Genomic DNA, 46599 nt, shown 5'->3' with positions numbered 1-46599 from the left:
CCACCTCTTCCCATTCCGAACAGAGAAGTTAAGCCCGCCTGCGCCGATGGTACTGCACTGCAATGCGGGAGAGTAGGAGGCCGCCTTCTTTGAGACATGTTCCCCCGCTGACTGAAAGGTCGGCGGGGGAATTCTTATTTCATGCGTTCATGGGCTGGCGACAGCAGTGGATAGGGACAGGAGGAGAGGGAGAGGAAAAGAACTGAGTGGGATATGGCTTGAAGAGATGATTTGGGGAGAAGTGGATGATGACGAATTCAAGGTGAATGGGAAAAGGCAAACGGAGAGAAAGTGTTGTATAAATATAGACAATATGATGCTTAATAGGCTTTTTATAGAGGAGAAAAATATATTTTTATAGAAAAATACATTTTTTGTTGGAAAATTGAAATAATTGATGTATCTTTGCAGATGAATTCATTATTGGGGCAAAAATGAGAGAAGTCCCAGTAATTAATATTAGTTTTTTTAGTGAAAAAGCATTATGCTTTCTGAGATTTTTAATTAAGATTGACATGAGAGCGCAAAATTTATTGAGTGGGCATATCTGCTGCTTGTTTGTGGCAGTTGCCAATGACATAGAATAGTTCCGAGATAGTGACGCAGGATTGCTCTAAATCTCCTTCTATCGCCACGGAAGACAAGTGTTTTCCTAATGGTATTCATGTTTCCAGAGTTGAACAATCGTCGGCTCAGGGAATAGATTTTTTGTCTCAAAATGAAAGACAAAGTGCAGGATTGAAAACCTTTGAGAAGTCTCAGTCATGGGGGTATATTTATATCCATAATATGGCAGTGAAGGCATTTGAGGAGAAAATGGAGGATTATAATGCCAGCCACAAGGATTCCCAGCATGCTTGTTTCATTCACCGTTCTTATAGATATAAGGCGAAAAAAGATTCTATTGGAGTTAAGAAAGAGCTATGTCAGACAATAAGCGGATTAGTGTTTTTGCAGGGCAGAACTAGAGAGTTGCAACTTTTTCTGAAAGAGAATTTCCCTCTGTACCATTTAGTCAATGATTGTAGTACAGGCAGACCTGCTTCTATTGAGAATCGTGTTATGAAACCTTTTATGGCTGTCATGCAGGCAAAGCCAGAGAACATAACTTTTCTTCGTGAGCCTTTTTTGCATTTTGCAAAGAATCATGTCCGTTTGCGTGTGTTGTCAGGATTATTCAAAGGTCAGGAGGGGTACATTGTCCGTATTGATCGTGATCGCCAGCTTGTCATGGAGTTCGGTGGCTATGCCGTCGCAATCCGCGGTCTCCATAAAGAGAATTTTGAAGAGGTGAAATAGCTTTTACAACCAATCGGTTAATGGTAGATTATAGTCTCAAAAAAAATTGAGTTGTATTGATATACAAGATAAATATCAATAGTTATTTCTCAACAAAGATTTTTTATGTTCGTATCACATCAGTAAGTAACTGTTGGAAATCAGTTTCTACTAAAAACAACTGCGTTTTAGTAGAAACATAACTTAAATATAAAGTAATTTACAATAGCTACTTATAATATTTGCTGATATGTTTGCAGGGTAATATAAGCCCATATAGATATTTTTTGTTAGCAAAAAAATAATAATCCAATCACATATATATGAAAGATATAAAGGTAGCAGTAGCAGGTACCGGCTATGTAGGTTTGAGTATAGCCACCCTTATTGCGCAAAACCATCAGGTAATTGCTGTTGATGTTATTCCTGAGAAAGTAGAGAAGATTAACAACAGAATATCTCCTATTCAGGATGATTATATTGAAAAGTATCTGTCAGAGAAGGAACTCAATCTTACCGCAACTTTGGATGGTGCGGATGCCTATAAGGATGCAGATTTTGTTGTGATAGCGGCTCCTACAAACTATGACCCTCAGAAGAATTTCTTCGACACACATCATATAGAGGATGTCATCGACCTTGTGTTGTCAGTCAATCCTGATGCCGTGATGGTAATAAAGAGCACAATACCTGTCGGCTACTGTCGCAGTTTGTATGTAAAGTATGCAGGAAAATTTGCAAATACTCCTGAGCTTGCCGGTAAAAAGTTTAACCTGCTCTTCTCTCCGGAATTCCTTCGTGAGAGCAAGGCTCTTTATGATAACCTTTACCCAAGCCGTATCATAGTTGGTTATCCGAAGATTATCGTTGATGACCAATTTGAGGAAGAGAATGCAGCAATTCGTACCATAGCCGACATACCTTTCCTTGAGGAGGCTGCACACAAGTTCGCTTCTCTGCTTCAAGAAGGAGCATTGAAGGAAAACATTGATACACTTTTTATGGGCTTGAAAGAGGCAGAGGCTGTCAAACTCTTTGCCAATACCTACCTTGCACTCCGTGTTAGCTATTTCAACGAACTTGACACCTATGCCGAGGTGAAGGGGCTTGACACACAGGCTATAATAGATGGTGTGAGTCTCGACCCGCGTATTGGGCAGCACTACAACAATCCATCCTTCGGCTACGGCGGCTATTGCCTTCCTAAGGACACGAAGCAGTTGCTTGCCAACTATGCCGATGTGCCTGAGAATCTTATCCAGGCAATTGTGGAGAGTAACCGTACAAGGAAGGACTTTATAGCTGACAGAGTCCTTGGCAAGGCAGGCTATTATGATTACTACAACCGTGGAGATTTTAGTCCTTCTGATGAGAAGAGTTGTGTTGTCGGAGTCTACCGTCTTACAATGAAGTCCAACAGTGACAATTTCCGTCAGTCCTCTATTCAGGGTGTGATGAAGCGCATCAAGGCGAAAGGGGCAGAGGTCATCATTTACGAGCCGACCTTGGAGGATGGCTCTACATTCTTCGGCAGCCGTGTCGTAAATGACCTTGCTGCGTTCAAGTCCCAAAGTCAGGCAATCATCGCCAACCGTTATGACTCCTGCCTTGACGATGTGGAAGAGAAAGTATACACACGTGATATATTCCGTAGAGATTAAAAAAAACAAGTAGTATTGTATAAGCTTTTTGGAAATATAAAATAGAGAGAATAGAATTATGGATGCAATCTCTTTATACAAATTGTGCAATTCTCTTTCTGAGCATTTAGAGAAAGTTCCTGATGATTTTATCAAAAATGCAGAGAAGGGTTTCTTTATTATGAAAGAGATACAAGATTCTTACATTGAGCCGTATCTTTCTTTTCAGTCTGGTTGTAGTCTTAAGAGTCAGACAGAATCCCCTCAAATAATTTTGATTTCAGCTGTAGGTGCATCTGGCAAAACCATGATGACCACTCATTTGTCGGCAAAATTAGGAATGCCGGTCTATGATTTGGGAAAATCTAAGGCTGTTGCAAGCAATTCTTTGACAGGATTGCTATCACAAGCCTTGACTCCTATGGGGTATGCACATTTTTCACATGATTTAAGTGCAGGAAAAAAACTTATAGTAATAGATGGGCTTGATGAGGGGCAGATAAAAACATCATCAGAGGGTTTTGATGCTTTCCTTGACAATATTTGCCAGTTTGCATCATTATCAAAAAACACATCATTTATTTTATTAGGTAGAACCTTGTCTATAGATTACACCGCACTGTATTTTGAAGATAAGGGGTTGAAAGTCTCTGTGCAAAGGATAGAACCCTTTGACATGTCCCAAGCTCGTAATTTTATTGACAAACATTCGTGTGACAATAAGAATATACAATATGATGTGAACTATAAGAAATTACGTGACTATATATTAGACAAAGTTCAGGCTTTTTTCAAAAATCAATCGGATTTGGAAAGGCAACAACGTATACATTTCTTAGGCTATGCCCCTGTACTGATGGCTATTGCAACTTCCATTAAAAAAAATAAGAATTACTATGGCTATCTTACTCAGCTTGAAAATTCTCAGAACACGGGGCTGGAGCTTATTTTGGAAATTGTAAAATATATAATAGATAGAGAACAAAACGACAAGATTGCTAATCTGTTAATCCCACACATTACAAAAGGACGAGGAGAAAAGGATATACGACAGATGAAAGATCATGCCTATTGCGAAGAAGAACAGTGTTATAGATTGATTTGTAATGTACTAGGGATTTCGTGTGATTATATTGTCTCTGATGATAATAAACTCAATGAAAGATATAATGAAAGAATAAATGAATGGGTTCGGGAACATCCATTCTTGGATTCTCAAAACCATGATTTTCAGAATATAGTATTTGAATGCTATGTCCTCAGTGTATTGATGAAATGCGGCAAATACAAGGAATATGTAAATTTATATTTGGAAAGCAAATACAAAGATTCGTATATGTTGTATTTCATATATACTCATTTTGCAAATGTTGTTGATAAGGATCACGTAGATTATATTTATCATTCTCTTAGTTCGCTGGATCAAAATAATGATAAGGCATACATGCAAATTTGTCAACTGGAGGATAGTGAACAATATTACAATTTCGAAGTGCTATTGAAAAATGATGGTATAAAAACGAAAGCAGGACTGTCTCTGTCAATTAGTAAGGATACTCCACGCCTTACGCTTAGAAATATCATTTCCAATGTCATTATAGACGCGGAGAATATTGATTTGAATATAGAAGTTGCAAATAATAGCAAAAATATTGAAATATATGCACCTGTTACAATAACTTGCAACAATGTAAGTATAAGTGGCTCTATTACACTATATCCGTGTACGGAAACCGTAAACGGAGTGCTTTTGGACTGCAAAAAATTTGATTTCAAGTCGGTCGCAAACAATGAGTGCCATGTTATAAATCATTTGAGGGAGAATGAGGCTTTTGAAATATATTCCAATAATCACACCTCATTTCCCTATGAACAGTATCGTCAGGGAAAATCAGAAATTAAATGTGAATCGGAAGATATACGACAGAAATACATCAAACTTCGGAAAATCATAATCTGCTTCAGATCGCATAGTAAAGGAAGTATGGCGCGCTATAAAGGGAAAATAGGAAGTTCACGTTTGATTGGCTCTGATATGGGGCCAATAGTTTTGAATAGCCTTATTGAATCAGGAATTATTGATGACAGTGATAATATAATGTATTTTCTGAATAGGGATAAACTTAGTGAAGTTTTGGGAGTTACTTATGATGAGATAAAATCAAATAAACTAACGCCTAAGATATCTTCATTTTTAGGATCCATGAAGTAGTTGTTGATTCCCAAATCTGCCTGCTGTCAGACAATATGAATATCATATTGTCCTTGTAAGTCAAAAAGGCTGATATCCCCAAAGGACAATAAATAATGAGGAAAAATAGTATCATTTTTGAGACATTATAAATATGAATATAGCTTTATTAATTGCCGGTGGTTCAGGCAACCGCATGGGACAAGATATTCCCAAACAGTTTATACATGTAGATAATTGCCCAATTATCATCCACACCATGATGTGTTTTCAAAGGCATCCTGACATACAAGCTATTGCTATTGTATGTCTAAAAGGCTGGGAAACCGTGTTACAGTCATATGCGAACCAATTTTCAATAACGAAGTTAAAGTGGATTTTTTCAGGAGGTAATTCTGGCATGGAGTCAATTCATAATGGTATTTATGGATTAAGGGATGCTGGATGTGCAGATGAAGATTTAGTATTGATACATGACTCGGTGCGTCCTCTTTTGTCTCAGGATATTATTTCAAGCAATATTGCCATTTGCAAAGCTTATGGGTATGCCATAACAGGGATAAAATGTCGTGAAGCGATATTGGAAAGCGAAGATGGTTTTACTACTAAGACAAGCATTCCGAGAGATACACTTATTCGTACGCAGACGCCTCAGACATTCAGACTGAGAAATATAATAAATGCCCATGAATTAGCTAAGGTTAAAGGTTTGGTTGATTCTGTAGCCTCTTGTACTCTGATAGCAGAGCTGAATGAGAATATAGAGATGCATATTGTGCCAGGTTCTGAAAAGAATATTAAAATTACGACAGTTGAGGACTTGGAAATATTAAAGGCATTGATGCACACCTCAAAAGAAGAATGGTTAAAGTGATGAATCCTTATCAACAAAATTTACGAGACGTTAATCTACCCGATTTGTCTGTATTGTATGGTGCGAACATACTCGTTACCGGATCAACAGGTTTGATAGGTAGCTGTCTGACGGAGCTTCTGACTATCTATGCGGAAGAATATGGGTATGAAGTTTATGCCGGGTGTAGAAATGTAGAGCGTGCACGCAGCAAATTTTCTCCCTCCGAGCATCTGCATTACGTTTTGATAGATGTCACTGTTCCGTTGCAATGTGATATTAAGTTTGACTATATAATAGATGCCGCAAGTAATGGCTCTCCTAATTTTTTCGCATCAGACCCTGTGGGTGTAATGAAAGCTAATCTGATGGGTGTTTGTAATCTATTGGATTATGGCATTGACCATGGACTTAAGCGTTTAGTCTACATATCTTCTGGTGAAGTCTATGGAGAAGGATGTGGTGACAGGTGGAGAGAGACGGATAGCGGCTATATCAATACAATGTCGCAAAGAGCTTGCTATCCATCGTCAAAACGTGCTGCCGAGACGTTGTGTGTTGCCTACGCTGAACAGTATGGTATAGACATCTCTGTTGCTCGTCTATGCCATACCTATGGACCAAATTTTACAGAGAGTGATAATCGTGTATATGCACAGTTTATTCGTAATGTATTGAATGGTGACGACATTGTACTTAAAAGCAAAGGAGAACAATACCGTTCATGGTTATATGTTGTAGACTGTGCGGCAGCTTTGATATATGTACTGGTGAAAGGTGAAAATAAAGCTGCATATAATGTTGCGGATGAACAGTCAAATATAACGATACGCGAATTGGCTGAAACCATAGCTAGTATAGTAGATAAAACTGTAATATTTGACTTGCCGCAAGTTCAACCTACGGTAGAGACTCCGATAACAAAGGCTGTATTTGATACAACAAAACTAATGGCATTGGGATGGAATGCTACTTACCCAATAGAAATGGGTATTAAAAATACAATTGAGACATTGTTGGAATAATCAGAATTGAGAAGGTAAAGGAAATATGCATTTTGTAAACAGAATAAAAAGATATTGGAATTTGTTTTCAACGACAAATGTATTGAAAACAATATATTTCAATTTCAAAATGTTTCCATTTAATGTTGCTATAAAGCATCCTATTCATTTGGCTTATGGAGTGGAAATTATTGGTGCCAAACGTGGTGTAATTGTATTGGATAAAATAAAATCGGGGGGGGGTAAAAATCGGCTATCTAAAATACCCTATGCATCCTGGGAAAGGGATGGGGACTCTTATACGTATTGGCTCAGGAAATGCAAGGCTTTATCTTGGTGGTGAAGATATAAATATTTACAAAGGATGTTCTATTATACTGGCATATCCAGAAAGTAAATTGTCCATAGGCAATGATACTTTAATAAATCAGGGTGTAATGCTATATTGCAGCAATAGTGTTACGATAGGAGAACATTTTAGTTGTGGTTGGGATAGTCAAATATATGATTCAAATTTTCACTATGTATTTGATGAACAAAATCATACAATAGCTAATAGAACCAGACCTGTTAAAATTGGACGAAATGTTTGGATAGCAAACCATGTGACAGTAGCAACCGGTGCCCAAATACCTTCATATTCAATAATCGCTGCTAATTCTGTAATAAATAAAGATTATTCAGAAATAACCACAAAGGGTAATTTTTTTGCAGGTAGTCCGGCAAAACTTAAGCGGACGGGGCTTTTTAGAATATTGAATTTAAAATTTGAGTATGAACTAAATGCTTTTTTTCGGGAAAATGGTGAAATTTCCTACAAATGTACTCATGTGTTTGACTATAACAATTATGCCACAAGATAGAACTCTTTTTATGAATGATTGAAAGAAATCATATAATGTTATGGAATACAAAATGAAACAATATTTACAATCTATTGAACAAGAAGAGCGTTGTGGATATTTAGTTACACAACAAACAAAGCAAATATGGAATATCCAGTTGGATATGGCTTTACATCTTTTGGATGTTTGTAAACGTCATGAATTAAAAATATGGGCAATTAGTGGTACAATGTTGGGAGCTGTTCGTCACCATGGTTTTATTCCGTGGGATGATGATATGGATTTTGTAATGTTCAGGGATGATTATGACAAGCTCTTGAAGATTGCTAAAGATGAATTTAAGTCTCCTTATTTCTTTCAATGTGCATATACAGAAAAAGGATATTATAGGGGACATTCCCAATTACGTTATGAAGATACTACCATGATTCTGCCTGATGAAGCGAAGTTAGGAGTAGATTTCAATATGGGAGTCTGTATTGATATTTTTGTTGCAGATGGATTCCCTGAGGATGAAGCAGAAAGAAAGTTTTTGATAGGGCAAAGAGACCTAATTCTTGATTATTTGTGGTGTAGACATTATCCTGTGTACAGAGCACTTCGGTATAAAAACTATTTCAAAGGTTTATTTAAGTTAGGGAGAAAGGCTTTTTGGTCAGATATTAAGCTGTACACATATTTGGAAGATATGTTTCGTAAATATTCTATTGATAAATATGAAAGGTCATGTTGTACTTTGTTTGCTTATAAACCACGTTGGGTACGGCGCAGTGAATGGTTTGATAAAACTATTATGATGCCATTTGAGACAATAGAATTGCCGATTCCTGAAAAATATCATGAACTCTTGTCGCATGAATATGGTGATTATATGAAATTTGTAGTTGGTGGAAGTACACATAGCCAACCTATTATTGATGTCTGCAAACCGTATATGGATTATATATCAGGAATGAGAATGTCATATATATACGCATATTATGTTTTGATTGGGACAAAAATAAAGGAAGCAGGTGTATTTACATTGAAAATGTTGGGGGTGAAGTAAGAATGGGAATGGCAGGTAATTCGTTAAAAGGCAAAGCCGTAAATGGCATGTTTTGGACTTCAATGGAAAAATTTGGAAGCCAATTCATACAGTTGGTTATAGGTATTGCTATAGCACGTGTATTGTCACCGTCAGATTATGGTGTGATCGGTATGACAATGATATTCATGGCTTTGGCAAATACTTTTATGGACAGTGGTTTCGGAAGTGCCATAATACGCAAAAAAGACAGAACCGCAGAAGATTATGCAACTTGTTTTTATTTTAATATTGTTGTATCTGTTATACTGTATATATTGTTCTTTGCATGTTCTCCTTATATTGCACGGTTTTACCATGCTCCAATATTGACACCTGTGTGTCGTGTTTTAGGGCTTTGTTTTATAGTTAATGCAATGTGTATGGTACAGAGCACCAAACTCACTGCAGAACTAAAATTTAAGCAATTGTCAATTATAACTGTCAGTACAGGAGTGTTGTCTGGTGTGTTTGGATTAATCCTAGCTTACACTGGGTTTGGAGTTTGGGCTTTGGTTTTTCAGAGTTTGTTTTCTTGTATTTTACGATTCATTCTTGTGGAATACTATACACGTTGGAGACCATTGCTGCTATTTTCAATGAAATCATTTAATTATTTGTTCTCTTTTGGTTCCAAATTCCTTTGTTCGAGCATTATTAATATTATATATAACAATTTATATACATTGGTTATAGGGCGTGTATATGCACCTTTAGAAGTAGGGTATTATAATCGAGCTCTACATTTTGCATATATGCCATCACAATCAATTCTTGATACTGTGATGAAAGTCGTTTATCCGGTAATGTCAGAAGTTCAGGATGATCAAGAGCGCCTAAAGCGGACATATCAGAAATTTCTTAGAATTCCTCTGTTTATCTTATACCCAATATTGGCAGGAATGATAGCACTGGCACATCCGTTTATATATGTTGTGTTAGGAGAGAAATGGCTTCCTTGCGTTCCATATTTGCAGATACTTGCACTAGGGGCGATGTTTAGTCCATTAACACATATAAATTTAAATATACTATATGTAAAAGGGCGTACAGACTTGGTTCTGAAACTTGAGATTGTAAAAAAAACCATAGCTTTTGCGATTCTCTTCTCAATGATAAAATTTGGTATAGTGTGGCTTATCATAGGTAAGGCGTTTTATGAGTTAGTTGCGTACTCCTTTAATTGTTACTATACCGGAAAATTAATAAATTTCGGTTTTTGGAAACAAATGTACTATAATATCCCTATAATATTTAAGTCTTCTATTATGGGTATTGCATGTTATTTGACAACAATATTGGTAGAACCAGCGTGGCTAAAAGTTCTATTGGGAGGAATTGTCGGATTATTTGTATATGGTACATTAGTTATAGTGACCAAAGATGAAAGTTTAAAAGATATTATTGAAATTTTGAAAATGAAGAAGGGACGATAAAGAAAATTATTTAAATGGAGTAATACCAAAAATATGAAGCAATACGATTATCTTATAGTAGGCTCTGGTCTTTTTGGAGCAACCTTTGCTTATCGTGCAAAGCAGATGGGCAAAAAATGTCTTGTGATTGATAAGCGCAATCACATAGGTGGTAATGTTTATTGTGAGAGTATAGATGGAATAAATGTGCATAAATATGGTGCACACATATTCCATACATCAAATAAAGAAGTATGGGATTTTGTGAACTCGATAGTGGAATTCAATCGCTATACAAACTCTCCTGTGGCAAATTATCATGGAAAATTGTATAACCTGCCATTCAATATGAATACATTCTATCAAATGTGGGGAGTAAAAACTCCTGAAGAGGCAGAGAAGAAATTGGATGAACAACGTGCAGAGGCAAAGGAACATTTGAATGGCAGAGAACCGCAAAATCTCGAGGAACAGGCTCAGTTGCTCATAGGCAAGGACATTTATGAGACATTGATAAAAGGATATACGGAAAAACAGTGGGGCAGGGACTGTGTAGAACTTCCGGCATTTATTATAAAGCGTCTGCCTGTGAGAATGGTTTTTGACAATAACTACTTTAACGATAAATACCAAGGTATTCCTGTCGGTGGTTATAATAAACTGATAGAAGGATTGTTGGATGGTGTTGAAGTACATCTGAATACAGATTTCTTTTCTTTGGGTGATTGGCATGGGATAGCGGAAAAATTGGTTTATACAGGTCCTCTTGATGAATATTTCTGTTATAAACTTGGGCGGCTGCAATATCGTACTGTGTCTTTTGAGACGACGGTGGAAGATGTGGCGAACTATCAAGGAAACGCTGTAGTGAATTATACAGAACGTGATGTTCCCTACACACGAGTGATTGAGCATAAGCATTTTGAGATGTTTGGACAAGAAGTCTATGATTGTCTCAAAACAGTCATTAGTAAGGAATACTCAACAGAATGGCAACCTGGTATGGAACCCTATTATCCGGTTAATGACGAACGTAATAATCTGTTGGCGGAACAGTATCGTCAGTTGGCAGAAACAGAGAGTGATGTTATTTTCGGTGGTCGTTTGGCAGAATATAAATATTATGATATGGCTCCGATTGTAGAAAAAGCAATGGAAATTATAATATAAAAATGGTAATCAATCTCACCAAGAAAGACACTTCTGTTCTGAAAGGGATAGCATTGTTAATGTTGCTTTGGCATCATTTATTTTTTGTAGCTACTGATTTGTTTGATGACATACATCTTTGGGGCGAACATTATTTAGTGAATACACTAGGATTGATTTGCAAGTTGTGTGTGGCAATCTTTGTATTTCTTTCAGGTTATGGATTAACCATACAGGCTAATAATAAAAATGAAGAAATTAATTATCTATCTTTTGTAAGCCATAGAGTATTTAAGTTGTTTCCTACTTTTTGGCTGATTTGGCTACTGTTTGTTCCCTATGGAGTATTTGTGTTAGGGAGAACACCTGATGTAATTTACGGCAGCTATCCATATTTGAATCTGTTTTTGGACATCACTGGGTTGTTGAATGTTTTTGGAAAAATAGGTTATAATGGTAGCTGGTGGTTTATGAGTTGCATTCTTGTATTGTATTTTATTTTTCCGCTATTGTATAAGTTCTTGAAATCCAATCCGCTATATGCTATTTCGGGGGGGGGTAATACTGTCAACAGCAGTCCCATTCATGGATTGCATTAAGAATTACTCTATAATTTTTGTAATAGGCATGATAATGGCAAATGAGAATTTTTGTGACAGGTTGAAGATTCCTAATACAAGAACGCTTGTTATGTTGCTGATTATAATGTTGTGGCTACGTGTAAGAGCTCTCAATACATTACAATTTGATTGGTTTATCACAATAATTACTATACTATTGTATACGAGGCTAACAATTAACGAAAACCTGAAAAGAGTTCTTGATTTTTTAGGAAAACATTCAATGAATATTTTTCTATTTCATAACTTTATATATTTGTCATATTTTCAGGATTTTATTTATGCAAGCAGAAATCCTGTAATAATATTTTTTACTTTATTAGTGGCATGTATTCCAATATCTATTGCTATTAATTATATAAAAAGAGTTATACATATATAATACAAAAAGAGAAAATACATAGTTGGTGAAAGATGATTGTTCACTTATTTAAAAAGATTCTTGGATTTTAATCTAAATATGAGCTTGTTGTAATTGAAGAATGAAGGAAATTTTTTATTTGATGGAAATGAAAAATTATGAATATAATATAGGATGTGTAGTTGTAACTTTCAACAGAAAAAATCTGTTGAAACGCTGTTTGAATGCTATAGAACAGCAAACGTATAAGCCGAAGACTGTTTATATAATAGATAATGCAAGCACAGACGGTACTGATGAATATATAGTTTCCGCAGGGTATTGCAATCAGGATGTAAATGGTATTTTCTTTCAATATCACAAATGTGAGAAGAATGAAGGGGGGGCTGGTGGATTTTACACTGGTATGAAACTTGCATCAGAATCCGATTCTTTTGATGGAATATGGGTCATGGATGATGATGGAGAACCCGATAAGAATTGTTTGAAGGAACTTGTTCCTTTCTTGAAAGATAGGGATTATATAGCTCCTGTAGTTTTGTCTGACGAAGACCGCGATGCATGTTCTTTCGTTCCGAATGCAACATATAGCGAATTCTGCAAGAAAGCAGATTCCAATGGTATTGTCGAAGGGTGGGCTTCTCCTTTTAATGGTATCCTTTATTCTGCAAGGTTGATAAAAAAAATCGGTTATCCTAAAAAAGAGATGTTTATTTGGGGTGATGAAATTAATTATCAGATACGTGCGGAAAAAGCCGGATTTCATCGTATGACTACCATTAAGGCTATTCACTATCATCCTGTTGATAGACAGAATGTTGTTCGAAATGCAGATACATTCAATGCTTATCTTGTTATAGTGGATGTTGATTGGAAGCTATACTGTGCCATACGTAACAGGGTATATAATATCATGTTGGAGCAGCCAAGTAAATGGCGTGGATTCAGAATGAGCCAGTATCTGTATCGTGCTTATAAAAATTATTATAGAGTAACTTTGGGCAATGATTCAAAAACAAGTCTGATACGTGATGCATTTATATCAGGATTGATTGGGTATTTCGGTGGATTGAAGAAATATTTCAATAGGTGATTTTATGCAAATTAAATCCGTTTGTGCTGTTACAATTCCTCAAAAATGATATTTTCATAAATAGGACTATTTCATCATCAAAGAATTCATATGAAACAACGTAATGAGGTCGTAGATATAGCAAAAGGAATAGGGATAATTTTGGTTGTAGTAGGGCACATTGCATCATCAAGTTTTGATGCAATAATCTCAATTATATATTTGTTCCATATGCCTCTATTTTTCTTTTTGTCAGGTTTTTATTGCAAAACCAATAAGTCTTTTATTCAGTTTTTTTCAGACAAAGGATGTAGACTATTAATACCATATATAATATATTTGTTTGCCCAAACAATAGTAATGGACATAATTATTTTTGCTTCTTATAAAAATATAGAAGAAATAAAGGGGATATTTCTGTCCTTCCATCCCTTAGCAATCTGGTTCTTAATAAGTCTTTTTACATGTAATATATTACACTGGATAAATAGTAGACTTAAATTCCCCCCCCCCCTCTATTGGCTATAGTTACAGGAGTTTTAGGCTGCGGCATGGTGTGTAGTAAATTGGATTTGCCATGTTGTTTGTCGCAATCATTATTGGCTTATCCTTTTTTCTATATAGGCGATGTCGCTTACAATAAGATATGGGGAAATAACAAGCGAACAATATACGGTTGGCTTGTTAATAGTCGTTGGAACTATATAGTTCTTGGAATATTCAGTATGGCTTTGGTGTTCCACCCTAACATCTACACAGATATGTGGTCTTTGACAATAACAAGTTTCGTGGGTTGCTTCGTATATGCTTTGATAGGAATCTCTGTTGTTATCATTGCCTCGTCCATAATTTCGCAATATAAAACTATTAGTAGATATCTTTCAAAAATAGGTGTCTTATCCTTACATGTGATGTGTTTGCATTGCATGATAATAAAAGGGGCATGGTTGGGTGTGTCTATTGTTGCCAAAAGATATTATCCATGGTATGATTTGAACAATCCCAAAGGAGATGTATTTTTAGCAGTTTTTGTACTGGTAATTACGCTGGTGAGTTCTATATATGTAGCTTTATGGATAGATAAGCGTTTTGGGACTTTATTTAACTATAAAATAGAATTCAAGAAATGAACAAATTATTTTTTTTATTAAAAATTTTGAGATATAAATGGAATTATTTATTGTTAAGGAATTTACATAAGACAATAATCAAAGGACATCTTTGCACCCGAAATATTTATATATCTGATAAGGGGCAAAATAACAGAATATTGGCAGGAAAAAATGTTATACTGGAGAATTGCAAGTTCTTTTTTCAAGGAAATAATCATGTTGTGAAGTTTGGGGATGGTATCTGTGTCAGTGGCGTTACATTTGCTTTTGAAAAAGAAGAAAGTTGTATAGAATTAGGCAAAGGAACTTGGATTGGACCAGGCTGCTGTCTATCTGCAATGGCTGATACAAAGATTTCGATAGGTGATGGTACACTATTGGCAAAAGACTGTGTCGTAAGGACATCTGATTCCCATGTTATTATGGATGAAGAGAATAAAGTAATAAACACTCCTCAGGACATAATTATTGGTAATCATGTGTGGTTGGGTGAGCAAGTTTTTGTACTGAAAGGTGCTAAGATTGCTGATAGCAGCATAGTTGGTGCTAGATCTGTAGTAACAGCATCTACAAAGAGTGAAATTTCGTCGATAATTGTAGGACAGCCTGCAAAAATAGTAAAAAGAAATATATCATGGAAGTTGTAAAATGTAGTCTGCATGCGCGAATAATAATGCGCATGCGTAGTTTATATGGAAAAATAATTGGTCCGCATGCAGAATCTTTCTTTACCAAAGAAAGTGAAAAGGATAAAGAAAAAATCATGTCAATAATATGTGATGCTATCCAATCACGAAAACCTTTGATGATTGCTCGGTTAGGTCATACGGAAATGATGGTTTTGGAGAATTTGAAATACACATTTTACAAGTATCGTTCCAATGTGAAATATATCATATGGAGAGGGCAGCCAAATTTCTTGAATCCGATTCTTATTCCGATGTTCAATCAACTTTCCGGATTCTTCCCCTCTGATGATATTGAAGCTTTGAGAAAATTTTACGATTTGATGGTAAAATGTATGTCAAAAGTGGATATTCTTGGAAGCTGGTGTTATAATGAAGCAGATTTCAAAAAAGAATTAGCTTCGTCTGTAAAGGTTGACCGTGAATTAATGACTCCTTTGTTGACGGAAAACCCATGGACACGCGCATTGAAGGGGAAAAAAGTTCTTGTGATACATCCTTTTGAAGAAACAATTAGAAAACAATATGCACGAAGGGAAAAATTATTTCCCCAATGTCCTGATATATTGCCAGAATTTGAGCTTCATACAATTAAGGCAGTTCAGACTTTAGGATGTGCGGATGAAAATTTTAATGACTGGTTTGATGCTCTTGACTATATGAAGCGCCAGATGGATGCAGTGGACTATGATGTCTGTCTGTTGGGATGTGGAGCTTATGGGTTTCCTCTTGCAGCCTATGCTAAAGATTGTGGAAAGCAGGCAATACATTTAGGTGGTGTGTTACAATTACTTTTTGGCATAAAAGGAAAGCGTTGGGAAACGGATGAGGGATATATAAAAATACATCCCTATGCGTCAACCTATTATAATGAATATTGGGTTCGCCCTGACGAAACAGAAAAACCTCAGAAAGCCGATGGCGTTGAGGGTGGATGTTATTGGTGATTTATGAAAGTTGTTCATGTATGTAAACTTCCTGATGGTGGTGCAACATGGTGCGCCATGAGGATAAGTGCCGCATTGAATGAGGCGGGCATAGAGTCTTCTATGCTTCTGATGAGCGGAGAAGAAAGTGATGGCGTCGCTATTGCTGTCAAGGATGCGGTATATAAGAGATATGATAATACTCTTATACGCATATTGATGAAAGTGGTTAAGTTCATTGTCAGACCACGTTTCGAGTATCTTAAATATTTGCGCCGTAAGGCTGAGACTTCGGGCTCGATGTTCTTCACTTCTCCGGTTACGGAATATACTTGCCTTACGGAGCATCCGATGATAAAAAGTGCAGACATAGTGCATCTGCATTGGATTTCTGATTTTGTTGATTTTCCTTCGTTTTTTAAGAAAATAGACAAACCAGTCGTTTGGACGATTCATGATGAGAATCCCGGTTTGGGTGGTTTCCATTATGTAAGTGCCAAGCAGAATGCCGGAGAAACTTATCTTAAGTTGGATAAGATATATGTTGAAATAAAGAAAAAGGCAATCAATAGTGGAAAGAAACCATATCTGGTCGCGATTTCTTCGAAAATGCAGGATTTCTTCCATTCGAGTGATATATTGAAAAATTGTCCGGTGACGCTTATTCATAATGGTGTGGAAGGAAATCTGTATCAAATGCTGGATAAGGAAGATTGCAGAATGAGGCTGGATATACCGTTGGACAAGAAAGTGTTCCTTTTCTCATCTTTTGCCATAGAAGATAAACGCAAGGGACTTTCATTGCTGATAGAGGCATTGGAACGATTGGATGACAATCGCGTTATGTTGATTTGTCTTGGAGGATATAAGGATGTGCCAAAAAGTAATATTGAAATCCGGTGTGCCGGTTTGGTTTCCGATAAGAACTTGCTGTCTCAATATTATTCAGCGGCAGACTATTTTGTACTTTCTTCTTTCCAGGAAGGTTTTGCACAGACACCGTTGGAAGCCATGGCTTGCGGTACTCCTGTAGTAGCATTCCCTTGCAGTGGAGTTCCTGAACAGATTACTCCTGCCACAGGTGTGATTTGTGAGGACTTTACGGTGGATGCCCTTGAGATAGGGATACGTAATGCTATGGGGACAACCTATAGCCGTGACATTATCCGTACAGATGTACTGTCTCGCTTTTCTTATGACATTATAGCCAACCAATACATAAAATTGTATCGAAAAATAGTTTAATACTCATACAGATATAATTAGTCTTGATATATGTGATCATCGTGGATTTCCATACACGATGATCGTCATTGTCCAATAGAGAAATATTCACTATTTATGTTGAAAAATAAAAAAGGAAAAAGAATGAGTTTGAGATTACATCAAGTAAATATGGCAGACTATATTTCAAAATGTCGTTTAGGGCTGATGGCTTTAGCCATTGTTCTTGTAGTTGTTTACCATTACAAATGTTGGGTAGGAGGTTTTCCTTGGTATATAGGAATGATACTTCAATGGGGATTTATTGGGGTTGATATATTCTTTCTACTTAGTGGTTTTGGATTGACATATTCTTTTCGTAAAAATAGTATAGGAGGTTTTTACAAGAATAGGTTGATTAAGATATTACCTTGTTATTTGCTAATGGGTAGTATACTTGTTCTGGATAGACTTGCTGGAGGATATGAAATGTCAGGTGGTGAGATTCTTTGGATGTTCAGTACATTGGACTATACGTTCAACCATGGAGGAGTGGATTGGTATGTCAGTGCAATTCTGCAACTTTATCTCCTATTTCCTCTGTTTTATTATATTATTGTACGAACTCGTATGGGGGGGTAATTCTCACAGTTCCAATAGTTTTGGCTGTAACATGGCTATGCCCTATGCATTGGTCTCAGCTTGCAATGCTGCATCGTATTCCAATGTTTGTGTTTGGAATCTATCTGGCAATGTTTCGTGATACTTATCGTCAGCAGCAATATATTACAATTTTCTATACGCTCAGTTTTGTGGGGCTGGTAGTGTGCCAAGGTGAGGATGTTAATTTCCTATTGACAACTCTGATCACCCCTTTATTGGTATTCTTATTGGCTAAGATGCATTGTGTTTTCGATAGACTCAATATTGAAAAATTGCATGTGGTATATAAGGTTGTTGGAAACAATACTTTACAAATCTACTATGGTACAAATTTAGCATTGCTTTCGTATGACTTCATCTCTGTGGGGCGAGGGGTGAAAACGATAATCTTTTTACAAGCATTGATTTTTGGTTCTTATTTGTTTTATTGGATAACAGATAAAGCAAATAAACTTATTAATAAAAGTATATGAAACTTTCAATCATAACAGTATGCTATAATGATAAAGCAGGATTGGCACGTACATTGGAAAGCGTTAGCAACCAGATCTGTAAAGATTTTCAGTATATTGTCATAGATGGAGCCTCAGAGGATGGTTCCTGCGAGCTGTTGAAGCAGTATGATGAAATAATCGATTATAAAGTAAGTGAGAAAGACAATGGCATATATAATGCCATGAATAAAGGAATAGCTCAGGCAAGGGGCGAATACTGTCTTTTTCTGAATGCGGGTGACTCATTATATTCTCATGATACAATAGAAAGTGTTCTTCCATTGTTGGGAGATGCTGATTTTATCTCCGGAGATACTCTATGCACTTTTTCCGATGGCCATACCAGTGTATGGAAAGCTGTAAGTCAGCCGACAACCTATCTTATGGCAATATACTCTTTGAGCCACCAAGCGACATTCATTCATACATCATTGTTGAAACAACGACCTTATCGAGAAGATTTGAGAATTGTATCGGATTGGGAGCAAATGTTCTTTGAACTGATCATCAAAGACCGTTCCTATAAGAAAATAGAAAAATTCATTTGCAAATTTGCTCAAGGAGGGGTCTCGTCTTCTCAAAAGGAAAAGAGAGAAGAAGAACGCCAAAAAGTACTTGACGAGCATTTCTCCAAACGTATGCAGCATGATATAGTGCACCCAAATCTTCTTGTCCGTATTGCTACGCTTGCTGATGTGGAAAGCAATTATTTCAAGACTTTAGAGTTTACGGCAAGAGTTATAAGAAAGATGTTCGGAAAATGACACAAAATTGATTGAGATAGAAAAGAATGACACAGAGACCTTTTGTATCTTTTATTGTTCCTGTTTACAATGTGGAACAGTATCTGTGCCGGTGCGTGGATTCCGTCATTAGTCAGACTTGCGGAGACTGGGAGCTGGTTCTTATTGACGACGGAAGCCATGATACATCTTCACGGATATGTGACGATTATGTGGAGAAGGACAGCCGTATAAAAGTCATTCATCAGGAGAACCAGGGAGTTGCCGTCGCAAGGAACAGCGGACTTGATGCTGCATCAGGAGAATGGATATGGTTTGTAGATTCAGATGACTGGATAGAACATGGGGCTGTTAGCATCCTGAAAGATGCCTGTCATAGCTATTCTGATAATGACCTTGTCATGTTCGGTCAAATCAGGCATGAGGGAGACCATGCAGTCTCTCATGAAAGAAAGGAGATGAAGGACATTGGGAAGAATGATTTCCTGAGGAATCAGATATCCTTCTTCAACCAGTGCATGATTTTCAGGAATGATGTCATACAGGAGCATGGTCTGAGGTTTACAAAAGGTATACGGTTGGCGGAGGATTTGGAGTTCCAATATAAGTATGAGATGCTTTGCCTGAATCCTATTTCGATCTCAGAGCCGTTGTATCATTATCTGATACGCGAAGGTTCGGCAACGCATAGCTGTCGATACAGGCGTAATGCTGTTGATGATCTGTATCTTGTATTGCATAATCTCCACGGATTCATTGTTAAGCATGGCATCGCATCATCTGTATGGCTGAACATCCGCCTTGAGATGCTTATGAAGAACTGGCTTTACTCCGCTTCTCTTGTAGAAAGACTTGATAGGCAGGAATATCAGAAGCGTGTATGTGAGATCGTGGATATTTACCGTAGTATAGGTTTTACTTGTTTTGAAAACCGGAAAATCCGGCTGGCATACAGTAGTGTGCGATTATATTTTATTACAAACAAAATTTATCTGAGAATAAAAGGAATATCATGATACCCAAAATAATACATTACAGTTGGTTCAGTGGAGAACCATATCCAACATTTCTTAAAGAGTGTATGGACACTTGGAAGAAAGTGCTTCCTGACTATGAGTTTATATTATGGGACGCCAAGAAATTGGCGGAGTGTAACAATGTTTTTGCCAATGAGGCGGTAAGCGTTAAGAAATGGGCTTTTGCAGCTGATTTCGTGCGCCTGTATGCCGTCTACCATTACGGCGGAATCTGGCTTGACACGGACATTGATGTGTTCAAGCCGTTTGACCCGTTCCTGAATGACGGAATGTTCATAGGCCGTGAGTACTATGTGCATAAGGAGCAGGGCAAGGAAGATTACGCCACACTGACCTCCCATTGCTTCGGTGCCGAGAAGCATCATCCTTTCATAAAGGAGTGTCTGGAGTTTTATGAGCACAGGCATTTTATCCGTTCTCATAATGAGAATCTTCCTCAGGAGCTTCGTTACGACATGACGATAATCCCAATGCTTCAGGTTCGTTTGGCAGAGCGCTATGGTTTTGACTCAAGGGATTGTGTGAATAAGTTGCAGGTATTGGATAATGGCATACATATCTATCCATACCAGTATTTCGACCAGCCGGGTTATACAAGTATGAAGGATGTAGTATGCATTCACCGTGTGGCACAGAGTTGGAACAAGAAAGCCGGCATGAGCACTCGCGACATCACGAATCCCAAGAAGAAGACTTTGGGATACAGGAAGATGAAACTGCAGGAGAAACTTGCGAAATGGATAATGAAGCTGTAATATTATAATGAAGAAGATACTTCTATTACCTTATATACTTGTATTCGTATATTATTCCAAACGTATTCCACTTATCCTTGAGGACTTGAAGGCTTGGAAACGTTTTATTGCTATTGATGAATCGGTTAGTGACGTCGATGCTTTTGTAATGCTGTTGTGTAAGCGTAATGAGTATAGAACGGTTTTCTACCATAGACTGCCATTTGCAGTCAGACATATATGCAATATTTTTCTAAAACGTGTGCAGAACTGCTATCTTCACAGTAATATATCGGGGGGGGTAATTATACAACATGGCTTTTCCTCAATAATAGTAGCGGAAAGTATTGGAACTAATTTCTGTTTTCATCAGAACTGTACGGTAGGATGGGGCAAGGATGGCAAACCTGTTATTGGGAATAATGTGACAATGTATGCGGGTGCTGTAGTTGCAGGAAAGATAAGGATAGGAAATAATGTAAGAATATCAGCGAATGCGTTTGTCAGAACAGATGTGCCGGACAATAGCATTGCGTATGGTAATCCATGCGTGATAAGGAAAATGGAATCAAAATCAAAAAAAGCAGATACATGACTGTTAAAATATAAATTTGTTAATAGGTAGTAATGAGCAAAGTTTATAATTATAAAAAACAGTAGTAGATATTTATTTATGATTAACCTTTCGATAATTATACCTGCATATAATGCAGAAAAATTTCTTCCAAAGTGTTTGGAAAGTTGCCTTCATCAAGATATACCAACTGATGATTATGAAATAATAGTTGTTGATGATGGTTCTACTGACAATACGAGCAAAATAGTTGACTCTTATCAGAATGTAAATCCGAATGTTCGATATATTTTCCAAGAGAATGCCAAACAGGGGGCAGCTCGTAATAATGGTCTGCGGCAAGCATGCGGTGAATATATATGGTTTGTTGATGCGGATGATTGGATAAAAGAAAACTGCCTGAATAGGATTTTGACAGCTCTGAAAGAAAAAGATTTGGAGGGGATTACTGTTGGGCATGCGACACTCCACGGACAAGAATTGAAAAGGTGGAGAACTTTTGATGAAACTAAAATTGTAAGTGGAAAGGATTTATTGTGTGATTCTATTTTCTTGATAAGTCCGACTTATACTATATGGAAGCGTTCACATCTGATAGATAATGGGTTGTTTTTTATAGAAGGAATGTTCCATGAGGATACTGAAATATGCCCTAGAATGTACTATCGTACAAATCGTATAGGTTTTATAAATGAAATCTGCTATTTTGTCTATCAGAATCCGGAATCGACGACTCGTGGAATAAATCCCAAAAGAGCTTTTGATCTTGTTACTGTTGTTCGTGAGTTAAGCTGTTTTGCAGTTTCTGCTAGAGAGCAAGATATCCTTGTGTCATTAAATAACTATATGTCCGAGGCTTTGAACGCATCTTTGTATAATACGTACAAATTTGATTGTCATCAAGAAAGAGAACTGAATCGTTTATGGTATGAAAACCGTAATTTATTTAGGTGTCTTTTGTGTACTAATGTATTGAAATACAAACTTGAAGGTATTCTGTTTAGAATGTTTCCATGGAGGATATCTAAAATTTATAAATGTATTCAGATTTTCAATGCAACTCCTGGGGGGATGAAGCGCAAATGATATAGCGAAATGTGAAGAATAAAATTATGAAATTTAGTTTATATACCAAGTCCTCCTATATTGACAAGGCGATAATTGTGCGTCATTCTATGGATGTGCTTGGCTTTGATACTGCCGTTGCAACTCTGCTGGCTGTAAAATAAATATGTTATGTGGAAAGCAATCAAAAACTATTATAGGAATAACAAAATGGAACTGCTGATAACGTTCTGTATATTCAGCAATCTTTATCCCTATAATATTCCTACATTTGTTTATTACATCGGTCTTGCCTTATTGGGCTACAAGATGAGCAAGTACAGTGTGCGTATGGAGTCAAAGTACTCTATCTATGTGCTGTTCCTTGCCGTTGTGTGGCTTGCATCCATAATAAATATGGCTTTGGACTTACGTCTGATACTGTTTACGGCAATCCTTGTAATGTGCGGACCTTTTATGACAAGTGTTCGGTGGCACTTGTTCAAAAAGAAATTGATGAGAAACTTCGTTATAGGATTTGCTATAACAGTGATAATAAGTCTTATAGCGAAGGCTCAGGGAGTGAATAACCAGATAATCCGTTATGGCGGAAGTATGATGGAGTATGGCGGTGTTGATGAGTTTTCCGGATATGCCAAGTTCCCGATGTGGAACAGTGCCGCAGCGGCAATGAGTATTATATTGTTTGCTTATCTGCTGTTTAAGAATAAGGGTAAGGGTTCTAAATACCAGTACCTTCTTCTCCTGATGCTCCTTGCTTCAATTTATGTTTGTCTGCTTTCCGCTTCTCGTTCGGCAGCAGGCTTAGCGGTTGTCTCTTCCGGCTTGCTTTTCTATTGGCTTTCATTCAATGCGAAAGCTATTATGAAGTATGTGATGGTATTTGGTGTGATAGGAGTCCTCTCATTTCCTTTTTTCATGAAGAGTGCGGAGCGTATGATGCAAAAGCAAGATGCACAAGAGGCAACGGGGGTAACTTCTAGAGATGCATTGTGGATCAAGCGAATGGCAGAGTTCAACTCTTCTCCTCTTTTTGGAGTAGGGTATGCTGTTAGTGGTGTGGGGAGTGACCGTAAGATTGGACGTGACGAGTCCGGTGGCAGTTGGATTGCAATCCTTGCCCAGACAGGCATAATGGGCTTTGTTATCGCCCTGATACTTTGGCTTCGTACTTTTACCTCCGTTAAGAATATAAAGTATGATACGGAATACGTTCTGATGTATGCAATCTTCTGTTTCTTTACAGTACATACTATTTTGGAGGGTTATATGTTCCAGGGCGGATGGTACATGTGCATTGTCTGTTGGATGTGTATTGGCGTGCTGAGTGAGGCACAGATGTACAAGCAACAACTTATTGCATTAAAGCAACAAGGATATGAGCTATAAGAATATAAGAAAGTATAGTATTATATTGGCTGTACCAGCCATATTTATCTGTTCAGAACTTCTCCTTCGCGCTTTCGGTTTCTGTGATGCCCTTCTTTACAACGAAAGTGAATTGTATGAGTATATTGCACAGCCGAATCAGGACAGATATAGGTTCGGTGCTCACATAAAGACGAATTCTTTTTCGCAACGTAACAGCGAAGAGCCGGACACGACAAAAACAATTGTGCTTGGTCTTGGTGACTCCGTGCTGTTCGGCGGCACAATGACTGACCAGGCTGATTTGGCATCAGTCCTTTTCTCTAAAGAAACAGGGATGCAGATGCTGAACATCTCTGCGGGCAGCTGGGGACCTGATAACTGTGCTGCATATCTGAAAGAGAGTGGTACTTTTTGTGCCAAGGCGATGGTGCTGGTGTGCAGCAGCCATGATGCCTACGACCGTATGTCCCATGTGCCGGTTGTAGGCAGGTTTCCGAATTATCCGGACAAGCAGTACAAGTTGGCGGTATGGGAGTTGCTGGACAGGTATATTGTTCCGAAGGTTACGGTGATTTGGAACAAGACAAAGCAACAGCTTGACCCGGACGAGACTGTTGCACATCAGGTGGCGAATGCTGTGGTGCAGCCAAAGTCTCCGATGGAATATCCCATAAATGAAGGCTTTGGTGAGTTAAAAGCCATTGCAGACTCTGTAGGAATTCCTTTCAGCATCTATCTCCATGCCGAGCGTGGTGAGGTTGAGGCCGGTGAGTATAACGCCATGGGGAAAGTCATCCTTCAATGGGCGGAAGAGAATGATGTCCATTGCATGACGGGACTGGAATCCGGTGAGACTCCGAAGATGTTCCGTGACGGCATTCATCTTAATGAAGAAGGTCAGAGGCATTTGGCAAAATGCTTGGAGAAGCTACTGCAGAGTATATCACAGTAAGTCCCATGAATGGACATATTTTGTTTGGCATTGGTTTCAATGCTTTTCTTTCATCGTCCATATGACACAAAATAATTTTGTTTATGAGTTTTAAGAATTTAGCGATATTGCAGCCTGAGGTGCCGCATTACCGTGAGGATTTTTTTGCAGGTCTGCGTGAGCAATGCGGAAAGGCAGACATCTATGTCTACAATTCTCAGGCGGCAGCGGCAAAGAATGGTTTCAAGGTACAAAGTGAAGGGGCAAGTTATATTCCGAACATGCAATGGCATGGCATACTGTGGTATAACCCTTTCAAATTGTTGCGCAAGGAATATGATACACTTGTGCTGATGCTCCATTTCGCGCATATCACCACATGGCTTTTGCTACTGACAAAGTTCATCCACAGGAAACATATCATACTGTATGGTCAGGGCATTTCCGTGAAACGCTATCTGAAGGAAGAACAGCAAGTGGACTGGAAACTGAAATGGATGGGAGCAATGGCTGACGGTATATGGCTGTATATGCCGAAAGAGGAAAAGCAATGGAAAGAGATTTTCCCAAAGAAAAAGATAGTGGCACTGAACAACACTGTGACAGGCATGGACGGCATAGTCTCATACATCCCACCAATGTCCAAAGCGTCATTGAAAGAGAAGCATGGCATAACGGAAGAAAGAATACTGATTTTCTGCGCCCGTTTCACTTCCCCTTACCGACGTGTCGACCTGCTTCTTCGTGCCATAGAGAGCCTTGACAGCAGCCGTTTCGGTTTCATAATAATCGGCGACGGTGCCAACAAACCAGATTTCAGCAGCTATAAGAACGTGCATGACTTTGGTGCTGTCTATGATGTCAATCTGAAACGCGAGCTTTTCTCTGCGGCAGACATCTATTTCCAGCCCGGTTGGGTAGGGCTGTCCATTGTTGAGGCTATGGGCTACGGCTTGCCAATCTTCACGTTCCGTCGCTCCACAGAGACATTGCAGTGCGTGGAGTACAGTTACATAAAGTCAGGAGTCAACGGTATGATTTTCGACACTTTTGATGACTGCGAGCGTACTGTCAGCGACACTCCGGACTGTGACATTGTCCGCATGGGGCAGGAGGCAAAGGCACTTGCCTGCACACTTCTTCCGGAGAATATGGTTAAAAACGCATTGAGTATCTTATGATAAAGGTAATACACTACATTCCAAGCCTTGACCGCACTTGGGGCGGCACGGCTTTTTATATGCAGCTTCTTTCCAAGGAACTCGGACTGCTGACGGAGCTTCACATTGCCTCTCACGGAAGTGATAACGAACTTCCTATGGACAACGGCATAGTCCACAGGCTGCCGTCATGGAAGAGCCCTCTGAGCCTGAAGCATTCATGGCAGGAACTTCTGTCAGAGGTGCATCCGGACATTGTCCACATCAACTGCTGCTGGACACCAAGTTGTGCCATGCTTCAGCGGTGGGCACAATCGTCAGGATATAAAGTTGTCCTTACCCCTCATGGCATGCTTGAGCCATGGATTATGCAGAGGCATTATTGGACAAGGAAATTCCCGGCATTGCTTCTCTATCAGAAGAGTGCCGTTGTCCGTGCAGAACACCTTCATGCCACAGCGGAGAGCGAGAAAGACAATCTTCTTGCACTGGGCTACAACAATAAAATCAGTGTCATAGCCAATGGCGTAGATGTTGACAGCATAGAGATGAAGACATCATGGAAGCGCAACAAGGAGATACTGTTCCTGAGCCGTGTACATGTGAAGAAAGGCATAAACTTCCTCATCGATGCGGTGGCAGAACTGAAATCTGAACTGCACGGATACACCGTGCGTATTGCCGGCGAAGGTGAGGAGACCTACATCAATGAACTGAAGCGTCGTGCTTCCGACCTTGGCATTGCTGACATCATCCGCTTCGAAGGCGGTGTCTACGGTGACCGGAAATGGGAACTGTTCCGTCAGGCAGACTTGTTTGTCCTTCCGACACACAGTGAGAATTTCGGCATAGTTGTCGCTGAGGCGTTGGCAAGCGGCACACCTGTCGTGACCACCGAGGGAACACCATGGGGCGACCTTCATGATTACGATTGCGGTTGGTGGACAGCCGTCGGTACAGAACCTACGGTGGCAGCCCTGCGCTCTTTCCTCGAGCTTTCGGAAGAAGAGTTGGAGAAGAAAGGGCATAACGGCCGACGACTTGTGGAAGAAAAGTATTCCGAGCGCAAGGTCGCTGAGGAATTTGTGGAAATGTACAACAACATACTTGGCAATGGGAAGAGTTGATTTGGGAGCTTTCACCACGGGAAATTTCGATAAAGGGGCCGGCGGGCTGAAGATAGCACTGTGGTATTTTGTCAATGCGCTGTTTGTCCGCGCCTCATGGAATCCTTTCATGGGAATAAAGGTTTTTCTTCTTCGCGCGTTCGGTGCAAAGATAGGCAAAGGCTTGGTGATAAAGAATAATGTGACCATCAAGTTCCCATGGAAACTTACGGTGGGCGACAATGTGTGGCTGGGTGAGAACTGCTGGATTGACAATCTCGACCATGTGACCATCGGCAGCAATGCCTGTGTGTCACAAGGAGCGTTGCTTCTCACCGGCAACCATGATTACACCATACCTTCAATGCCATACCGCAATGCCCCTATTGTCCTTGAGGACGGAGTGTGGGTTGGTGCTCGCGTTGTTGTCTGTCCGGGCATAACGATGTGCGAGAACTCCATTGCCACAGTCGGCAGCGTGATAACAAAGGACACTGAATCTGCCGGGATTTACCAAGGCATTCCGGCGGTGATGATAAGAAAAAGAAGGATAAAAACTGTCTGAGGGAACATCAGAAATTCCTTTCAGCAGCGATTTCACTAAGAAGAAAAACACTGTTATGAAGATATCTATAATCACCTCTTGCTACAACCGCGAGTCCACCATCCGTGGCGCCATAGACAGCGTCATGTCGCAGGACTACCCGGATATTGAGTACATCATCGTTGACGGCTCTTCCACGGATAAATCTCTGGAGATAATAAAGGAAATGGAACGCCTTTCCAAAGAAGCCGGTTTCAGGTCTACGCATCCCGGTTTCGAGATGAAAGTCATCTCCGAGCCTGACGGCGGGATGTATGAGGCACTGAACAAAGGCATCCGCATGGCAACAGGTGACATCATCGGTCTTGTCCATTCCGATGACTTCCTGTACTCCGGTGAGACAGTCTCCCATATAGCCGAGCGCTTCCGCGAGAGTCATGCCGACTTCCTTTACGGTGACGGTCTGTTTGTGAACCATGAGCGTACCGGCAAGGTTGTCCGCAACTGGATAGGCGGCAAGTACCGCCTTTGGAAAGTCCGTCACGGCTGGCTCCCTTTGCATCCTACGTGCTATATCCGCCGCAGCGTGATGGAGCGCAAGGGACTTTATAACGAGAGCTACAAGATAGCAGCGGACTCCGACCTTCTCTTCCGCTACCTTGTCGGTGGCGATCTGTCCGTTACCTATCTGCCGGAGTACATCGTCCGCATGCGCATGGGTGGCCTGAGCACTGACAGCGCACGTCGCAGACAGATGTGGCGTGAGGATGTGCGCATGTACAGTTCCCACGGCATGAACCCTGTGCTGATGAAGATAGAGAAGATGCTGTGGAAGGTTCCGCAGTTCATCGAGGCAAAGTTCAAATGATAGGATGTTTTGATGTTTGTGCGTGCTAATGCTCTCATAAATAATGGTTTATGGCAAAAAGAGAATAAGAGATATTTGCACATTCGTTTTTAGATAATCAGTGGCAGTATGAAAGGTAACCTTTCGTACTGTAAAAGGTAACTCTTGGCATAGTGAAAGGTAACCCTTCATATTGTCAAGGGTTACCTTTTACTATGCCGACCAATATCTTGCTATTTTTATTGCTTTTAAGTTTGTCAACAGACCAATAATCCCGGCCCCTTTTAAGCAACATTTTCGTCAGTCAGTTCCCTTGGCAGCTTGGGGATTATACGACATCAGCCGGCACGCTCGTGATAAGAGTCAGTGCCAGCTGATGTCGTATAAGATTGTTTGTCCATATATGTAATGAAATATGGACTGTGGCTTTGTTTAGAGGTTTTTCTTGATGAGTTCAATCATGTCCTTGTACTCTTCGTCGGTGAGATAAACCTCACCCGGATTCATGCGGAACAGTCCCGGATAGTCAGGGCCTCCTACGTACTTAGGAGCGAGGTGGAAATGGAGGTGGGAGAGTGTATCGGAGAATGCACCGTAGTTAATCTTCTCAGGGTTGAATGCGCGCTGCATGGCACGTGTGGTCTGTGCCACGTCCGCCATGAAGTCGTTGCGCTGCTGGTCGTTAAGTTCGTTGAGGTCATTGACATGTCCGTCATAAGCCACAAGACAGCGTCCGCGGTAAGTCTGCTCTTTGAAAAGGAAGACACGTGAAACACGGAGGTGGCAAATCTCAATCATGAGGTTGTGCAGTGTCTCATTGTTCTGGCAATAGAGACAATCTTTTGGGTCTGAATACATAATTTTGGTAGTTTGTAAGTTAATGTTTATATAGTTTGTTATGATAAGGTAATGTGTGAATTTATGAATACTTCATCCATTTCCACATCTCCTTAACGGTTGGTTTCTTGCCATACATGAGTATGCCTATGCGGTAAATCTTTCCGCCTACCCATACAAACAGCAGGGCTGTGGCGTAGAGTATTGCGAGAGAGAGCAGTTCCTGCCACAGAGGCACGCCGAACGGTATGCGCACCATCATGACAATAGGGCTTGTCAGAGGGAACATGGAAGCCCAGAATGCCAATGGGCCGTCAGTGTTCTCGGCAGAGCCCATTGCTGCATAGAGCGCGAAGACCATTATTATCACCATAGGTGTCATGAACTGTGAAGAGTCTTCTTGCGAATTGACTGCTGCGCCTATGGCTGCGTAGAAAGAGGAGTAGAGGATATATCCTCCAAGGAAGAAGAACAGGAACATTATGCCTATCTCTGCCAGTGGCAGATTGCTTGCAGCCTGCATGAATTCTGCCGATGAGTCGTTATTCTCCAATGCTTGAAGGGCTGCCTGCTGTGCCGTTTGTCCTCCTTCCATCCCTATGGCCGGGTCTGCCATGGAAGGCATGACACTGATGCCCACAAGTGCACTGATGCCGAGAAGCATTGCGCCCCATACAAGCATTTGTGTGAATCCTACAAGCATCACGCCGATTATTTTTCCCATCATAAGCTGGAATGGCTTCACGCTTCCCACAATCACCTCTATGATGCGGTTTGTCTTCTCTTCCATAACGCCCTGCATTACCATTGCGCCGTACATGAGCACAAACATGTAAATGAGGATAGCAGAGATAAGTCCAAGTGCCATTGCGAGTTCGCTTGACGACAAAGTCTCTTCACCGTTGTCACCCCATTTCACTGTCTTTATGTTTATGCTTGTCTGCAAGTCGCTCACGATGTTCTCAAGCTGTGGGATGTTGTATGCGGCGAGTTTATCCTTGTGAACTTGTGTGTCAAGGATTCTCTCCACGTGGCGTATGAGGTCGTTCTGCACCTCGTTACGGCTGTATATCTTTATTGCGTTGGGGTCTGAAGTCAGGTCTCCTGTTATGCAGACAACAGCCTCGATGTCCAGTTCTTCATTATTATATAATTGCACATCGCCTGCTCCCGGTACGAATTTGTAGCCCTTCATTTCATCATCCGAAGCACTGTTGCAGGCAGTGCCGGTGTTGGTGAAGAGCGGCAGGTATTTCTCTGTCTTGTCCATGATGACTACCTGTTTCTGCTCGTCATCCTTTATGGAACCAAGAATCACAGGGAATGCGCACAGTGCGGCAATGAGGAAAGGCATGAGAATGGTCAGTATGAGGAATGACTTCTTCTTCACACGTGTCATGTATTCCCTGCCGATAACTATTCCTAAATTATTCATTGTATGGTCTTTTTATTTGTTTGTGCCGGAGGTTATTGTGTTAAGGAACACATCGTTCATTGACGGAAGAACCTCATGGACTTCTACATTCTTGAGTTGTTGGGCGAGGTTTTCAACCTGCTCGCGCGTTCCCTGTGCCTTGATTTCGAAAGTGCCGTCAGCGAACTGCCGTTTCACGTCAATGACGCTTCCTGATAGCACTACCCGGCTTTTGTTGATAAGGGCGATGTCGTCGCAGACATCTTCCACGGATGCCATGTTGTGGGTACTGTAGATGATGGTGTGCCCCTCGTCCCTCAGTTGTAGTATCTCGCGCTTAAGAAGCTCTGCGTTTACAGGGTCGAAACCTGAGAAAGGCTCATCAAAGATAAGCAGGGGAGGGCGGTGGACAACGGTGGTTATGAACTGCACCTTCTGCTGCATGCCTTTGGACAGTTCCTCCAGTTTCTTGTGCCACCATGGCATTATCTCAAACTTTTCAAACCATTTCGTCAGCTCCGCCTTAGCGTCCTGTGACGACATACCTTTCAGTCGGGCGAGGTAAAGAGCCTGCTCTCCGACTTTCATTTTTTTGTACAAGCCGCGCTCTTCCGGCAGATAGCCAATCTTACGCACATCATCGGCACTGAAATCGTGGCCGTCAAAGATTACTTTTCCACTGTCCGGGGCGGTGATACGGTTGATTATACGGATTAGCGTCGTCTTGCCGGCACCATTCGGTCCCAGCAGTCCGAACACTTTTCCCTTCTTGACGTGGATGCTTACATCGTCAAGGGCGGTATGCTCAGCATACCTTTTTACTATATGTTCTACTTTCAGCATAATCTAAAATAGTTTTCTTGCATATTCGATAATGGAGTCCTTTCCGCGCCGGAAGTCCTCATCGCTCAGTGAGACATTTATGTCCGGGTCTATTCCCTGCTCCGTTGAGTTGCCGTCAATGTCATACATCGGGCAGGCGGAGAACCTTACAGACCAGCCGTTGGGCAGTTCCGAGGAGAACGGCATCCCTGCTCCGCCGCCTGTACGGTCGCCGACGATTGTCGCTCCGCATACCTTCATGTATTTAACGAACTCATTTGCAGCACTGTAAACGCCACGGTTTGTCAGCACCACAACCTTCTTCTGCCACCGCAGACGGTTGCTTGCTGACAGATGCTGCTCAGCCATGGCAGAGAAATCCTCATGTCCTTTGCCCGTCTTGTGCTGCATGTATCCCACAAGGATTTCACGGTTGGTGAATCGCCGTGCGAGTGCTTCCGCAGAGGTCAGCATGCCTCCGCCGTTGGAGCGGACATCAATGATGAGTCCGTTGGCTGGGGCAAGGTAGAAAAGAATCTCATCAATGTTCCCTTCTCCTATAGCCTGTCCGAATGATGAGCAGCGTATGTAGCCGATGTTGTCATCAAGGAAGCGGTACTGCATGCCACATGCCTGGCGGTAATCCGTATCGAGATACGCCCTCAGCAGTGTGTCAGAAAGGTTGGCAGGGTAGTCCTCGCGCCATGACCAGTTGCGCGCAAGGTCAAAGGAGGATGACATATTCACATGCCCGTCCCGTAATTCGCCAAGCATATTGCCGAGAACCTCGAACAGTTGGTCACCGTTAAGCGGGGCGGAAACCTGTCGTTTGTAGCGTTCGTGAACCTCGTTCCAGTTTACGCCAAGCTCTTTTTCCTTAAGAGGAAAGAAGCAATAATGCTCGTCCATGATTTTCCATAGAGCCTCGAAATTGCCGTTTGGATTGTTTTCGAATTCCTCCTCATTGACGCAGCTTGACATCGTTACTGCACCGAAAATAAGCATAAGAAACAAGAATAGCCTATGGAAGAGTTTGCCATGGATGCTGCTCCGGCATGTTCCATGTGTCATTTCTGTATTGGTATGTTGCATTATGGTTTCCTCCTTCCTGCATAAAAGCTGTGTGTCATGCCAAACATGAACATGGAACTGTATATGTGTTGTTTCAGGTTGTTCACCTGTAACTGCCGGTAGTCGCCAAGATAGCCCACGGAGAGGTTTATCCGCGAGAGGCAAAAGGTGAACGTCAGTTGCTGGCGCAGTGACGGCATGGAAACTATTGTTGTAGGAACTATGTTGCGGTCATAGTTCCCTTCGTTAAAAATCTCATAGTAGGACTGCCCGTAGTTAGGGGAAAATGTCAGACCGAAAAGAGGGCATGACGCTTCGTAAGCCACGGTTATGCGTCCTTTGCCGTCAGCATTTCCGCCTTTTAGGGCATATTCCGCCATGGCAACAGATCCGATGTCAATGAGTGCACGTGCTTGTGCAGGATTGTTGCCGTTGCGTGTGTTGTAGATGAATCCTCCAAGAAACTCCGCCTGTGCGCCGCCTCTCAGTGTCAGACGGTTGGCGAGGAACGACCATTTCCGTAGCACACCATACTGGAAATGGTAAGCACCGGAAATCGTTGCGCCGTTCTTGGAGCGTGACTTCCCATAGGAAACATACCCCTCATTGATGATAAGCCGCGTCCAACGTGTTTTTTCTTTCGTGGCATCCTGCACAAAATTGGAGTCACATGTGGCCTCTGCGCGCTCACGCACGGTGTGGGAGAGGTAGCGCACCTCTGGTCCGCCATAATGCTCAGGCGAGAGGTAAGTGTCCTGCACACTGTTGTATCCCACGCCAAACATCTTTGTGGAGGTGACATGCTTCTCCTGTGCCGACAGCGACAGTGGGACGAAAAGGCATATTATGGAAAGGAGTCTATTCATCGAAATCAAATGTCAACTGTCCTGTAATTTCATCCCTTACCTGCTGCTCCGTCTTCCCCTCGTCCGGGTCAAGTGACTCTACAGGCGTTTCATTGGCAGTTGCAGGGCTATTATTGCTGTCCTCCTCGGCAGTCTCTTCTGCAGGAGGCTCCGGCTTGCGCGTAGGTTCAAGTTCCTCAACGCCGGCAACAGGCCATATCACCACACGCTTTCCTTTCGCCTTGAAGCCTGCAACCTTGACATCAATGAACGGCTCGCACTCAACCTCCAACGGTTCGCGCTGTATGGTCGCGTTGTTCTTGAAATCCACTCTGACACGCGGATATGGCGTGTCGGTAAGAAGAAGGAGCGATGACCCCTCCGAACCGAGAATGTTCTGGTGCTTCTTCGTTGCAAGGTCCATGCGGAAACGCTTCATGTAGACCTGTCCCTGCTGCTCCCCATTGTGGAAAAGCAATGTCCAAACCTTGGCTGTGTCCAGTTTCTCTATCACGAGAATGTTCTGCTCATAGTGGTTGTTGAGGTCGAAATTCGTGATGTATACCTCACCATTGTCAAGCACCACAAGGATAGCATCGTTATCGTTGAACTTGCCAAGATACTTTCCGTGCTCGTCATAGTTGAGGCGCAGCACATCAGGGTCAAACCAAACGTCGCGCCCGTCAAGAGTGGAATGACCGCGAGATTTCAGGGATATGCGGTGGATTGTCGTCTTTGACAGGATGTTTCCTCCTGCATTGCGGTTCTTCACAGCAAGACTGCCGAAATCGTACTCCACGAACAGTTTCTTGACCTTCGCACTTGGTTCAAGAGTCACCTTTATTATCTCCGCCTCACCGTTAGGGTTTGCGGTAAAGTAGACCACCTTTGAGCCTGCCGTGCCTTTTGTCAGGTCATATTCGCTGTCACGCGTGAAACTTGCGACATTGAACCTTTTGGCATAATAGCATCCGTGCTTGCCGTCGCGATAGACAACATTATAAATTGTGCGTGTGTCGTTTTTCTTCTGAACCTGCACATGAAGGACATTTTTGCCGATAAACATCTTCTCCTGAACCCTGACAACCTTGTACTTGCCGTCCTTGTAGAAGATGATGACATCGTCAAGGTTAGAGCAGTTGCAGACAAACTCGTCCTTCTTCATGCCTGTGCCGATGAAGCCCTCCTGACGGTTTATGTACAGCTTCTCGTTGGCTTCCAGCACACGCACAGCGTCGATGTTCTCGAAACTGCGTATCTCGGTAAGGCGCGGATAGTCAGCACCGTATTTCCCTTTCAGGTACATGAACCAGTTGCATGTCACCTCCGTGAGATTGTCAAGGTCACGGTCAATCTCCGCAATCTCCGCCTTGATGTTCGCCATCAGTTCGTCCGCCTTGTCCTTGTTGAACTTCAGGATGCGCTTCATCTTTATCTCCATGAGGCGTATGATGTCGTCTTTTGTAACCTCGCGCACAAGTTGTGAGTAGAATGGAGTAAGGCGGTCATCGATATGCTCGCATGCCGCGTCAAGGTTTGCCGCATTCTCGTATTTGCGATCTTTGTAGATACGCTCCTCGATGAATATCTTTTCCAAAGAAGCGTAGAACAACTGCTCCATGAGTTCGCCACGCCTGATTTCAAGTTCCTTGCGTATGAGGTCTTTTGTTTGGTTGGCACTGTAGCCGAGAACGTCGGAGACCGTGGCGAAAATAGGCTTGTTGTCCTCTATGACACAGCAGTTCGGGGAGATAGAGACCTCACAGTCGCTGAACGCATACAAGGCATCAATGGTCTTGTCCGAGGATATTCCCGGAGCAAGATGCACAAGAATCTCCACCTGAGCCGCCGTAAGGTCCTCCACCTTGCGTGCCTTAATCTTGCCTTTCTCAATGGCAGACGTGATGGACGCGATTAGCGTCTCGGAAGTCTTTGAGTAAGGAATGTCGCGTATGACAAGCGTCTTGTTGTCGATTTTCTCTATCTTGGCACGCACGCGCACCCTTCCTCCGCGCTGTCCGTCATTATACTTTGATACATCGATGCTGCCGCCTGTAGGGAAATCCGGGTACAGGTGGTACTCCTCACCGCGCAGATGAGCCACGGCAGCATCGCACAACTCATTGAAGTTGTGCGGAAGAATCTTTGACGACAAGCCCACAGCAATGCCTTCCGCCCCCTGTGCAAGGAGCAGCGGGAATTTCACAGGCAGCGTCACCGGCTCTTTGTTCCTGCCGTCGTAGGACATCTGCCATGCCGTGGTTTTCTGGTTGAACACCGTCTCCAGTGCGAATTTCGACAATCGCGCCTCAATGTATCGCGGTGCAGCGGCACGCGAACCGGTGAGAATGTTTCCCCAGTTGCCCTGACAGTCGACAAGCAGGTTCTTCTGTCCTATCTGCACAAGAGCGTCGCCGATTGACGCATCGCCATGCGGATGAAACTGCATGGTGTGTCCCACGATGTTCGCCACCTTGTTGTAGCGTCCGTCATCCATGCGTTTCATGGAATGGAGGATGCGGCGCTGCACAGGCTTCAAGCCATCCTCGATGTGCGGGACGGCACGTTCAAGGATAACGTATGAAGCGTAGTCGATGAACCAATTCTGGTACATCCCCGAGAGATGGTGGACTATCGAAGCATCAAAACGGTTGGTGGGTTTGTAGTCTGTTGCCTGCTGACGTTCCTCAGCAGATTCCAATTCTTGTATATCGTCGCTCATGGAGAATGATAGGTTTCTGTGGTTTTTATGCAAAAAAGAGCCGATAAAATGCTCCTATGCAAAGTTAATCATTATTAAGGAAACGGCAAAATTATTTGACATATTTTTGAGGTTACAGACTTTTTTTGTAATTTTGCATACATAAATGACATGCAACGTGCCTGCATTTTCTCTGATTAGTGTAATGCTGGGTTGCAATATGACACCTTTTTATTCATTGGCTTATGAGCAAAATCGACATAATAAGAGTAACCACAAAGAAAGAACGGAAGGCGTTTGCGCATTTCGGAAACGAGCTTTACAAGGGCAACGAGTACGCTGTCCCTGACTTGGAGTTTGACGTCCTCAACACGTTCGACCCAAAGAAGAATGCTGCATACGAGTTCTGCGAGGCAGACCTCTTCCTTGCAAAGAAGGACGGAAAGATTGTCGGACGCGTTGCAGCAGTGATAAACCACCGTGCCAACGAGACTTGGAACACCAAGAATGTCCGTTTCGGCTACATTGACTTCATAGACGACACAGAGGTGTCAGCTGCACTTCTCCGTACCGTGGAGGAGTGGGGCAGGGAGCGCGGCATGACTTCTTGCCAGGGACCGATGCTCTTCACCGATTTCGACAAGGAGGGCATGCTCATTGAAGGCTTTGACAAGCTCGGCTCTGTCGCCACGATTTACAATTATCCATACTATGTCACACACATGGAAGCTCACGGTTATGTCAAGGAAATCGACAGCGTGCAGGTGCGCGTCGCCGTCCCTGACGAGATGCCGGAGAAGTTCAAGCGTGGCGGAGAGATGATCATGCGCCGCTACAACCTCAGCATTGACAAACTGACCACCGACATGGTGTTCAAACAGGGCTACGGACAGAAAATCTTTGACCTCCTCAACGCTGCCTATGCACCGCTGTTCGGCTTCTCGCGTCTGTCGCAGAAGCAGATTGACAGCTACATAAAGACCTATTTGGGACTCGTGGACCTGAAGTTCGTGACCTTGGTTCATGACAGCGAGAAGAACCTTATCGGTGTCGGCATAACGATGAACTCCATGTCGCGTGCCGTGCAGAAGGCGAAAGGCAAGATATTCCCGTTCGGTTGGTTCCATTTGCTCAAGGCACTGAAATTCAAGATGGAGGACACTGTTGAGATGCTTCTCATCGCCGTGCAGCCGGAGTATCAGGGCAAGGGGGTCAATGCGCTGTTCTTCTATGACCTTATCCCGATTTACCAAAAGGCAGGTTTCAAATATGCGGAGACTGCCCCTCAGCTGGAGACAAACATGAAGAACCTCAACCAATGGGAGATTCTCAATCCGGAATTCCCTAAGCGCCGCCGCTTCTTCTGCAAGAAACTGTAGGCTCTTCCTGCCCCTTTAATGCCGGTTTCCCTGTCGGTTTTCCCTGCCGTTAGTGGGGGCTTCCGTAAGGGCCGGTTACGGTGTTTTCTGTCGCGTGTAATGGATTTTGTGACGGGCGGTTACAGTCTGAATTTCCAACCGTTACACTTTACCATGCGAAAGGTAACCATTTGACACATAAAAGGTAACGATTCGTTCAACGAATCGTTACCTTTTGTTTGTATGGTTGTATGGTGTTGAATATCAAAGGAATATGGTTTTGTTCCGGTAATTGTGTCATGCTTTACCTCCACCCCATAAACATCCGTGTCGTTTCCGCATCGTGGTGGTCGAAGAAAAGGCTTTTGCCTGTGTCAAGTGTGGCGATGGCTGCCATGTCCTCATCGGAAAGTGAGAAGTCGAAGATGTCGAAATTCTGCCGCATTCTTTCGATGTGGGTTGATTTCGGAATGACGATTACACCGCGCTGAATCAGCCACCGCAGGGCAACTTGCGCAACACTCTTGCTGTATTTCGCCCCGATTTCCGCAAGCAGCGGTGTGGCAAAGAAATTGTTTCGTCCCTCTGCAAACGGGCCCCACGACATGATGTGTGTGCCGAACTCCTTCATGATGCGCTGCGGTTCGGTCTGCTGGTCGAAGACGTGTGTCTCCACTTGGTTGACCGCCGGCAGGATTTCCATGTTGCTGGCAATGTCGATGAAGTGGTCGGGATAGAAATTGCTGACACCGATAGCACGGAGTTTCCCCTCCTTGTGCGCCTCCTCCAATGCGCGGTAAGCACCGTAGCGGTCGCAGAAAGGCTGGTGAAGGAGCATCAGGTCAATGTAGTCTGTCTGCATCTTGCGCAGGCTCTCGTCGATGGAAGCCTTAGCCTTCTCGTAACCATAGTTTGAGATCCATACTTTCGACACAAGGAAAATGTCCTTGCGGTCGATGCCACTTTTGCGCACTGCGTTGCCGACTCCTTCCTCATTATGGTACGCCTGTGCCGTGTCAATCATTCTGTAACCCACCTTCAAGGCATCGCTTACGCAACGTTCGCACTCTGCCGGTGACACCTGAAAGACGCCGTAGCCAATCTGTGGCATCTCGACGCCGTTGTTCAATTTTACTGTCTGCATATTCATTATGTCTTGGTTTGTTTTGTCATGTCGGTGATTATCCGGCTGCAAAGTTAAGCATATCCATTCGGATTTGCGGTACACAAAATACGGTTTGGATTACCATTTTTTCGGAAAGTGGCATGTGACCTCTGCAAAAACAGGAAAAAGTGCATCATCAACCGAAATTCTTACAACGCTTTTCATACGCACTGCAAATTTTCGATATGTTCGGATTCTCTTCTCCTGCTTATTTCAGCCGTTATGTTCATCAGCATTTGGGAGTCAAGCCGTCGGATTATATGGAATAGATGCACGAAACCAAAGGGTGCACATCTTATGTCTTATCGGTCATGTAGCTACTCGTTTCCGACACAGGACCACCCAAGGGTTTCATGAATATTTCCCAAATAAATACCCTTTATTCTCTGCCACACCTTTAAAGTTGCATACGTAATAATGAGTAGAGACTTGCCATACACTGATAAATTCTAATGACCTATTTGGTATTCTTGAAAAAATCCGGCAAAAAGGTTTTGGTTTCTCGGAATTTATTATTACCTTTGCCATGTCATGAGGAAGATGTTTCCATTAGGAGATGCCTCGTGAGTATTGACAAACTTTTATCTAACAAACCGAATAACTATCAAACACTATGGACAAGAATTTAGAACTATGCCCTAACCCTGTAGTGGCTGCAATAGGCAAACCTGCAGACGAGTTTACCAAGAAGGACATCATCAAGTACATTGGGGAGAATGGCATAAAGATGGTGAATTTCATGTATCCGGCAGGGGATGGCAGGTTGAAGACTTTGAATTTTGTCATCAACAGCATGGCGTATCTGGAACAGATACTGACATGCGGAGAGCGTGTCGACGGCTCAAGCCTTTTCCCATTCATCGAAGCAAGCAGTTCGGATCTGTATGTCATCCCACGTTTCCGCACCGCATTCCTCGACCCGTTTGCAGAAATCCCGACACTCTCGATGCTCTGCTCGTTCTTCAACAAAGACGGCGAACCGCTTGAGTCGTCGCCAGAGAACACGTTGGCGAAGGCATGCAAGGCATTCACCGATGTGACAGGTATGGAGTTTCATGCCATGGGTGAGCTTGAATACTATGTCATTGCCGATGACGAAGAGATGTTCCCTGCCACCGACCAGCATGGCTACCACGAGTCCGGACCGTACGCAAAGTTCAATGAGTTCCGCACCATGTGCATGGCATACATAGCACAAGCGGGAGGTCATATAAAATACGGACATTCAGAAGTGGGCAACTTTACGCTTGACGGACAGATATTTGAGCAGAATGAGATTGAGTTCCTGCCAATCCCGGCACAGAAGGCTGCTGACGAACTGATGCTTGCGAAATGGATAATCCGCAATCTGGCCTATCAGGAAGGTCTGGACATAACTTTCGCACCGAAGATTACGGCAGGCAAGGCGGGCTCAGGTCTGCATATCCACATGCGCATAATGAAGGACGGAAAGAACATGATGCTTGCCGACGGAAAGCTGTCAGACATTGCACGCACGGCAATAGCCGGCATGATGCAGGTGGCTCCGTCAATCACTGCCTTCGGCAATACAAATCCGACATCATATTTCCGTCTTGTCCCTCATCAGGAAGCTCCGACCAACATCTGCTGGGGCGACAGAAACCGAAGTGTGTTGGTGCGTGTGCCGTTAGGATGGACCGCTAAGACAGACATGTGCGCCATAGCCAATCCGCTTGAGAAGCCAACAGGCATCGACACAGCGCAGAAGCAGACTGTGGAGATGCGTTCGCCGGACGGTTCGGCGGACATCTACCAGCTAATGGCAGGTCTGTGCGTGGCTTGCCGGTTGGGATTTGAGTTGGACAACGCATTGGAGGTGGCAGAGAAGACTTATGTGAACGTGAACATACATAACGCTGAGAATGCAGACAAATTAGCGCAACTGGCGCAACTGCCTGACTCTTGCGCTGCCAGTGCCGATTGTCTTGAAAGTCAGCGTGCTGTGTTCGAGAAACACAACGTATTCTCCCCGGCCATGATTGACGGTATAATAAAGAAGCTGCGCTCATACAAGGACAGCACATTGCGCCGTGACATCGAAGGTGACACAGAGAAGATGCTGCAGCTTGTGAAAGAACATTTCCACTGCGGATAATGTTATTCTGAAATATACATAGAAAGGATTCAAAAGATAATAAAGATATTTTTCTCTATGCGAGACCTTTATTACCTTTTGAATCTTTTTGTAAAGACCAACTTAATATATTTTTCTTTGTTTCGCTTTGCATATACATGGAAAGTTTGTAACTTTGCAGTGGTAAAACAACAACAATAAAAATATATGTTTAGCAAAAAAATAGCGGAGAAACTTGCACTTTCAGAAAAAGCAGTCGGCAACACGCTGCAACTGTTGGACGAAGGTTGCACAATCCCATTCATTTCACGTTACAGGAAAGAGCGCACAGGAGGACTCGATGAAGTGAAGATTGGAGAGATTGCCGGCCTTTACGCCACGCTGAAGGATGTGGCGAAGCGCAAAGAGACTATCGTCAAGACTATCACGGAACAAGGGAAAATGACTCCTGAGTTGCAGAAGCGCATCGACGATTGTTGGGAAGCCAACGAATTGGAAGACATCTACCTGCCATACAAGCCGAAGCGCCGCACTCGTGCGCAGATAGCACGTGAGAAAGGGCTTGAGCCATTGGCAACGCTCATCATGCAGCATGGATGCGACCCTGAGCGTGAGGCAAAGAAATTCCTTAACGAGAATGTCGCATCGGTGAAAGACGCATTGCAAGGGGCGCAGGATATTATCGCGGAGAACATCAACGAGGATGAGCGTGCGCGCCAAGGAGTGCGCATATCTTACCAACGTGACGCCATTATTGCGTCAAAGGTGGTGAAGGCAAAGCAAGACAGTGATGAGGCACAGAAATATGCTGACTATTTTGACTTTTCCGAACCGCTGCGCAAATGCTCTTCCCACCGACTGTTGGCCATGCGCCGTGGCGAGGCGGAGGGCATACTGCGTGTGACGATTAGTGCCGATGAGGAGCGTTGCATAGATAAACTGCACCGTTTGTTTGCCAACAAGAACAGAATTTCCACAAACGCTCTTGACGCTCTGAAAAACAAGTTTAACACATCAGGCAGAGGCGTGGCAAAGACTATGTCCACCCCTGCTGGTGACCGTGGCAGCGAGGAGGCGTGCAATAAGATTATCAAGGAGGCCTGCGAAGATTCTTTCAAGCGTCTGCTCAATCCTTCGATAGAGACAGAGTTTGCCGCACTGAGCAAGCAACAGGCTGACGATGAGGCGATAAAGGTGTTTACGGCAAACCTTCGCCAATTGCTCTTGTCTGCGCCGCTTGGACAAAAAAGGGTGATGGGTGTTGACCCGGGATTCAGAACCGGTTGCAAGATTGTTTGCTTGGACGAGCAAGGCAATCTGCTTCACCATGAGGCTATTTTCCCTCATCCGCCGAAGAACGACCGCTTGCGTGCGATGGGCAGTGTGCAGCAAATGGTGAAACGCTATAAGATAGAAGCGATCTCAATAGGCAACGGCACTGCCAGCCGTGAGACAGAGGAGTTTATTCGCGACATAAAGTTTGAATGCCAACCGCAGATATTCGTTGTCAGCGAAGACGGTGCTTCAGTGTATTCCGCATCTAAGACAGCACGCGAAGAGTTCCCTGACGAGGATGTTACAGTGAGAGGAGCTGTGTCTATCGGGCGCAGGCTGATGGATCCGTTGGCGGAATTGGTGAAGATAGACCCTAAGAGCATTGGTGTCGGGCAATACCAGCATGATGTTGACCAGACGAAACTGAAGAACAGTCTTAACCAAACTGTGGAAAGCTGCGTCAACTCGGTAGGCGTGAATCTGAACACTGCCAGTGTGCATCTCCTTACTTATGTCAGCGGACTTGGTCCGTCTCTGGCGAAAAACATTGTGGAATACCGCACCGCCAACGGAGCGTTCACCTCAAGGGCGCAACTGAAGAAAGTGCCACGCCTTGGTCCTTCTGCCTATGAACAGTGTGCCGGCTTCTTGCGCATCCCGGGCGCAAGGAATCCGCTTGACAACAGTGCGGTACATCCTGAGCGTTACAAGATAGTGGAACAGATGGCTAAAGAACAGGGATGCACTGTCTTGGAACTGATAAAATCGCCAGAGAAGCGCCGGCACATTGACATAAAGAAATATACGACAGAAGATGTCGGGCTCCCAACTCTCACCGACATTATGAACGAGCTTGAAAAGCCGGGACGTGACCCACGTGAGCAGATTGAAGAGTTTCAATTTGACCCTAATGTGCATACGCCTGCCGACCTTACTGTTGGCATGACGCTGCCGGGCATAGTGACCAATATCACAAACTTCGGTGTGTTTGTTGACGTTGGTGTTCATCAAGACGGATTGGTGCATATATCGCAGTTGGCAGACAAGTTTGTGAAAGACCCTAACGAGGTTGTCCACCTCCGCCAGCATGTCACGGTCAGGGTGTTGGACGTGGATTTGAGGCGTAACAGGATTGCGCTTTCCATGCGGCAGGACAGTAGTTTTGGTGTCTAACTTAATAAAAAGAGGTCACTATTCGCATAATAACGGATCGTGACCTCTTTGCTTCTTACTGCAATATTCCGTATTATTGGTGTCTGGTAAAATAAAATATCACCTCATGTCATGAAAAATTGATGCAAGGTTCACGAGACAAGCCTCTTTTAAAGAACGCCCTTCAAAGATACTGAATAGTTGATAATATCCGTGAAAATCCGCGTAATCTGCAGGAAAACATTTGACTCCACAATTGCCTTGTCCTCAACAAGCAAGCCCGGGAGTGTCCCGCAGATTTCGCAGATTTCCGCAGATAGTTGTTTGTGGCATTATCAGCGTAAATCCAGGGCATATGCGTGAAACCATTCATTGCAACCGCATTGCACACCACCATTCAGACATCTGCGGGACCTTTATCTCTGTACGGAGAACTGCGTCTGCGGGTCACAAGACAAGCCCATTTGGAAGAAAAACTCATAAGATGGTTATATGTAAGAGATTTGCTGCTTGTTATGATTTTTTACCAGACACCAATAATTCCGTATAGATAAACCTGTTTGGCAAAGCATCAAAACAGGGACCGGAGAAATGTTATTTCCCCTCTACTGCTTTTGGCGTCCAAGCGTTGAAGAAGCGCAGTACTTTCTCTTGGCTGTATCCCTGTCCTTCCTCCAAGAAAGAGCTGTCCTGAATGTGGATTACGTTGCCTTTCTCATCCAGAACCACCATTACAGGATAACCGAAGCGTCCCGGATTGCCAAGGCGTTTCAGCAGTTCTGCCGGTGCTTTCCTGCGCGGATAGTTTACATGTATATAGACATAATTGTCCGCAACAACCTTTGCCACTGCCGTGTCCTTCTCTATGAAATCGGCAAAGCGCAGACACCACGGACACCAATTGCCACCAATCTGACAGACAACGTATTTCCCCGTCTGTCCTGCTTTCTTCACAGCGTTGTCTATCTGCACCATTGGGTCAATGGTTTCATCATAAACTTTCTTCACTTGTGCATCGCCATTCAATGCGAACGCCACAATCATCAATGCGGATAAAATATATTTTCTCATAATTATATAGTAGTTTGTTTGTTATACTGTAGAGGTTATTGAGCCTCTGTTGCTGTATCAATAATCCTCTTTATCTGGCTGATATAATAAAAAGGAACACTGAGGAGCGTGAATGTTTTGCCTTTGGATGTGGTGACAGTATCTTTGCGGAATTGGTTATCCCAAATTCATCAACCCTGTGTCAAGCCAAAGAAATTTCGGACGGCGAGTCTGCGAAGGAGTGATTGGAAGTGTAGGGCTGACTGTGGGATAGGCAAGCTCCAAAAGCATGGCTTTCTCCAATGTGCGCATGGCATCGCCGACCTTGCACGTCTTGTAGGGAGAATTGGCGAATTTTGGCAAACTGTTCTACCAAAGTGGATTTTCCCACTTGTCGTGCACCACGCAAGACAAGCGGTTTCCTCAATGGCGAACTCCTCCATTCTCTGAGCCTCTTTATCAGTAACCTTTCTATCATAATAGTTGCAAAGATGATACAAACCGAGTGCAGTTGAGCTTGAACCGAACTGCCGAGTGCATCTTGTATTTTGCAAAGGTATGTAATTTTCTTGTAATCACCAAAATAAATCCGTTGTTTGTTAGAAATATAGAGATACCCCGATAGGATTTGTTAGAAATACAGACTTGTAGTTTCATTACAGAAACGACTCTTATTTTGAATAAAGCCTTGTAAGACTCTGTTTTTGTAAAATGGAATTTATGTCATGCAATGCGTAAAAAAATGAAAATACTTGCATTTTTCAGAGAAAAACATTATCTTTGCAACAACTTTACCAATGCTCTTGCCTTGACAGCATGGCTGGAATCTTTATGGTAGGATGCCTTTTATGCACAGAGAGGTCGGAGAAGAAAGCCAAGAACAAACTAAAAACCTAAGAGAAAGTATGATTGATTTTGTTATCGGAAATGTCCCTCTTGACTGGGCTTTATGGATAGTAGTGGGTGTTGCTTTCCTTATTATCGAGTTGCTCACAGGCACGTTGTATGTCTTTTGCTTTGCCTGCGGAGCGCTGCTGAGTTTCCTCGTGTCCTTCTTTACGGACAGTTTCGTTGCGCAATTGTCGGCGTTTGCCTTTGCCACGGCGGTGAGCATATTCCTTATACGTCCGGTGATAAAGAAGTACCTCCACCCGAAAGAGAATGAGAAAGTGAGCAATGCCGATGCCATAATTGGCAAGGAAGGTCGTGTGAGTGAGCTGATTTCCGGCACAGGCTATGGCAGAGTGGCAATAGACGGCGACGACTGGAAAGCGCAGTCGCAGGACGGTATGACCATTCCTGTCGGCAGCAAGGTGAGGGTTGTCTCACGTGACAGCATAATCATAACCGTTGCTCCATTGTAAGAAACTTTAATTGTCCGTGACCATAACGGGCAGAATCATAACCAAAAACATTATAATAATATGGTAGGAATCTATGTTATCGTAGCCATCGTAATCCTGGTGGCTCTCTTTGCCAAGAACGCACTTGTCATAGTGCCGCAGTCGGAGACTCGCATTATCGAGCGTCTCGGCAAGTATTTCGCCACACTCTCTCCGGGTGTGAATGTCATCATTCCGTTCATCGACCGTGCAAAGCCTATAATAACCTTGCGCCGAGGACGCTATATTTACTCGTCTTCCATCGACCTTCGTGAGCAGGTGTATGACTTTGACCGACAGAATGTAATCACGAAGGATAACATACAGATGCAGATCAATGCACTTCTGTATTTCCAGATTGTTGACCCGTTCAAGGCTGTCTACGAGATTGACAACCTGCCAAACGCCATTGAGAAGCTGACGCAGACAACATTGCGAAACATCATCGGTGAACTGGAGCTTGACCAGACACTGACATCACGCGACACAATCAACACAAAGCTTCGTGCCGTCCTTGACGATGCGACAAACAAATGGGGCGTGAAGGTCAACCGTGTGGAGCTGCAGGACATCATGCCGCCGGAGTCTGTGCTTCAGGCAATGGAGAAGCAGATGCAGGCAGAGCGCAACAAGCGTGCCACTATCCTTAATTCCGAGGCTGACAAGCAGCAGGCAATTCTCCATGCCGAGGGTGACAAACTTGCGATAATCAACCGTGCCGAGGCTGACAAGCAGCAGGCTA

The 46599-nt window shown here is 42.6% G+C and carries 44 protein-coding genes, 1 rRNA gene and 1 pseudogene (1 of these 46 cut by a window edge); 37 read left to right on the top strand and 9 right to left on the bottom strand.

Annotated features, from left to right (window positions below; all coding sequences use genetic code 11):
- The 31 genes from rrf to HPS57_RS10640 all read left to right on the top strand — a co-directional run.
- A 5S ribosomal RNA gene (gene rrf / locus HPS57_RS10790) occupies positions 1-89 on the top strand; the annotation flags it as partial.
- A gap of 77 nt (positions 90-166) precedes the next feature.
- Positions 167-361 (top strand): hypothetical protein, encoded by a 195-nt coding sequence (locus HPS57_RS10785; RefSeq protein ID WP_172182980.1) that lies wholly within the window; start codon positions 167-169, stop codon positions 359-361.
- Positions 362-597: 236 nt separating this feature from the next.
- On the top strand, positions 598-1299 hold the full coding sequence (locus HPS57_RS10780) for a hypothetical protein (protein ID WP_172182978.1): 702 nt from the start codon (positions 598-600) through the stop codon (positions 1297-1299).
- A gap of 302 nt (positions 1300-1601) precedes the next feature.
- A complete protein-coding gene (locus tag HPS57_RS10775; protein ID WP_216653405.1) occupies positions 1602-2939 on the top strand; it encodes a UDP binding domain-containing protein in 1338 nt (445 codons plus the stop codon).
- A gap of 58 nt (positions 2940-2997) precedes the next feature.
- Positions 2998-5130, top strand: coding sequence for a hypothetical protein (locus HPS57_RS10770; RefSeq protein WP_172182976.1), 2133 nt, complete (start codon positions 2998-3000; stop codon positions 5128-5130).
- Between the two features lie 133 nt (positions 5131-5263).
- Positions 5264-5983 (top strand): IspD/TarI family cytidylyltransferase, encoded by a 720-nt coding sequence (locus tag HPS57_RS10765; RefSeq protein WP_172182974.1) that lies wholly within the window; start codon positions 5264-5266, stop codon positions 5981-5983.
- A complete protein-coding gene (locus HPS57_RS10760; protein WP_172182972.1) occupies positions 5971-6987 on the top strand; it encodes an NAD-dependent epimerase/dehydratase family protein in 1017 nt (338 codons plus the stop codon). Before HPS57_RS10765 ends, HPS57_RS10760 begins: the two co-directional genes overlap by 13 nt.
- A gap of 266 nt (positions 6988-7253) precedes the next feature.
- A complete protein-coding gene (locus HPS57_RS10755; RefSeq protein ID WP_172182970.1) occupies positions 7254-7829 on the top strand; it encodes an acyltransferase in 576 nt (191 codons plus the stop codon).
- Between the two features lie 52 nt (positions 7830-7881).
- Entirely contained in the window at positions 7882-8859 is a 978-nt protein-coding gene (locus HPS57_RS10750; RefSeq protein WP_172182968.1) for a LicD family protein, read from the top strand.
- A gap of 2 nt (positions 8860-8861) precedes the next feature.
- Complete coding sequence (locus tag HPS57_RS10745) at positions 8862-10313, top strand: lipopolysaccharide biosynthesis protein (RefSeq protein ID WP_172182966.1); 1452 nt, start codon at positions 8862-8864, stop codon at positions 10311-10313.
- A gap of 33 nt (positions 10314-10346) precedes the next feature.
- Complete coding sequence (gene glf / locus HPS57_RS10740) at positions 10347-11462, top strand: UDP-galactopyranose mutase (protein WP_172182964.1); 1116 nt, start codon at positions 10347-10349, stop codon at positions 11460-11462.
- 2 nt (positions 11463-11464) lie between these two features.
- Positions 11465-12040 (top strand): acyltransferase family protein, encoded by a 576-nt coding sequence (locus HPS57_RS10735; RefSeq protein ID WP_172182962.1) that lies wholly within the window; start codon positions 11465-11467, stop codon positions 12038-12040.
- A gap of 503 nt (positions 12041-12543) precedes the next feature.
- A complete protein-coding gene (locus HPS57_RS10730; RefSeq protein WP_172182960.1) occupies positions 12544-13515 on the top strand; it encodes a glycosyltransferase family 2 protein in 972 nt (323 codons plus the stop codon).
- A 90-nt stretch (positions 13516-13605) separates the two neighbouring features.
- The gene (locus HPS57_RS14525; protein ID WP_172182958.1) at positions 13606-14022 is read left to right on the top strand and encodes an acyltransferase family protein; all 417 of its coding nucleotides are present in this window, start codon (positions 13606-13608) and stop codon (positions 14020-14022) included.
- On the top strand, positions 14013-14624 hold the full coding sequence (locus HPS57_RS10720; protein WP_172182956.1) for a hypothetical protein: 612 nt from the start codon (positions 14013-14015) through the stop codon (positions 14622-14624). Before HPS57_RS14525 ends, HPS57_RS10720 begins: the two co-directional genes overlap by 10 nt.
- Positions 14621-15253 (top strand): acyltransferase, encoded by a 633-nt coding sequence (locus HPS57_RS10715; RefSeq protein WP_172182954.1) that lies wholly within the window; start codon positions 14621-14623, stop codon positions 15251-15253. Before HPS57_RS10720 ends, HPS57_RS10715 begins: the two co-directional genes overlap by 4 nt.
- Entirely contained in the window at positions 15241-16239 is a 999-nt protein-coding gene (locus HPS57_RS10710; RefSeq protein WP_172182952.1) for a GT-D fold domain-containing protein, read from the top strand. The genes HPS57_RS10715 and HPS57_RS10710 overlap by 13 nt, the downstream gene beginning before the upstream one ends.
- Before the next feature lie 3 nt (positions 16240-16242).
- On the top strand, positions 16243-17463 hold the full coding sequence (locus HPS57_RS10705) for a glycosyltransferase (protein ID WP_172182950.1): 1221 nt from the start codon (positions 16243-16245) through the stop codon (positions 17461-17463).
- Between the two features lie 150 nt (positions 17464-17613).
- The gene (locus HPS57_RS10700) at positions 17614-18063 is read left to right on the top strand and encodes an acyltransferase family protein (RefSeq protein ID WP_216653404.1); all 450 of its coding nucleotides are present in this window, start codon (positions 17614-17616) and stop codon (positions 18061-18063) included.
- Positions 18064-18083: 20 nt separating this feature from the next.
- Positions 18084-18557: a hypothetical protein gene (locus HPS57_RS10695; RefSeq protein WP_172182946.1), complete on the top strand. Its 474-nt coding sequence runs from the start codon at positions 18084-18086 to the stop codon at positions 18555-18557.
- Positions 18554-19342: a glycosyltransferase family 2 protein gene (locus HPS57_RS10690; protein ID WP_172182944.1), complete on the top strand. Its 789-nt coding sequence runs from the start codon at positions 18554-18556 to the stop codon at positions 19340-19342. The genes HPS57_RS10695 and HPS57_RS10690 overlap by 4 nt, the downstream gene beginning before the upstream one ends.
- 26 nt (positions 19343-19368) lie before the next feature.
- Entirely contained in the window at positions 19369-20337 is a 969-nt protein-coding gene (locus HPS57_RS10685) for a glycosyltransferase family 2 protein (protein ID WP_172182942.1), read from the top strand.
- Positions 20334-21113: a glycosyltransferase family 32 protein gene (locus tag HPS57_RS10680; protein WP_172182940.1), complete on the top strand. Its 780-nt coding sequence runs from the start codon at positions 20334-20336 to the stop codon at positions 21111-21113. The genes HPS57_RS10685 and HPS57_RS10680 overlap by 4 nt, the downstream gene beginning before the upstream one ends.
- Before the next feature lie 7 nt (positions 21114-21120).
- Positions 21121-21687, top strand: a complete 567-nt coding sequence (locus tag HPS57_RS10675) for an LbetaH domain-containing protein (protein WP_172182938.1) — start codon at positions 21121-21123, stop codon at positions 21685-21687.
- Positions 21688-21765: 78 nt separating this feature from the next.
- Positions 21766-22752 (top strand): glycosyltransferase family 2 protein, encoded by a 987-nt coding sequence (locus tag HPS57_RS10670; RefSeq protein ID WP_172182936.1) that lies wholly within the window; start codon positions 21766-21768, stop codon positions 22750-22752.
- 189 nt (positions 22753-22941) lie between these two features.
- On the top strand, positions 22942-24120 hold the full coding sequence (locus HPS57_RS10665) for an O-antigen ligase family protein (RefSeq protein WP_172182934.1): 1179 nt from the start codon (positions 22942-22944) through the stop codon (positions 24118-24120).
- Positions 24110-25054, top strand: a complete 945-nt coding sequence (locus HPS57_RS10660) for an SGNH/GDSL hydrolase family protein (RefSeq protein WP_172182932.1) — start codon at positions 24110-24112, stop codon at positions 25052-25054. The genes HPS57_RS10665 and HPS57_RS10660 overlap by 11 nt, the downstream gene beginning before the upstream one ends.
- Before the next feature lie 83 nt (positions 25055-25137).
- A complete protein-coding gene (locus tag HPS57_RS10655) occupies positions 25138-26214 on the top strand; it encodes a glycosyltransferase (RefSeq protein ID WP_172182930.1) in 1077 nt (358 codons plus the stop codon).
- A complete protein-coding gene (locus HPS57_RS10650) occupies positions 26214-27320 on the top strand; it encodes a glycosyltransferase (RefSeq protein ID WP_172182990.1) in 1107 nt (368 codons plus the stop codon). The genes HPS57_RS10655 and HPS57_RS10650 overlap by 1 nt, the downstream gene beginning before the upstream one ends.
- Positions 27307-27864 (top strand): WcaF family extracellular polysaccharide biosynthesis acetyltransferase, encoded by a 558-nt coding sequence (locus HPS57_RS10645; RefSeq protein ID WP_172182928.1) that lies wholly within the window; start codon positions 27307-27309, stop codon positions 27862-27864. The genes HPS57_RS10650 and HPS57_RS10645 overlap by 14 nt, the downstream gene beginning before the upstream one ends.
- 55 nt (positions 27865-27919) lie before the next feature.
- Positions 27920-28711, top strand: coding sequence for a glycosyltransferase family 2 protein (locus HPS57_RS10640; RefSeq protein ID WP_172182926.1), 792 nt, complete (start codon positions 27920-27922; stop codon positions 28709-28711).
- A gap of 411 nt (positions 28712-29122) precedes the next feature.
- On the opposite strand, the gene HPS57_RS10635 is transcribed toward HPS57_RS10640, so the two are convergent.
- The 6 genes from HPS57_RS10635 to HPS57_RS10610 form a co-directional block, all read right to left on the bottom strand.
- The gene (locus HPS57_RS10635; RefSeq protein ID WP_135939781.1) at positions 29123-29548 is read right to left on the bottom strand and encodes an HIT family protein; all 426 of its coding nucleotides are present in this window, start codon (positions 29546-29548) and stop codon (positions 29123-29125) included.
- Between the two features lie 61 nt (positions 29549-29609).
- Entirely contained in the window at positions 29610-30962 is a 1353-nt protein-coding gene (locus HPS57_RS10630; protein ID WP_172182924.1) for an ABC transporter permease, read from the bottom strand.
- A gap of 12 nt (positions 30963-30974) precedes the next feature.
- Positions 30975-31784, bottom strand: a complete 810-nt coding sequence (locus tag HPS57_RS10625) for an ABC transporter ATP-binding protein (protein WP_172182922.1) — start codon at positions 31782-31784, stop codon at positions 30975-30977.
- Between the two features lie 3 nt (positions 31785-31787).
- Positions 31788-32768 (bottom strand): S41 family peptidase, encoded by a 981-nt coding sequence (locus HPS57_RS10620; protein ID WP_172182989.1) that lies wholly within the window; start codon positions 32766-32768, stop codon positions 31788-31790.
- 86 nt (positions 32769-32854) lie between these two features.
- On the bottom strand, positions 32855-33700 hold the full coding sequence (locus tag HPS57_RS10615; RefSeq protein WP_172182920.1) for a DUF3316 domain-containing protein: 846 nt from the start codon (positions 33698-33700) through the stop codon (positions 32855-32857).
- Positions 33693-36401, bottom strand: a complete 2709-nt coding sequence (locus HPS57_RS10610) for a DNA gyrase/topoisomerase IV subunit A (protein ID WP_172182918.1) — start codon at positions 36399-36401, stop codon at positions 33693-33695. The genes HPS57_RS10615 and HPS57_RS10610 overlap by 8 nt, the downstream gene beginning before the upstream one ends.
- Before the next feature lie 224 nt (positions 36402-36625).
- On the opposite strand from HPS57_RS10610, the gene HPS57_RS10605 reads away from it, so the two are divergent.
- On the top strand, positions 36626-37759 hold the full coding sequence (locus HPS57_RS10605; RefSeq protein ID WP_172182916.1) for an N-acetyltransferase: 1134 nt from the start codon (positions 36626-36628) through the stop codon (positions 37757-37759).
- Positions 37760-38042: 283 nt separating this feature from the next.
- Here HPS57_RS10605 and HPS57_RS10600 read toward each other — a convergent pair whose 3' ends face one another.
- On the bottom strand, positions 38043-38882 hold the full coding sequence (locus HPS57_RS10600; protein WP_172182914.1) for an aldo/keto reductase: 840 nt from the start codon (positions 38880-38882) through the stop codon (positions 38043-38045).
- A 191-nt stretch (positions 38883-39073) separates the two neighbouring features.
- Here HPS57_RS10600 and HPS57_RS14520 point away from each other — a divergent pair.
- The 3 genes and pseudogenes from HPS57_RS14520 to HPS57_RS10590 form a co-directional block, all read left to right on the top strand.
- Positions 39074-39172: pseudogene (locus tag HPS57_RS14520) on the top strand (helix-turn-helix domain-containing protein); the annotation flags it as partial.
- Positions 39173-39516: 344 nt separating this feature from the next.
- Positions 39517-41019, top strand: a complete 1503-nt coding sequence (locus HPS57_RS10595) for a glutamine synthetase family protein (protein WP_172182912.1) — start codon at positions 39517-39519, stop codon at positions 41017-41019.
- Positions 41020-41205: 186 nt separating this feature from the next.
- Positions 41206-43446 (top strand): Tex family protein, encoded by a 2241-nt coding sequence (locus HPS57_RS10590; protein WP_172182910.1) that lies wholly within the window; start codon positions 41206-41208, stop codon positions 43444-43446.
- Positions 43447-44019: 573 nt separating this feature from the next.
- Here the strand turns inward: HPS57_RS10590 and HPS57_RS10585 are convergent.
- Both HPS57_RS10585 and HPS57_RS10580 read right to left on the bottom strand, forming a co-directional pair.
- Positions 44020-44496 (bottom strand): thioredoxin family protein, encoded by a 477-nt coding sequence (locus HPS57_RS10585; protein ID WP_172182908.1) that lies wholly within the window; start codon positions 44494-44496, stop codon positions 44020-44022.
- A 156-nt stretch (positions 44497-44652) separates the two neighbouring features.
- Positions 44653-44838: a hypothetical protein gene (locus HPS57_RS10580; protein ID WP_172182906.1), complete on the bottom strand. Its 186-nt coding sequence runs from the start codon at positions 44836-44838 to the stop codon at positions 44653-44655.
- Between the two features lie 542 nt (positions 44839-45380).
- Here HPS57_RS10580 and HPS57_RS10575 point away from each other — a divergent pair.
- Positions 45381-45839 carry an NfeD family protein gene (locus tag HPS57_RS10575; protein ID WP_172182904.1) on the top strand — a complete coding sequence of 153 codons (459 nt, stop codon included), beginning with the start codon at positions 45381-45383 and terminating at the stop codon, positions 45837-45839.
- A gap of 60 nt (positions 45840-45899) precedes the next feature.
- Positions 45900-46599, top strand: the 5' portion of a protein-coding gene (locus tag HPS57_RS10570; RefSeq protein ID WP_172182902.1) for an SPFH domain-containing protein. 254 nt of this gene lie beyond the right edge of the window; only the first 700 of its 954 coding nucleotides appear in the window; its start codon is at positions 45900-45902; its stop codon lies beyond the right edge, outside the window.

Origin of the sequence: Palleniella intestinalis (genome assembly GCF_013166595.1) — a bacterium.
GTDB classification, from domain to species: domain Bacteria; phylum Bacteroidota; class Bacteroidia; order Bacteroidales; family Bacteroidaceae; genus Prevotella; species Prevotella intestinalis.
The sequence above is the reverse complement of the archived record's forward strand: the minus strand, read 5'-3'. Positions and strand labels throughout refer to the sequence as shown.

What these genes read in the sequence shown, in the direction of transcription:
- HPS57_RS10775 (WP_216653405.1), top strand. Translation starts at nt 1,602, where the DNA reads ATGAAAGATATAAAGGTAGCAGTAGCAGGTACCGGCTATGTAGGTTTG.
- HPS57_RS10770 (WP_172182976.1), top strand. Translation starts at nt 2,998, where the DNA reads ATGGATGCAATCTCTTTATACAAATTGTGCAATTCTCTTTCTGAGCAT.
- HPS57_RS10765 (WP_172182974.1), top strand. Translation starts at nt 5,264, where the DNA reads ATGAATATAGCTTTATTAATTGCCGGTGGTTCAGGCAACCGCATGGGA.
- HPS57_RS10760 (WP_172182972.1), top strand. Translation starts at nt 5,971, where the DNA reads ATGGTTAAAGTGATGAATCCTTATCAACAAAATTTACGAGACGTTAAT.
- HPS57_RS10755 (WP_172182970.1), top strand. Translation starts at nt 7,254, where the DNA reads ATGGGGACTCTTATACGTATTGGCTCAGGAAATGCAAGGCTTTATCTT.
- HPS57_RS10750 (WP_172182968.1), top strand. Translation starts at nt 7,882, where the DNA reads ATGAAACAATATTTACAATCTATTGAACAAGAAGAGCGTTGTGGATAT.
- HPS57_RS10745 (WP_172182966.1), top strand. Translation starts at nt 8,862, where the DNA reads ATGGGAATGGCAGGTAATTCGTTAAAAGGCAAAGCCGTAAATGGCATG.
- glf (WP_172182964.1), top strand. Translation starts at nt 10,347, where the DNA reads ATGAAGCAATACGATTATCTTATAGTAGGCTCTGGTCTTTTTGGAGCA.
- HPS57_RS10735 (WP_172182962.1), top strand. Translation starts at nt 11,465, where the DNA reads ATGGTAATCAATCTCACCAAGAAAGACACTTCTGTTCTGAAAGGGATA.
- HPS57_RS10730 (WP_172182960.1), top strand. Translation starts at nt 12,544, where the DNA reads ATGAAGGAAATTTTTTATTTGATGGAAATGAAAAATTATGAATATAAT.
- HPS57_RS14525 (WP_172182958.1), top strand. Translation starts at nt 13,606, where the DNA reads ATGAAACAACGTAATGAGGTCGTAGATATAGCAAAAGGAATAGGGATA.
- HPS57_RS10715 (WP_172182954.1), top strand. Translation starts at nt 14,621, where the DNA reads ATGAACAAATTATTTTTTTTATTAAAAATTTTGAGATATAAATGGAAT.
- HPS57_RS10710 (WP_172182952.1), top strand. Translation starts at nt 15,241, where the DNA reads ATGGAAGTTGTAAAATGTAGTCTGCATGCGCGAATAATAATGCGCATG.
- HPS57_RS10705 (WP_172182950.1), top strand. Translation starts at nt 16,243, where the DNA reads ATGAAAGTTGTTCATGTATGTAAACTTCCTGATGGTGGTGCAACATGG.
- HPS57_RS10700 (WP_216653404.1), top strand. Translation starts at nt 17,614, where the DNA reads ATGGCAGACTATATTTCAAAATGTCGTTTAGGGCTGATGGCTTTAGCC.
- HPS57_RS10690 (WP_172182944.1), top strand. Translation starts at nt 18,554, where the DNA reads ATGAAACTTTCAATCATAACAGTATGCTATAATGATAAAGCAGGATTG.
- HPS57_RS10685 (WP_172182942.1), top strand. Translation starts at nt 19,369, where the DNA reads ATGACACAGAGACCTTTTGTATCTTTTATTGTTCCTGTTTACAATGTG.
- HPS57_RS10680 (WP_172182940.1), top strand. Translation starts at nt 20,334, where the DNA reads ATGATACCCAAAATAATACATTACAGTTGGTTCAGTGGAGAACCATAT.
- HPS57_RS10675 (WP_172182938.1), top strand. Translation starts at nt 21,121, where the DNA reads ATGAAGAAGATACTTCTATTACCTTATATACTTGTATTCGTATATTAT.
- HPS57_RS10670 (WP_172182936.1), top strand. Translation starts at nt 21,766, where the DNA reads ATGATTAACCTTTCGATAATTATACCTGCATATAATGCAGAAAAATTT.
- HPS57_RS10665 (WP_172182934.1), top strand. Translation starts at nt 22,942, where the DNA reads ATGGAACTGCTGATAACGTTCTGTATATTCAGCAATCTTTATCCCTAT.
- HPS57_RS10660 (WP_172182932.1), top strand. Translation starts at nt 24,110, where the DNA reads ATGAGCTATAAGAATATAAGAAAGTATAGTATTATATTGGCTGTACCA.
- HPS57_RS10655 (WP_172182930.1), top strand. Translation starts at nt 25,138, where the DNA reads ATGAGTTTTAAGAATTTAGCGATATTGCAGCCTGAGGTGCCGCATTAC.
- HPS57_RS10645 (WP_172182928.1), top strand. Translation starts at nt 27,307, where the DNA reads ATGGGAAGAGTTGATTTGGGAGCTTTCACCACGGGAAATTTCGATAAA.
- HPS57_RS10640 (WP_172182926.1), top strand. Translation starts at nt 27,920, where the DNA reads ATGAAGATATCTATAATCACCTCTTGCTACAACCGCGAGTCCACCATC.
- HPS57_RS10635 (WP_135939781.1), bottom strand. Translation starts at nt 29,548, where the DNA reads ATGTATTCAGACCCAAAAGATTGTCTCTATTGCCAGAACAATGAGACA.
- HPS57_RS10630 (WP_172182924.1), bottom strand. Translation starts at nt 30,962, where the DNA reads ATGAATAATTTAGGAATAGTTATCGGCAGGGAATACATGACACGTGTG.
- HPS57_RS10625 (WP_172182922.1), bottom strand. Translation starts at nt 31,784, where the DNA reads ATGCTGAAAGTAGAACATATAGTAAAAAGGTATGCTGAGCATACCGCC.
- HPS57_RS10620 (WP_172182989.1), bottom strand. Translation starts at nt 32,768, where the DNA reads ATGCTTATTTTCGGTGCAGTAACGATGTCAAGCTGCGTCAATGAGGAG.
- HPS57_RS10615 (WP_172182920.1), bottom strand. Translation starts at nt 33,700, where the DNA reads ATGAATAGACTCCTTTCCATAATATGCCTTTTCGTCCCACTGTCGCTG.
- HPS57_RS10610 (WP_172182918.1), bottom strand. Translation starts at nt 36,401, where the DNA reads ATGAGCGACGATATACAAGAATTGGAATCTGCTGAGGAACGTCAGCAG.
- HPS57_RS10605 (WP_172182916.1), top strand. Translation starts at nt 36,626, where the DNA reads ATGAGCAAAATCGACATAATAAGAGTAACCACAAAGAAAGAACGGAAG.
- HPS57_RS10600 (WP_172182914.1), bottom strand. Translation starts at nt 38,882, where the DNA reads ATGCAGACAGTAAAATTGAACAACGGCGTCGAGATGCCACAGATTGGC.
- HPS57_RS10595 (WP_172182912.1), top strand. Translation starts at nt 39,517, where the DNA reads ATGGACAAGAATTTAGAACTATGCCCTAACCCTGTAGTGGCTGCAATA.
- HPS57_RS10590 (WP_172182910.1), top strand. Translation starts at nt 41,206, where the DNA reads ATGTTTAGCAAAAAAATAGCGGAGAAACTTGCACTTTCAGAAAAAGCA.
- HPS57_RS10585 (WP_172182908.1), bottom strand. Translation starts at nt 44,496, where the DNA reads ATGAGAAAATATATTTTATCCGCATTGATGATTGTGGCGTTCGCATTG.
- HPS57_RS10575 (WP_172182904.1), top strand. Translation starts at nt 45,381, where the DNA reads ATGATTGATTTTGTTATCGGAAATGTCCCTCTTGACTGGGCTTTATGG.